Origin of the sequence: Chryseobacterium candidae, from assembly GCF_004916905.1 — a bacterium.
GTDB classification, from domain to species: domain Bacteria; phylum Bacteroidota; class Bacteroidia; order Flavobacteriales; family Weeksellaceae; genus Chryseobacterium; species Chryseobacterium candidae.
Window position 1 is genome coordinate 230686 of the sequence record NZ_SDLV01000003.1, and the last position, 57671, is coordinate 288356.

53 protein-coding genes (2 of these 53 only partly in view) are annotated in these 57671 nt (G+C 36.7%); 39 read left to right on the forward strand and 14 right to left on the reverse strand.

From position 1 onward, the window contains the following. Window positions 1-361, reverse strand: partial view of an acyltransferase family protein gene (locus EK417_RS01800; protein WP_136521168.1) — the start only. The gene continues 674 nt to the left of window position 1, outside the view; the window shows 361 of its 1035 coding nt (coding positions 1-361); it begins with the start codon at window positions 359-361; its stop codon lies off the left edge, out of view. A gap of 165 nt (window positions 362-526) precedes the next feature. On the opposite strand from EK417_RS01800, the gene EK417_RS01805 reads away from it, so the two are divergent. Genes EK417_RS01805 through EK417_RS01815 form a run of 3 tightly spaced genes read left to right on the forward strand, consistent with a single transcriptional unit; the run spans window position 527 to window position 3062 of the window. Continuing rightward, window positions 527-1072 carry an acyltransferase gene (locus tag EK417_RS01805; RefSeq protein WP_076595966.1) on the forward strand — a complete coding sequence of 182 codons (546 nt, stop codon included), beginning with the start codon at window positions 527-529 and terminating at the stop codon, window positions 1070-1072. Further along, window positions 1069-1908 (forward strand): glycosyltransferase family 2 protein, encoded by an 840-nt coding sequence (locus EK417_RS01810; protein ID WP_136521169.1) that lies wholly within the window; start codon window positions 1069-1071, stop codon window positions 1906-1908. Before EK417_RS01805 ends, EK417_RS01810 begins: the two co-directional genes overlap by 4 nt. A gap of 23 nt (window positions 1909-1931) precedes the next feature. Beyond that, the gene (locus tag EK417_RS01815; RefSeq protein ID WP_228457871.1) at window positions 1932-3062 is read left to right on the forward strand and encodes a glycosyltransferase; all 1131 of its coding nucleotides are present in this window, start codon (window positions 1932-1934) and stop codon (window positions 3060-3062) included. A 1-nt stretch (window position 3063) separates the two neighbouring features. On the opposite strand, the gene EK417_RS01820 is transcribed toward EK417_RS01815, so the two are convergent. The 3 genes from EK417_RS01820 to EK417_RS01830 are packed head-to-tail and all read right to left on the reverse strand — an operon-like array spanning window position 3064 to window position 5054. After that, window positions 3064-3822 carry an SDR family NAD(P)-dependent oxidoreductase gene (locus tag EK417_RS01820; RefSeq protein WP_076595969.1) on the reverse strand — a complete coding sequence of 253 codons (759 nt, stop codon included), beginning with the start codon at window positions 3820-3822 and terminating at the stop codon, window positions 3064-3066. Further along, entirely contained in the window at window positions 3822-4055 is a 234-nt protein-coding gene (locus EK417_RS01825) for a phosphopantetheine-binding protein (RefSeq protein WP_047380387.1), read from the reverse strand. Before EK417_RS01825 ends, EK417_RS01820 begins: the two co-directional genes overlap by 1 nt. A gap of 27 nt (window positions 4056-4082) precedes the next feature. After that, window positions 4083-5054, reverse strand: a complete 972-nt coding sequence (locus EK417_RS01830; protein ID WP_076595970.1) for a 3-oxoacyl-ACP synthase III family protein — start codon at window positions 5052-5054, stop codon at window positions 4083-4085. 146 nt (window positions 5055-5200) lie between these two features. Here EK417_RS01830 and EK417_RS01835 point away from each other — a divergent pair, with 146 nt between their 5' ends. From EK417_RS01835 to EK417_RS01885, 11 genes are all read left to right on the forward strand, one after another. Further along, on the forward strand, window positions 5201-5677 hold the full coding sequence (locus EK417_RS01835; RefSeq protein WP_228402518.1) for an acyltransferase: 477 nt from the start codon (window positions 5201-5203) through the stop codon (window positions 5675-5677). 41 nt (window positions 5678-5718) lie between these two features. Next, entirely contained in the window at window positions 5719-6867 is a 1149-nt protein-coding gene (locus tag EK417_RS01840; protein ID WP_136521171.1) for a glycosyltransferase, read from the forward strand. Between the two features lie 11 nt (window positions 6868-6878). Continuing rightward, the gene (locus EK417_RS01845; RefSeq protein WP_110366484.1) at window positions 6879-7433 is read left to right on the forward strand and encodes a serine O-acetyltransferase; all 555 of its coding nucleotides are present in this window, start codon (window positions 6879-6881) and stop codon (window positions 7431-7433) included. Window positions 7434-7938: 505 nt separating this feature from the next. Further along, window positions 7939-9432, forward strand: coding sequence for a phosphoethanolamine transferase (locus EK417_RS01850; protein WP_136521172.1), 1494 nt, complete (start codon window positions 7939-7941; stop codon window positions 9430-9432). 324 nt (window positions 9433-9756) lie between these two features. Continuing rightward, entirely contained in the window at window positions 9757-10425 is a 669-nt protein-coding gene (locus EK417_RS01855; RefSeq protein ID WP_076595974.1) for a carbonic anhydrase, read from the forward strand. 21 nt (window positions 10426-10446) lie between these two features. Next, window positions 10447-10746: a hypothetical protein gene (locus EK417_RS01860; RefSeq protein WP_076595975.1), complete on the forward strand. Its 300-nt coding sequence runs from the start codon at window positions 10447-10449 to the stop codon at window positions 10744-10746. Window positions 10747-10889: 143 nt separating this feature from the next. Further along, on the forward strand, window positions 10890-12482 hold the full coding sequence (locus EK417_RS01865) for a SulP family inorganic anion transporter (RefSeq protein WP_076595976.1): 1593 nt from the start codon (window positions 10890-10892) through the stop codon (window positions 12480-12482). A gap of 51 nt (window positions 12483-12533) precedes the next feature. After that, window positions 12534-13169 carry a carbonic anhydrase gene (locus EK417_RS01870; RefSeq protein ID WP_136521173.1) on the forward strand — a complete coding sequence of 212 codons (636 nt, stop codon included), beginning with the start codon at window positions 12534-12536 and terminating at the stop codon, window positions 13167-13169. Window positions 13170-13692: 523 nt separating this feature from the next. After that, window positions 13693-16302, forward strand: coding sequence for an RHS repeat domain-containing protein (locus tag EK417_RS01875; protein WP_228457872.1), 2610 nt, complete (start codon window positions 13693-13695; stop codon window positions 16300-16302). A 2-nt stretch (window positions 16303-16304) separates the two neighbouring features. Continuing rightward, on the forward strand, window positions 16305-16649 hold the full coding sequence (locus EK417_RS01880) for a hypothetical protein (protein WP_136521175.1): 345 nt from the start codon (window positions 16305-16307) through the stop codon (window positions 16647-16649). Between the two features lie 123 nt (window positions 16650-16772). Next, window positions 16773-17294, forward strand: a complete 522-nt coding sequence (locus EK417_RS01885) for a hypothetical protein (RefSeq protein WP_136521176.1) — start codon at window positions 16773-16775, stop codon at window positions 17292-17294. A gap of 136 nt (window positions 17295-17430) precedes the next feature. On the opposite strand, the gene pth is transcribed toward EK417_RS01885, so the two are convergent. The 7 genes from pth to mfd form a co-directional block, all read right to left on the reverse strand. Next, window positions 17431-17994, reverse strand: a complete 564-nt coding sequence (gene pth / locus EK417_RS01890; RefSeq protein ID WP_136521177.1) for an aminoacyl-tRNA hydrolase — start codon at window positions 17992-17994, stop codon at window positions 17431-17433. 87 nt (window positions 17995-18081) lie between these two features. Continuing rightward, a complete protein-coding gene (locus tag EK417_RS01895; RefSeq protein WP_110366488.1) occupies window positions 18082-19014 on the reverse strand; it encodes a hypothetical protein in 933 nt (310 codons plus the stop codon). A gap of 99 nt (window positions 19015-19113) precedes the next feature. Beyond that, complete coding sequence (locus tag EK417_RS01900; protein WP_136521178.1) at window positions 19114-19989, reverse strand: hypothetical protein; 876 nt, start codon at window positions 19987-19989, stop codon at window positions 19114-19116. Window positions 19990-20141: 152 nt separating this feature from the next. Further along, window positions 20142-20879, reverse strand: coding sequence for a hypothetical protein (locus tag EK417_RS01905; protein ID WP_136521179.1), 738 nt, complete (start codon window positions 20877-20879; stop codon window positions 20142-20144). An 8-nt stretch (window positions 20880-20887) separates the two neighbouring features. After that, window positions 20888-21712 carry a hypothetical protein gene (locus EK417_RS01910; RefSeq protein ID WP_228407977.1) on the reverse strand — a complete coding sequence of 275 codons (825 nt, stop codon included), beginning with the start codon at window positions 21710-21712 and terminating at the stop codon, window positions 20888-20890. A 2-nt stretch (window positions 21713-21714) separates the two neighbouring features. Continuing rightward, a complete protein-coding gene (locus EK417_RS01915) occupies window positions 21715-22536 on the reverse strand; it encodes a hypothetical protein (RefSeq protein WP_136521180.1) in 822 nt (273 codons plus the stop codon). A gap of 371 nt (window positions 22537-22907) precedes the next feature. Further along, the gene (mfd, locus tag EK417_RS01920; RefSeq protein ID WP_136521181.1) at window positions 22908-26276 is read right to left on the reverse strand and encodes a transcription-repair coupling factor; all 3369 of its coding nucleotides are present in this window, start codon (window positions 26274-26276) and stop codon (window positions 22908-22910) included. Window positions 26277-26526: 250 nt separating this feature from the next. Here mfd and EK417_RS01925 point away from each other — a divergent pair, with 250 nt between their 5' ends. From EK417_RS01925 to EK417_RS02015, 19 genes are all read left to right on the forward strand, one after another. After that, complete coding sequence (locus tag EK417_RS01925) at window positions 26527-26922, forward strand: hypothetical protein (RefSeq protein ID WP_136521182.1); 396 nt, start codon at window positions 26527-26529, stop codon at window positions 26920-26922. A 181-nt stretch (window positions 26923-27103) separates the two neighbouring features. Further along, window positions 27104-27400 carry a hypothetical protein gene (locus EK417_RS01930; RefSeq protein ID WP_076595986.1) on the forward strand — a complete coding sequence of 99 codons (297 nt, stop codon included), beginning with the start codon at window positions 27104-27106 and terminating at the stop codon, window positions 27398-27400. A 135-nt stretch (window positions 27401-27535) separates the two neighbouring features. Next, window positions 27536-29035 (forward strand): GH3 auxin-responsive promoter family protein, encoded by a 1500-nt coding sequence (locus tag EK417_RS01935; RefSeq protein ID WP_136521183.1) that lies wholly within the window; start codon window positions 27536-27538, stop codon window positions 29033-29035. A gap of 69 nt (window positions 29036-29104) precedes the next feature. Then, entirely contained in the window at window positions 29105-29467 is a 363-nt protein-coding gene (locus EK417_RS01940) for a hypothetical protein (RefSeq protein ID WP_076595988.1), read from the forward strand. 92 nt (window positions 29468-29559) lie between these two features. Beyond that, on the forward strand, window positions 29560-30795 hold the full coding sequence (locus EK417_RS01945) for an MFS transporter (protein WP_076595989.1): 1236 nt from the start codon (window positions 29560-29562) through the stop codon (window positions 30793-30795). Between the two features lie 303 nt (window positions 30796-31098). Next, window positions 31099-31704 (forward strand): tetratricopeptide repeat protein, encoded by a 606-nt coding sequence (locus tag EK417_RS01950; RefSeq protein WP_136521184.1) that lies wholly within the window; start codon window positions 31099-31101, stop codon window positions 31702-31704. Between the two features lie 168 nt (window positions 31705-31872). Next, complete coding sequence (locus EK417_RS01955; RefSeq protein ID WP_076595991.1) at window positions 31873-33945, forward strand: FIDD domain-containing protein; 2073 nt, start codon at window positions 31873-31875, stop codon at window positions 33943-33945. Between the two features lie 101 nt (window positions 33946-34046). Then, window positions 34047-36194 (forward strand): FIDD domain-containing protein, encoded by a 2148-nt coding sequence (locus EK417_RS01960; RefSeq protein ID WP_228457873.1) that lies wholly within the window; start codon window positions 34047-34049, stop codon window positions 36192-36194. 155 nt (window positions 36195-36349) lie between these two features. Continuing rightward, window positions 36350-37936 carry a replicative DNA helicase gene (dnaB, locus tag EK417_RS01965; RefSeq protein ID WP_076595993.1) on the forward strand — a complete coding sequence of 529 codons (1587 nt, stop codon included), beginning with the start codon at window positions 36350-36352 and terminating at the stop codon, window positions 37934-37936. Between the two features lie 58 nt (window positions 37937-37994). Continuing rightward, a complete protein-coding gene (rnhA, locus tag EK417_RS01970) occupies window positions 37995-38471 on the forward strand; it encodes a ribonuclease HI (RefSeq protein ID WP_076595994.1) in 477 nt (158 codons plus the stop codon). Window positions 38472-38636: 165 nt separating this feature from the next. Further along, window positions 38637-40895 (forward strand): FIDD domain-containing protein, encoded by a 2259-nt coding sequence (locus tag EK417_RS01975; RefSeq protein ID WP_136521186.1) that lies wholly within the window; start codon window positions 38637-38639, stop codon window positions 40893-40895. Window positions 40896-41055: 160 nt separating this feature from the next. Further along, on the forward strand, window positions 41056-43314 hold the full coding sequence (locus tag EK417_RS01980) for an FIDD domain-containing protein (protein WP_136521187.1): 2259 nt from the start codon (window positions 41056-41058) through the stop codon (window positions 43312-43314). 121 nt (window positions 43315-43435) lie between these two features. Then, window positions 43436-44062 carry an NAD(P)H-dependent oxidoreductase gene (locus tag EK417_RS01985; RefSeq protein ID WP_136521188.1) on the forward strand — a complete coding sequence of 209 codons (627 nt, stop codon included), beginning with the start codon at window positions 43436-43438 and terminating at the stop codon, window positions 44060-44062. Window positions 44063-44093: 31 nt separating this feature from the next. Next, window positions 44094-45665, forward strand: a complete 1572-nt coding sequence (gene nadB, locus EK417_RS01990; protein ID WP_136521189.1) for an L-aspartate oxidase — start codon at window positions 44094-44096, stop codon at window positions 45663-45665. A gap of 13 nt (window positions 45666-45678) precedes the next feature. Continuing rightward, window positions 45679-46539, forward strand: coding sequence for a carboxylating nicotinate-nucleotide diphosphorylase (gene nadC, locus EK417_RS01995; protein ID WP_136521190.1), 861 nt, complete (start codon window positions 45679-45681; stop codon window positions 46537-46539). Window positions 46540-46747: 208 nt separating this feature from the next. After that, on the forward strand, window positions 46748-49339 hold the full coding sequence (locus EK417_RS02000; RefSeq protein ID WP_110366503.1) for a TonB-dependent receptor: 2592 nt from the start codon (window positions 46748-46750) through the stop codon (window positions 49337-49339). A gap of 87 nt (window positions 49340-49426) precedes the next feature. Continuing rightward, a complete protein-coding gene (locus tag EK417_RS02005) occupies window positions 49427-49858 on the forward strand; it encodes a hypothetical protein (protein ID WP_034691532.1) in 432 nt (143 codons plus the stop codon). 65 nt (window positions 49859-49923) lie between these two features. Further along, window positions 49924-50916, forward strand: a complete 993-nt coding sequence (locus EK417_RS02010) for an aspartate-semialdehyde dehydrogenase (RefSeq protein ID WP_047427247.1) — start codon at window positions 49924-49926, stop codon at window positions 50914-50916. 57 nt (window positions 50917-50973) lie between these two features. Next, window positions 50974-51969, forward strand: a complete 996-nt coding sequence (locus EK417_RS02015) for a cation diffusion facilitator family transporter (RefSeq protein ID WP_076596001.1) — start codon at window positions 50974-50976, stop codon at window positions 51967-51969. Window positions 51970-51988: 19 nt separating this feature from the next. Here the strand turns inward: EK417_RS02015 and EK417_RS02020 are convergent, their stop codons facing one another. Then, complete coding sequence (locus tag EK417_RS02020) at window positions 51989-52426, reverse strand: exosortase F system-associated membrane protein (RefSeq protein WP_076596002.1); 438 nt, start codon at window positions 52424-52426, stop codon at window positions 51989-51991. Next, window positions 52413-52943, reverse strand: coding sequence for an exosortase family protein XrtF (gene xrtF, locus EK417_RS02025; RefSeq protein ID WP_136521191.1), 531 nt, complete (start codon window positions 52941-52943; stop codon window positions 52413-52415). Before xrtF ends, EK417_RS02020 begins: the two co-directional genes overlap by 14 nt. A 227-nt stretch (window positions 52944-53170) precedes the next feature. On the opposite strand from xrtF, the gene EK417_RS02030 reads away from it, so the two are divergent. From EK417_RS02030 to EK417_RS02055, 6 genes are all read left to right on the forward strand, one after another. Then, window positions 53171-54190: an aminoglycoside phosphotransferase family protein gene (locus tag EK417_RS02030; protein ID WP_136521192.1), complete on the forward strand. Its 1020-nt coding sequence runs from the start codon at window positions 53171-53173 to the stop codon at window positions 54188-54190. Window positions 54191-54276: 86 nt separating this feature from the next. Continuing rightward, on the forward strand, window positions 54277-54684 hold the full coding sequence (locus EK417_RS02035; protein ID WP_136521193.1) for a RapZ C-terminal domain-containing protein: 408 nt from the start codon (window positions 54277-54279) through the stop codon (window positions 54682-54684). A gap of 93 nt (window positions 54685-54777) precedes the next feature. Next, window positions 54778-55491 (forward strand): nucleotidyltransferase family protein, encoded by a 714-nt coding sequence (locus EK417_RS02040; RefSeq protein ID WP_110366506.1) that lies wholly within the window; start codon window positions 54778-54780, stop codon window positions 55489-55491. Window positions 55492-55499: 8 nt separating this feature from the next. After that, window positions 55500-56252 (forward strand): LOG family protein, encoded by a 753-nt coding sequence (locus EK417_RS02045; RefSeq protein ID WP_076596007.1) that lies wholly within the window; start codon window positions 55500-55502, stop codon window positions 56250-56252. Window positions 56253-56358: 106 nt separating this feature from the next. Beyond that, entirely contained in the window at window positions 56359-56781 is a 423-nt protein-coding gene (locus tag EK417_RS02050) for a DUF6702 family protein (RefSeq protein ID WP_228457874.1), read from the forward strand. A gap of 276 nt (window positions 56782-57057) precedes the next feature. Beyond that, window positions 57058-57609, forward strand: a complete 552-nt coding sequence (locus tag EK417_RS02055; RefSeq protein WP_076596009.1) for an inclusion body family protein — start codon at window positions 57058-57060, stop codon at window positions 57607-57609. 50 nt (window positions 57610-57659) lie between these two features. On the opposite strand, the gene EK417_RS02060 is transcribed toward EK417_RS02055, so the two are convergent. Next, window positions 57660-57671 carry the 3' end of a DUF7336 domain-containing protein gene (locus tag EK417_RS02060; protein ID WP_136521194.1) on the reverse strand. It continues 486 nt past the right edge of the window, so the window shows 12 of its 498 coding nt (coding positions 487-498); its start codon lies beyond the right edge, outside the window — the gene reads right to left on this strand; the stop codon is at window positions 57660-57662.

A 57671-nucleotide genomic window follows, 5' to 3' on the forward strand; every position in this document is an offset into this window, starting at 1 on the left:
GAATCATTGCTTCTCCGGGTATCCAGCTCTGAATGCCCAATCCATATAGAATCAGCTTACACCAATCGAACATCTCATATCTTGTCATAAAATAGAGCAAAAGACCAAGCATATAAAGTGGATAGATCCTGGCAAACCTGTTTTTATAAAATTCCAGGCAATCAATTTTATCTTTCTTATGATAAGCAATAATCATAATAAATCCTGAAAGGATAAAGAAATAGCTTACACCGACATTGGCCCTCAAAAAAAGATTGGAAATGTAATCTATCTTATATAAAAACAGATCTTTATTGAAATGAGAAATAACAATTGCCATTGCAGCAACAAATCGGGTAAATGTAATCTGACTTATTTTCACAGAACACAGGATGCTTTACTTTATCAAAACACAGCAACTACAACTCTGAAGGCTGTTTTATTTCGTATAAAGTATTAATTTTAAGGCACAAAAATAAGATTTATTATTATAATTATATAAAACAAATTATATTTGTAGACTGCAAATGTGAAAATAAATTTAAGTATGCTTGATGAAATTTTAGCAAAAATTCAACGAAAAAGCCAGATTTCTCGTCTCAAAAAACACCCTAATGTTTCTTTTAAGGGAATAAGGCTTGGGATCAGCAATCATTTTATTCTGCACGAAAATTTAAAAAATGTTACGCTTGGGAATTCTTTGAGTTTCAGAAATTATGTACATATTCTTGTGCAGCAGAATGCTATTTTAGAAATTGGAGATCATTTTTTCATGAATAATTTTTGCTCAATCAATTGTCTTGACAGGATTTCAATAGGAAACAATACGTTGTTCGGAGAAGGGGTAAAGCTGTATGACCACAACCATGCTTACCAGACTCAGCCGGAATTTAGGCTGCTTTCATCTGAGTTTACTACGGCTCCCATCAAAATAGGAAATAACTGCTGGCTTGGAAGTAATGTGACCGTCTTAAAAGGTGTTACTATTGGGGACAACTGTATCATCGGAGCTGGATGTGTGATTCATAAAGATATTCCGTCCAATACCACAGTTATCAACCATCAGGATTTAATATTCAAAGAACGGTCATGAAGTTTTCTATCCTTATTGCCCATTACAACAACGCTGTTTTTTTTAAAGACTGTTTTGAAAGTATTCTTCAGCAGACTTATACAAACTGGGAAGCTGTAATTTTAGACGATGCCTCTTCTGACAACGAGAAGAAAATAATACAGGAAATGATTTCAAAGGACAAAAGATTCAGGTTTTTTGAAAATGAAAAAAACTCCGGTGTAGGAGTTACAAAAAGCAAGCTGATTGAACTGGCCGAAGGGGAAATCTGTGGCTTTCTGGATCCTGATGACGCCATCTCTCCTACCGCTATTCAAAAATGTATGGAGATTTTTCAGACTAGAAAAAACACAGTCCTTACCTACTCAAGGTTTATGACGTGTGATCAGAATCTGAAGCCTATAGCTCCGTTCAGATCAGCTATGCAGGTGCCGAATGGAGATCCCTGTTTTTTTAATTTTCCGATTCAGATTGCTCATTTTGTAAGCTTCAGAAAAGCAGTGTATGAGCAAACAGAAAAAATGAACCCTAATTTAAAAATAGGGGAAGATCAGGATTTATACCTTAAAATGTATGAAAAAGGGAATGTTCATTTTATTAATGAAACGAACTATCTTTACCGAACCCATCAGGGCGGCATTTCTCAGAATGACAATAAAAAGAAATCCCATGAATATTTTGCTCAGGTGATTTTCAACACCATGAAGCGCAGAGGGCTTAGTACCATCAATGGGAAAAAAGTTCCTGAAAAGTATACAGATTCAGATGAAATATTCGCGCTGCTGCAGTATCAGCATCAATTGCCTTTCCGAATCAAGAAAAAGATAAAAATTACATTACAATCAATCTTCGGATAATGTTAGAAAAAAAAATAAAAATTTTGTTCAGGCACCGCTCCATGGAAATGGGAGGCGTAGAAAAAGTATTACTGGGACTGCTCAACAACCTTGATCCTGACAAATTTGAAATGACGGTATGCCTTACCCTCAACCAGGGAAAACTGCGTGATGAACTTCCGAAGCATATCAGAAAAGTATACCTTACTGATGGAAAAGAAGATTTTTCCAGCAATTCTCTTTTACAGAAACTTCAGCTCGTTAAAAGAAGAATAAAGCTGAGAAAACTGAAAAATATCCCTGCCATCGCAGACCGTCTTATCAATGATACTTTTGATATTGAAATCGGGATGGATTACAGGGACTATGATGCCATTCTGAATTCAACCAATAAGAATTCAAAAAAAATAGGATGGTTTCACTCTGAAATTAATGTACCGAAATTTCAGCCTTTAGTGCCGAACATTCTAAAGAGCTTTCCGCAATTTGACCATATGGTATACTGTTCCCACAAGATAAAAGATATGATGCATCAGCATTACCCTAATCTTAATTATCCGGCTGAAAGCGTTATCATTAATCCTATCCCTATTGATGAAATTAAACGTAAGGCAGAAGAAAACCTTGAAAATTTCCCTGAAGGACCTGTTTTTGCGTCTATTGGAAGACTTCATTCAAGAAAAGGATATCATAAGCTTATTGACGCTCATAAAAAGCTTATAGATGAAGGGTTTCATCACAGCATCATTGTTATTGGTGACGGTGATGAAATGAACAACCTCAAGGCACAGGCAGCCAAAAATAATGTTGAAAAAACATTTATTCTGGCCGGAAATCAAATGAATCCTTATCCTTACATCAAAAAAGCGGATTATTTTGTTCTTCCTTCAGAATCTGAAGCATGGCCATTGGTCATTGCTGAAGCTTTAATTCTTCAGAAACCTATTATTGCAACAGAAGTAGGAGATGTAGGATTGATGATCAGGGACCGTGAAACAGGATACCTCATCAATTATGAAATTGATGAAATGTATTCAGCGATGAAAACATTCCTTACCGATCCTGGCCTTGTTCTCCACATCAGAGAGAACCTTAAAACAATTGAAAATCAGTTTGATAATAAGAAAATATTTGACAGCATAGAACATATTATAGAAACTTTACACAAAAAGTAAGTTACTGTGCAGAATATCCTCCGTCTATCACAAGGTTGGTGCCTGTGACCCATCTTGAGGCATCGGACAGTAAAAAAATACAGGCATTCGCTACATCTTTAGGTTCACCTATTCCCAGCGGATGCTTTTTTATGATTTCTGATGAAGCTTCCTCGCCGATATTTTCAAACATCTTCTCTAAAATCGGAGTGTTTACCATCGCCGGGCTTATGCTGTTGACACGAATATTACTTCTTGAAAGTTCCATAGCCAAAGAACGTGCTCCGGAGATTACAGCTCCTTTACTGGCAGAATAAGCCGCTTTTCCGGCCTCTCCTATCATTCCCGCAACAGAAGAGATAAATACGAAACTGGAGTTTTCATCTTTATATTTTTTTAAAGATAAAATTTTAGCGATTTCAAGTCCCGCAATGACATTAACAGCAAATATGTCCTGATACAGCTGAGGATTGTGCTTTTTTAATGGTAATGTTTTTTCGATACCGGCACAATGAATAAATCCCGATATTTTACCTAAAATTGAAACTTTATCCGCAATAACTGCTTCAAGGTTTTCAGATTGGGTAATATCTTCAGTGATGGTTTCAACTTTTGTTTCAGGATTGAGCATAGAAACGGTTTTCATCAGTTCTTCCTGATTTCTTCCTACAAGAATAAGATCTGCACCGCTATTGCTGCATTCTACAGAACAGCTTCTCCCAATTCCGGAAGAAGCGCCTGTAATGAGAATAATTTTATTTTTTAATGAGAAAGCATCCATTAATCTTCAAAATTTTCTTTTCCTATAACATTCATCAGATCTGAAACGGTTTCAATATCTTTAAAATGCTTGGTATCAATTTTCTTGCTGAAATTTTCGTCTACAAACGCAATAACAGAAAGTAAGCTTATAGAATCGTAGCTTTCTAAAGATTTCAGGTTCGTTTCAGTAGTCAATGTTTCATCTTCTTCCAGTTCCTCCTGTAGTTTTTCTAAAAAAACGGATGTTTTCATATTTTATAATTTTAAATGTTTGTTATTTTAAATTTCCATAATAGTGGCACCCCATGAATATCCAACTCCAAATCCTGCCATTAAAACCTTATCTCCTTCTTTCAGCATTCCTTTATCCATCATATTTTTAAGAGCAATAGGAATTGTTGCAGAAACGGTATTACCGGTTTTTTCCATGTCAATATAAAACTTTTCTGCCGGTATTTTTGTTTTCTTTCTTAAATAATTCAGCATAAAAGAATTGGCCTGATGAAAAACAAAATGGTCAATATCATCCATTGTCATTCCGTTCACTTCCAATGTTTCTTTTACCAGTCCCGGAATATTTTCAATTGTAAAATTAAAAATTTCAGGACCATTCATATAAATATTCTCAGGGCCGAATTCGTGTTCAGGATTCAGTTCAAAGTCTTTTTTAAATGCTCCTTTTTTCACCATAAGATTTTCCGCACCGCTTCCGTCTGTTCCCAGACAGAACTGATAATCATTACCTTCAGCTTTTTCAATAATAGCAGAGGCAGAGGCATCTCCGAATATACTTCGGTTGCCTTTATCATCGGGATGAATATGTTTGGTGTATGTTTCTGAAGTTACCAGAAGAATACTCTTTGCAATTCCACCGGCAATCAGCCCTTTTGCAAAGGCTAATCCATAAACAAATCCTGAACAGCCAAGGTTAAAATCTATAGCTCCGATATTTTTTCTAAGCCCCAATCTGTCCTGCAAAATACAGGCCGTTGTAGGAAGAAAATACTCCGGACTTTGGGTACAGAACAAAATAAAATCTACTTTGTTTCTGTCATAGTTTTCGAAAATTTTTTCTGAAGATTGTACAGCCATATCCAGTACGGTTTCGCTGTCAGAAGAAATATGGCGTTGGGAAATACCTACTTTCTCCTGAATACGTTCGGAGCTCCATTCAGGGAACTGCTTTTCAAGATCCTCGTTAGTTAACACCTGCTGAGGCAGGTAATATTCTATTTTTGAAATTTTCATCATATTAATAATTTCTCTTTCTTTGCAAAAGTAACGAAAACAAATTTACACTTGTGATGATTTTTATATTCAGAATCCTATTAAAAATAGACTCCCTCTATCATACTTTTTTGAACAGGGGCAGCCTTGAAGTGGCAAAATACAGAGGTATGAAGGTAGGAAAAAACTTTAATATGCCTGATAAAGTGTATTTCGGAACTGAACCTTACCTTATCGAAATTGGTGATAATGTAAACATTGCCGGAGATGTAAGGTTTGTAAACCATGGCGGAACGACTACTCTGCTCAGAAAACTTCCGGGCTATGAAGATGCAAGAATACTGGGAAGAATAAAAATCGGAAACAACTGCACCATCGGGCTTAATTGTGTGATTATGCAGGATGTTCAGATTGGAAACAACTGTATTTTAGGAGCGAACTCTGTGTTGTCACAATCTATGCCGGATAATACCGTCTTTATAGGAAACCCTGCTCAATTCTTGTGTACCATTGAAGATTATGGTGATATTGTTCTTAAAAATAATCCGGAATATCCCCGTGAACTGGAAAAAGACAGAAAGAAACTGGATGCCTATATCAAAGAAAATCTTCCTCACAAGTATAAAAAAGCAAGAAAAATTAAATAAATTTAATCTTGTAAAAAAATTATAAAAAAGAAAAAAACAAATTGAAAAAGAAAAAACTCCTCATTCGTATAGGTTCATTACGTCATGGTGGTGCTGAGAAAGTGTTAATCAACTTTCTGAAGAATCTGCCTGCTGATAAGTATGAAGTTGATCTTCTGGTAAATCTCTATTCAGGATTATACATTAAAGAGGTTCCGTCCTGGGTGACCCTGTACTATTTGACAAAAGGAGAAATGATTACCACCAACAGGCTGCAGGATATTCCTGTGAAAGCCTACAGGGTTCTTTATCAGAAAATGTTTCTTTGGTTCCCTTCCCTTCTTTATAAATTTGTTTTAAAGAATAAAAAATACGATGTAGAGATTGCAGCCATCCATGCGATGCATCGGGAAATTCTCTCCAGTCCGCAAAAAGATTCAAAAAAAATTATCTGGGTACAGAATGATATTTTCAATGTAAAAGAATACACACCGGAAGTAATCAGACAGTTCTTCAGGTTTGACAGAATTCTGGTAATCTCCAACAAACTTCAGGAAGGAATGCATAATTTGGCTAAAAATGAAGCTGAAAAAGCATCCGTTATTAAGATCTTCAATCCGATTGACAAAAATGATACATTAAGAAAAGCGGATATTGACGTGAATGATTATCCCTTCAGCAGTGATCTTCCAACTTTTGTAACGGTAGGAACCGTATACCCTCAGAAAGGGTACGACAGATTGCTTAATGTACATAAAAAGCTTGTTGATGAAGGGTTAAAGCATCATCTTTTGATCATTGGCGATGGGTATGATTTTAACAATATTCAGGATCAGCTCAATAAGCTCGGTCTTCAGGACACTGCAAAAATGCTTGGTTTCAGCAGTAATCCCTACCCTTATATGAAAAAGGCGGATTTCTATATTATGTCTTCAAGACATGAAGGATTTCCTACCATTATTGCCGAAGCACTGATTCTCAATAAGCCTATTTCTGCAACAGATATTTCAGGAATCAGGGATCTTCTGCAGGATGGCAAACTCGGGAATATCACTCCAAATTCCGAAGAGGGGATTTATGAAGGAATGAAAAAGTTTCTTACGGATAAAAATATCACTGAAGAATACAAAAAACAGATCTCGGAAACTGAACTTCCGTTTGTTTTGGAAAAATCTGTAGAACATCTTCAGAAAATAATTGACGAAGTATAAAAATATTTATAATGGCTGATTATTCAATCATTCAAAAAGACTTTTACCGGGAAAGCGGAAAGTGGCTTTCTACATTTCAGATCTGGAAAAAATGTATTCATCCCAATCTTCATTTTGTGTACATTCTGAGAATCTCTCAGAAGTATCAGAAGAAATCTATTTTAAATACTTTCTGGAGGGTTGTACTGAGACATTACCAGATCAAATACGGATTTCAGATTTATCCTGAAACTCAGATTGGCGAAGGTTTTTATTTGGGACATTTTGGAAGCCTTGTCATCAATCCCAAAACAGTTATCGGGAAAAATTGCAATATTGCCCATGGAGTGACTATAGGGCAGCAAAACCGTGGAAAAAATGAAGGATATCCGGTTATTGGCGACGAAGTATGGATAGGCACCAATGCAGTTATTGTTGGAGGAATCACCATTGGAAATAATGTGTTGATTGTTCCTAATTCTTATGTCAACTTTGATGTTCCCTCCGATTCTGTTGTCATAGGAAATCCGGCAAAAATTATCCACACACCGGATGCAACAAAGGATTATATCAACCGTAAAGTATAGTAAACCCAATAGTTATAGTAAAAATTCTACTTGTATTTATCGGTAATTTCATGTACATTTGAAAAATTGTATTATATGATTAAGAAGATAACATCATAATCATCCGATTGTATCCATAATAGCACATTTTACTATCAGGATAATGCCAATCATGCAATACAAATTGTCTGAAAAAATCGCTTGACAGTAAAAACACAACTCCAACTTAATTATTAATAAAAAAGTAATTTTTTGATGAAAAAAACAGAAAACCCAACATCCTTATCCCTACTCATGCAATCAACTCTATAAAGCGTAAAAACAACATACCGCTATAAACTGAAACTACTTATTTTCAAAAGTTCCTTTTTTGAGTTGATATAATATCTGCAAGATTTAAGAATTATTATCTGACACTAATTCATTTTTGTACAATACACAACCCTGATATTCAACACACTCACATCTGGAAACGTTTGAGGAAGATAATATAAAATTGGTCTCAACAGCACAGAAATACACAACCATGTTAAAAAAAATAGTTCCTATTCTACTTATTATATTATACCTTACAGGTTTTTTGGTATCATTTCCTTATATATTCGATAATCTTTTCGAAGCCGAAAAACTGGACAGTATCCGGAATATTTTTGAATATGGAATTATGTTTTCTTCGTTTCTTGTATTCAATGCACTTCTTTTTAAGAATAAATATACGTCCATAATTTCTGTTATTCTCTGTATATTATTAAGTATTAACTTTCTGATATCAGTTTCCTGTTTTCTTATCTATCATTCCGGATTTAATGTAGGAATGGCCATCAGTATTCTTGAGTCTAATCCTGATGAGGCAATGAGTATGTCTTATATGTTTATTCTTCCAGGCATTCTGTTCTTCATTTTCCTTGGAATGGTACTGTACTCTGTGATTTACCTTAAAAAAAATGTAGTCAGGTTTGATGCTAAATTTATCATTATTGCTTTACTGTGGCTTATTCTGCCCTTTGGATATCATCTTAAACACAAATATGTAAGCAATAAAGGAGGTGGTAAGATGATTAAGAATGTATACTATCATTTATCGGATTTCAATACTGCTTTGAATATACAGAGAGACATTAACGAAATAAAAAAGAACGTTCCGGTCTTCAATATCAAAAAAATACAGCCTGGAATAGAAAACGTCATTCTCATTATTGGAGAATCTGAAAGAAAACAAAACATGTCATTATACGGTTATAACAAAAAAACAACTCCTTATACGGATGAACAAGCCGGTAATATGATGATTTTTGATCATGCCATTTCTCCAGCAGGCATTACCAACCTGAGTGTTCCACTGATGCTATCCAGTATCCACCCGGATGAATTCAGATATCGTTATGACAAACTATCCTATAATATCATCAACATGGCGAATCAAAGCAGATACAATTCTTTCTGGCTGAGTACACAGGCAAGTGCAAGAGGAATTACAGCCATCGCTTCCATGTCTAAAAACAAAAAATGGGTGAATGGCTATGATGAAGCAATTGTTCCTGAGCTTAAAAAAGTGATTCAGAAGAAGGAAGATAAATTTATAGTTCTTCACATAATGGGAAGCCATCCAAATCCGTGTAACAGACTTCCTCCTAACTGGAATTCGGGTGATCTGAATTGCTATGACAGCTCTATAAAATATACAGATTATGTTTTCAAAAATATTTTCAGTACCCTGAAAAACACCAACTCTGTAATAATCTATGCTTCAGATCATGGTCTTAAAATACAGGGTGACAAATTATTGCATATAGACTCTAAAGAATCTACCCAGGTACCATTTTTTGTTTGGTTTGGAGATAAAGTACCTGCAAACTATAGAATTACAGGGCACGAAACAAAACAGACCCAAACCACTTATATTTATCCTCTGATCATGAAATATATGGGTCTTGAAGCTCCTCAGCATTATAAAAATGAAGGGAATAAATACTTAAACCTGAATATGAGAAGTATGGAATATAATCAGCTTCCGGAATAATAAAAACTCTTTGTAATCAAGCGATTTCGATAGTTTTGCTTTTTTCATCAAAAAAATTACGAATATTTTAATTCACAAATAACAAATTCTGATTTATACTTCGTAATTTTATCTAGTGTTTTTTAAACGTTTGATTTCCCCATAGATCACAAACTGCAAAGCATATTGGAATATCAGATATGATTTTAAGCATATTTTAATATTAAACTTTGTTAAAAGTGTTCAATTATTTAGCAAAAAGTATATTTTTGTACAATTATTGATTTGGTCTATTGATTTTGGAAATAATTTAAACGAAATAAATAATTATATAATCTTAAAATTATGTCACAATCGTACCAGGTTATTTTCGAAAACAACAAAAAGTGGGTAGAGTCCAAAATAGCTGAAGATCCCAACTTCTTCCATGAACTTGCTAAGACTCAGCATCCGGATTATCTGTACATCGGATGTTCGGATAGCAGAGCTACCGCAGAAGAGTTGATGGGTGCAAAGCCTGGAGAAGTATTTGTTTACAGAAACATCGCCAATGTTGTTAATACTTTGGATATGAGTTCCACAGCAGTTATTCAATACGCTGTAGAACATCTGAAAGTAAAACACATTATTGTCTGCGGACATTATAATTGTGGAGGTGTAAAAGCAGCAATGACTCCTCAGGATATGGGGTTATTAAATCCATGGCTGAGAACCATCCGTGATGTTTACAGATTACATCAGGCGGAACTGGATTCTATTCAGGACGAAAACAAGCGTTATGACAGACTTGTAGAACTTAATGTTCAGGAGCAGTGCATCAATGTAATTAAAATGGCCTGCGTGCAGGAAAGATACATTTTAGAAGAGTATCCTATTGTACACGGTTGGGTATTCGACCTTAGAACTGGTAAAATCATTGATCTGGAGATTGATTTTGAGAAAATCTTAAAAGATATCCAAAAGATCTATAATCTTACAAGTTCGGATTGGGTGATGAGCAGAAAGACTAAATAGTTTTTCTAAAAAAAAGATAAAATGAAATTCTGGAGTATTATTGTATTAACGTTTTTTCTGAATTTTACAGCGCTGCCGGGCATTGCTGCAGTTGCAGGCTGGGATATTGCAAGAACGAATGTAATAATCAACGAAGAAGAACCTCATTCTCACCCCTCCTCATTCATTGTTTACGAAAAGACCATTCCGAAACCTTTAGATGTATTTGATTATCTTAAGTTTTCAGAACCAGATGTTCAGGGCATGTCTTTTGTTCTGATTGATGATTCTTTTCATCTTTCCCCATTACTTACTATATTTTCTCCTCCTCCGGAAGCGTAACTCCTATAGTTAGATTTTTTTGATACCATTTCCATATCATTTTGTGATATAGGATACACACGTACTTTAAAATTTTTTTTCACTTTTTTATAACTGACTTATTAAAAAACAGATAAGCCGGTTATCCCTTACAGCTTCACATTATGAAAAAGACATCATTAATAGGAGGAATCAAGGAAAATTTTCCTTCAGGACTCGTGGTATTTTTAGTAGCACTTCCGTTGTGTTTAGGAATTGCTTTAGCATCAGGTGCGCCACCATTATCCGGTATTATTGCCGGTATCGTAGGCGGCCTGGTAGTAGGAACAATCAGTAATTCAAATATTTCAGTTTCCGGGCCTGCTGCAGGTCTGACAGCTATCGTTTTAACAGCAATAACAGATCTTGGCGCATTTGAACTTTTTCTTTGTGCAGGGATTATTGCAGGACTTATTCAATTGATTTTAGGGTTTGTAAGAGCTGGAAGTATTTCCAACTATTTCCCGAATAACGTCATTGAAGGAATGCTTGCTGCCATAGGAATCATTATTATTTTAAAACAGATTCCGCATGCATTAGGATTCGACAAAGATTATGAAGGTCATGAATCTATTTTTGACAATGGCCTGAATTTCGGCTATTTTACAGAATTATTTGGAGCGATCCATGCGGGTGCCATTGTTATTACTTTAATTTCTGTAGCAATCCTTATTGCATGGGACAAAATCCATGTACTGAAAAGGATGAAAATGCTTCCGGGAGCATTGGTTGCTGTAATTGCAAGTATTCTTTTAAATCAGCTCTTTAAGATGTCCGGAAGTTCTCTGGCTATCGAAACCCAGCATTTGGTTTCTTTACCGGTTCCACAGTCTTTTGATGATTTTAAAAATCTGATCACCACTCCAGACTTTAATGGTTTCACGAATCCAAAGGTATGGATCGTAGGAGCAACAATTGCTATTGTGGCATCTATTGAGACTTTACTTTGTATTGAAGCTTCCGACCGGCTGGACAGACAAAGAAGAATTACAGATACCAATCTTGAGCTTAAGGCCCAGGGAATCGGAAACCTTATCAGTTCTTTTATTGGCGGACTTCCAATGACTTCCGTTGTGGTAAGAAGTTCTGCGAATGCCAATGCGGGAGCAACCTCTAAAATGTCAACTATTATTCATGGTGTATTCTTATTGATTTGCGTACTTTCTATTCCTGTTGTTTTAAATCTAATTCCATTAGCTACACTGGCTGCGGTATTAATTTTAGTAGGATATAAACTGGCAAAGCCGGCTACGTTCAAACATTTCTGGCACTTAGGAAAATATCAGTTTATTCCGTTTGTGGCAACCGTTGTAGCTGTAGTGGCAACAGACCTGTTAAAAGGAGTAGGAATTGGTCTTGCCATCTCCGTTTTCTATATTCTTCAGGGAAATATGAAAAGAGCTTATTATTTAAGCAGAGAAAGGTTGGATGATGCTGATGGAATCAATATCAAGCTTGCTGAAGAAGTATCATTTTTAAATAAGGCAGCCATCAAAAAAACACTTAAAAACATAAAACCAAACTCTACAGTGATCATTGATGCAAGGAGCACTTCCTACATTGCAACCGATGTATTGGAAATGATTCAGGATTTCGCCAATATCCGTGCAAAGGAACAAGACATTACTGTAGAGCTTATAGGCTTTAAAACTTCATACAGAGATTACGAAAGAAGTGAGGATTCCCATATTCTGGTGACTCACAAAAGAGCCATGTAATCCCAATAATTAATTAATTTTTTTAACTTTAAATTCGAAAATAATAAAAATATGAAAGCACATACATACGAAACCCAGTCTACTATTACTCCTGAGAAAGCATTGGAATTCTTAAAAGAAGGAAACCAGAGATTTGTAAACAATCTTAAAGCAAACAGAGACCTTCTTGAACAAGTGAATGCAACCCGTGAGGGACAGTGGCCTTTTGCAGTAGTTTTAAGCTGTATAGACAGCCGTACCTCTGCAGAGCTTATCTTTGACCAGGGATTGGGAGATGTATTCAGTATCAGAATTGCCGGTAACTTTGTGAATCAGGACATTCTGGGATCTATGGAATTTGGCTGTAATGTTGCAGGTTCTAAACTTATTGTAGTTTTAGGACACACCAAGTGCGGAGCTTTGAAAGGAGGTCTTGATGCTGCAAAAATTGAAGGCATGGGAATGGACAACCTGAACCACCTTATCAACCACTTCAATCCTATTATCAATGACATTATTGAAGAGAATGAAGAGCGTTCATCTAACAACAGCTTGCTTCTTGAAAGGCTTAATCATCAAAATGTAAAAAGTGCGATTGAAGATATCCGTAAGCAAAGCTCAACACTTAAAAATCTCGAAGCTGAGGGTAAAATTAAAATCGTGGGAGCAAACTATGACGTGGAAACAGGTGTAGTAACCTGGTTATAAGAAGTAAAACTCTTACATTTCAATTATAATTTACAGAAAAATGCCATCGGAATCCGATGGCATTTATGTTTTATTATATATCATCATAAAATAAGATAATTATAAACCCGGCTTGTCAATAAACTGGCTTAAATAGCAACATATTTCATTTCAAAGAGATTTAGTTTTAATTATTGAAAATTAATTATAATATTGCAGTTTCTTTTTAAAGAAAAAATACGACATGATTTGTCGTTATAAAGCTATGGTTTTGTTATTGAGTAAACTAAAAACCAACATCTCAAAATAAAAAATGAATGTAACTTGAAAATCTTATCGTAAAAAAACAAATTAAGGCACTGTAATGTTACGGAAACGTATATTAGAAGTGTGAAAGTTTACCACAAAAACTATCGGCAGGACAACTTCCCGGACACTTGATGCTTTAGGAAATGTCCTATCATCCACCGATAAAGGCGGAACAGTACAATTTTCTTATAATGCAGCAGGTCAGCAAATCCAGGCAAAATATGCGGAGCATATTGTGACTACCCTATACGATGACTGGGGCAATAAAATACGGGTAGAAGATCCTTCAACCGGTGTATATGAATACCAATATCTTGGTTATATGGGGGCTTTGTCAAGAGTAATAAGCCCAAAAGGTGAAAAAAGGTTTCAATACAACAGTCTTGGGCAGCTTATCCTACAGAATGAAAAGTCTACCACTGGAAGCGAAACTGATAAAGCGATAAATTTCTCCTATAACAATAAGGGAAGACTTACTGTAAAAGAAGGAACCTCCAATGGAAAAAAATATTCGTATACCATAAATTATGATCCGCAAGGACGGACAATAGCTTCTTTTCAGGAAACTCCTGAAGCCTACTTTTCACACAAGAATGTTGTCTATGATAACAAGGGAAGAATAAGCTCTTATGAAAAAGAAATACATACTTCTGTGGGAACAACAGCTGCTTCTATCGAAAATGTGTACAGTGCCTGGAATGGTGAGCTTTCTCAGGTTAAGGAAAAAACTTCAGGCAAAGTTTTATGGGAGCTGAAAGAAACCAATGCAAAAGGATTGCTGGTAAAGGCTAAGCTGGGAGCAGCTGACATTAATAATGAATATGACTCTAATGGGTTTTTGACGAATGTTAATCATTCTTCCGCGGTTCAGCCAAATATCCTTAAAATCTCGTATTCATTTGACGCGATTAAGAATGAGCTTAAAAGCAGAAAATCGGGAGTCACTCCTTATACAGAATATTTTGATTATGACGACAACAACCGCTTGGTCAACTGGACGGATCCTATTACTGGTATTAAGCCAGCTGCAAACAGGAATATTTATGATGCTAAGGGTAGAATATTGGAAAATGATCAGGTAGGAACTATCAAGTATGAAAATGCAGGCAAGATTTATCAGGCCACCAGTATGACCCTTAATAACAACGGAATAGCAAATTATAATCAGGATTTGATTCAGCATGTTCTTTACAATGAGAACAACGATCCGGTTTTCATTAACGGAGAAAGAGGTGACGTTGCATTTGAGTATGGATTAACCGGGATGAGACAAAGAGTTACCTATGGAGGAAACTTTAATGCAGATGACAGTGGGAAATTTACCCGGTTGTATAGTGAGGAAGGAAGCTTTGAAGTGGTAAAAAATAATCTTACCGGAGAAGAAAAACATATCATTTATATTGAAGGCAGTCCATATGAAAGTAATATTGTATTTTTGAAGAGTTTTGATGAGCTTACCGGATCATTTAAATTCTTGCATAAGGACTATCTTGGAAGTATCTTGGCCATCAGTGGAGAAGAAGGTTATCTATTCGAAAAACGCCACTATGATGCTTGGGGAAACTTTACCCACTTACAGATTGGGACCAGTATAATAGCTGTTGGTAAAGCCAACATTGAAGAAACTTTAGAAGCGTGGGGAACACCACTTCTGATAGACAGAGGCTATACCGGTCACGAGCATTTTATGGAAGTAGGCATCATCCACATGAATGGAAGGCTCTATGATCCGCTTCTCAGAAGGTTCCTGAATGCGGATGAAAATATCCAGGACCCATTCAATACTCAGATCTATAACAGGTATGGGTATGTGATGAATAATCCGCTAATCTACACTGATCCAAATGGAGAATTTGCATGGATTGTTGTAGGAGCAGTAATAGGCGGCTATTTAACAGGAGTAAAAGCGAATGGTTCATGGAATCCAGTAAAATGGAACTGGGGAGCGACCTGGGGAAAAATTGCGATGGGAGCTGCTGTAGGGGCATTCACCGGAGGTGTTGGAGCAGCTGTTGGTTCTGCATCCCTTGCCGCCGCAGGCGCCTATGGAATCCAGGGTGGTCTGCTGGGAGGAGCGATCGCGGGTGCTTCTGGAGGAGCAATTGCAGGAGCTATTAACGGATTTGCCACTGCCGTAATGTTTGGAGAAGATGTGATAGAGGGAACGGTAATGGGTGGCTTATCAGGTGCCGCTATAGGAGGTGCGGCTGGTGCTATTGCCGGAACTATAGGTCAGCTTGCCCAAAACGCAAAGGCAGCTCAAATTGGCGCCCCGCAAGGAACAATCTTAAAAGGAGCTCCCATTGCTGAAGGTAGAAGTGCATGGACATTTAACAATACACCAAAAACTACCACAGTAGGAGCAACTCCTGTGAAAACTACCCCTATAGAAATTGGGGATATTGGTGTCAGTACTGATCAATATGTAGGGACAAAGTTTGTTAACGAACAACCAGTAAAAGTTTATGAGGAAGGGCCACAAAAAATATTCAAAGGAAATTATGCAAGTAATGAAGGAGCATCAAAGACAACCACTTCATTACGCAAAGTTGGCACAGTTTTAGAAAGTGTTGATGATGTTATGGCTAACCCTAATCTTTTAGATGGAAAATCCTATGGATATGTACGTAGTATTTTAGGTAATTCAAAGAATTGGGTTAATGATGTTATGAGACGAAGTACTCGAGCAAATGGTTGGGTACTTCGTGAAATGAATCAGACAGGTAATGATTTTACAGGAAGAATGATACAATATCATCCAGGTACCCCAAGACATTTCAATGGTATGCCATATTGGAAAGTATCATCAGGAAATGGAACCTTTAGAATACCCTTAAATCCATAAATATGAAAAATCAATATAAAAAAATTGTAGAAAGTTTAAAATTATTAGCATCCTCGTTAGAGGAACAGGAGAAATACTTACCCGATTTTGCAGATGTCCCAGATGACGTTACATCAACTTTTGAAAATGCTTTTTTATTATTACCTCCTCTTATAGAAAGTAATAAATTTTCCAATGCTTCAATAGCATCAATTTTACGTTTGAATAATAAAGTACAATGGTGTTTAAGAAATATTGATTTGGATGACTTTTCAAATTCAGAGTGGAATAAAGTAAGAGAAATGGCAAAAAATACGCTTCAAATAATGGGAGAGTCCTTTGGGAAACCCGATCTCCATTATATATGATAAAAACTTATAAATATTAGTTTAATAACTCATTACCTATTGCGTTCTAAAAACACGCAATAGGTTTTTTTTAAAAATAGCCATAGAATATATGCAAATTTAATAAGCTGACTAAATTATACTATGAAAAATGTTCAATTAGACTATTCACAATTATTGTTTTTATATGCTTATTTAAGATTAGTTGATCTTTCACTTGACAGAAGCAAGTGGACTACTTGGGATGAGCTTCAGGATTATTTTAAAAATATTATAGCACCTTCTCAAATCGCTCAATATCTTATTAATATTTTTAATTTACCTCAAACAGATTTTAAGAATTTCAATTTTATCCCTCAAAATAAATCTTTGCTTAATAGGTTGAGACCAATTGTATTTAATACTGTCCCATTAAAACAGAAAGAAGTTTTATATTGTTGCAAACTCTTATTTCAATTTGATGAATCACTTCATTCAGATATTAAAAAATATCATTTAGGAATTGAAAGAATAAGAATAGATATTGCTGAATACTATTCAAATGTCTTAGGCCGAATGATATTATGGAATGATTTAGAGAAACTGATGAAAATTGAACACTTTTGGCAAAATGAGAAAATTGATATTTCTAAATTAGAAGAATTTATACCTAAGGATTTTGGATAAATTAAACAGATCTTAAGAATGGAGATTATTCTCGAAAACAATAATATGACTACCTCAAAAACGAGGTAGTCATTTTTTATATGAATTTCTTTTTAAAACTACTTTTTCATCTCATTAATAATTTTTTATAACGAAATTATTTTCCGTTAAAAGCAGACATCGTATTATTCAATCCGACAAAAACGAAAGAAAGAGCAGCTTTGGAAAAGGTTTCAATTCTTTCGGTAAGCTTTTCAGCTTCTTCTTCATTCCAGGTTCCTAATACATAATCTACCTGTCGACCGGCAGCAAAGTCTGCAGAGATCCCGAAGCGAAGCCTGGCGTAGTTTTGAGTCTGCAATACTTCATTGATATTTTTAAGTCCGTTATGACCCGCATCAGATCCTTTTCCTTTCAGTCTTAGAGTCCCGAAAGGAAGAGCCAGGTCATCGGTAACAATGAGCACATTCTCCAAAGGAATGTTTTCTTTCTGCATCCAGTATTTCACAGCATTTCCCGAAAGATTCATATACGTATCAGGCTTAAGGATAAAAACTTTTCTTCCTTTATGTTTTCCTTCTGCCAACCATCCGAAATTCGATGTATTGAATGATACTTCAAGGGTTTCCGCTATTTTCTCAGCTACTTTAAAGCCTATGTTATGCCGTGTATTTTCATATTCTGAGCCTTTGTTACCAAGCCCGACAATTAAATATTTCATCAGAAATTTTTTGCAAAATTAAGGTATAAAAAATAAAAAACTCAATCTTAGGAAAGATTGAGTTTGAATATTGTTAAAAAAATTCTTCTATTGTGGTTTATAGATGTAATTAACGCCATATCCTTTTGTCATGTAAGTCTGAGGATCATAAACGTAATTGGTACTCTTCACTATCGGTGTCGGAATTGGCGGTGTAAGATCTGTTACCGACCATCTCTTAGGGTTGTTTGGAGACAAGATAAGACTTTCTTTATCATTGATCACTGTAGATAATAATCTTGAAATTTTATATACATGCGGTAACAATGTGAATGGGCTTACCTGCTCATCATAAGCATAGTATTCGTAGCTATATTTTCCGGTAACAGCACCAAATGCTCCTCCTGTCATTGTTCCATAGTGTCTTACCACTTTAGATACATTGTCTCCTACATAAGTATAGGCAGTTTTGGAATAATCTGTGAAGTTAAGCGGCGCTCCCGGAACGTCCGGACCGTTTCTCATAATTATTGAATCCAGTTTTCCTGTAGCAGTACTGTACTTAACCTGATAAGCCGTTTTCTCTTTTTTCAGTAACGTCTGTGGTCCCGGAGGATCTCCAGGTATTAACGGCGGTGTTCTTCTGAAGGTTGAACGGTTTTCAGAAATCAGCTGCAGTTTGCTATTGTTTGCATAAGTAAACAATTGAGTATAGGATACACTGTCTTTATCCAGCTTTCCGTTTCCGTCAAGATCCAGGAAACCGTTGAAATTAATCTGACTGATTTTATCACCACTGTACATAATATCAGTGATAGAAGCACTGTCTGTTATTACTTTAGTCACAAGAAGTCCGCTGTAGCGATATTCTGCGATCGTATCTTTATCTGTAATTTCTCTGTATAATGCTCTGGGACCGCTTAATCCTCCTGTGTTGTTGAGATCCAACAAAGGATTTCCATCCTCATCCAGCATGTCCTTGCAGGAATGTACTGAGGAGAAACCTGCGATTAGTAAAATAAAATAGAAAATTTGCTTCATTTCCTTGTAATTGATTATTTTTTTGACAAATATAATTTTTTTTTGCCTAAAAATTGTATTATTATTTATATTCTGCTAAGATTAATAACTATATTTCTTCTATAAATTTTTATAGGTAAAAGTTAAATTCTGGTTTTTCTCAACCACCACATACCCTTGATTATCATAAGAATAACTTTGAGCAGTATTAACAGGAGTAGCCGGTGATGGTAATTCTATGAACATAGAAGTGGGATTATTCGGAGATGTTTTATAGAACTGAGCCGGATTGATCAGACTTCGGGTGATGAAATATACTGATGGCAATGTAGAATACGGGCTTTTCTGAGTATCGTAGTTCTGGAAACTATACTTACTTATTACTGCCGTACTCATATTCGGGTTTCCGTTGATATCCAGCAGACCTTTGGAACAAACGACCTGAATTATATTTTCTCCCGTATACACAAAAGAATAATTAATAAATCTGTTATAAGCGCTTATTCCTCCTTCTTTTCTTTTCTCAAGAATTTTGGTAAGCCTGTTGGTAACCGGATCATAGGTAAATGCATAATCACTTACAACAGAAACTGACGGCGTTGCTCCCGTAGCTGTAGAAGTAGCATTATAAATCTTTTTACCTATAGCATCCGGAACAATATTAAATTCATAAGTGAGGCTGGATGCTGCTGAACTTACATATTTAATTTTAGTGATATTTTTATCCGTGTATGTTACCGTTGCCGTATAATAAGCACTTCCGGCAAAAGACTCATCTTTAGACACTGCAGTCTGCAGATCTCCGGTTACAGCTGTTGTAACATATTCTTCCTGGGAAACATTATTGGCAGTAACCTTTGCTAAAATCTTTTTAGGAGGAGATCCGTCATCCGGATTCGGGATAGATTCTGTAGGATCTGAGGTAGTATTACATGCTGTCAGCAGCCCAAGAAAAGCAATACCGGCAAACATTTTAAAAAAATAGTTTTTTACCATATAGAATTTTTTTAGCTTGTCCAAATATAATTCAATTTTCGATAATACACTTTACTTTATCTGAATAAATTCACAAGAAATAGAGTTAATAAACAAAAAAAATCTAAAAACATAACGTTTTTAGATTTATGATTATTGTATTATTATGAAAATTAATAAGGTTGCAATATGGATGTTGTCAAAACAGACTGTGACATATCGCTGTTGAGGAAATTAGTATCAACCGCTTTTCCTATTCCCAAGGTTGTTCCTGCAATGGCTCTTTTTATACAGGCTACTTTAACAGAATACTGGTTTTTAGGAGTAAGATTGGTAAGGGTTGCATTAAGATTAAAAATCTTATAAGCACCACTATCCCCCAATAATACATCTGTTCTTACTGCTCTAAGGGCATTATCAACAAAAACACCACAGGCAAAACTTGCAGAATTCGTTCCCGTTTTCTGAACAGTTGTCTGAAATGAGAATGTAGCCTTATTTGTGCCATTGGTCACGGAGAATGTATCCACAGTTCCAGGAATTACTGTCCAGCCTCCAGTAAGGGCTTCCCCATCATTATAGGGATTGGTAGCCCCGCTGCTACCGGTAAAACTAACTCCGGTTTTGTCTGAAACGGTATTAATGGAAAACACAGACATACTTCCCTGCCCATCTGCAATTTTAATTGATTTCCAGTCATTTACACCTAAATCTGTATTATTGTGAAATATATCACCTGCTGTTCCGGCAGATCCTTTTAGGACATCAGTACCTCCTGTTCTTAATTCTTTTCTGATATTGAGATCTCCGTTCACATCCAGCATATTAGTCGGATTAGGAGTATTTATACCCACTTGAGCATTTGCTGCAACAGCTGATAAAAGCGAAGTTACAAATAATATTTTTTTCATAATCCGTTTTAATTTATAATCGTATTAAACACTTCAGGAACTTCATATACGTCTACTTTAAGAGAAGATTGTGAAATAAAACTATTGATATTACTATACACATTAGTTCCTATAGAAAGGATATTTCCGGCTCCTGAAGCACCATAAGATCCTAATCTCGTACAGGCAACGCTAACGGTATGATTTCCCTGGGAAAGATTTTCTACAATCCCGATCTGGGTATGAGTAAGAAAAGGATATGAAGTAGTAATTGCCTTTAGATTTCTCTGTCTCAGGTTCACCAGCTTATTATCCACAAAGATACCACATGCATAATCTATGGAGTTATCTGTACTTCCTGCTGCCATAAAATCAGCCTGTACAACAGTTTCAAACTGGAAGTAAGCCTTGCTTTGAGTACTGAAAACAGTAATGGTTTGTGAAAGGCCGTCTATTTTCTTAAAATTGGTAAGTGTACTATAGTCCTTTCCCTTCGTAAAGGTTCCGCCTCTTGAAGTCATGCTTACTGAAGAGTTTTCTGAAGAAGAAAAGGTGACTCCTACTTTATCTGAAAAAGAGTTGTTATAGATCAGGTAAAATTTATTGGGTTCATATTCAGGAATACGCAATGATTTCCAGATTGGAGGAAAGCCTTCACCCTGAGAAACAAGAATCTGATCATTGTTTCCTTGAAATATTGAGTTATCAGCAGCATTAAGGACCGCAATTTTATTTCTGAAATTCACATCTCCGTTTACATCAAGTTTTGCGTTTGGGGTATCTGTTTTTATTCCCACCTGAGCCGTTGCAAAAATGCTTATGCTAAGAAGCAGCGTTGATATTAGTTTTTTCATCATTAGTTGTTTTTATAGCTCACGTATTCTATAACATCCATTTTCATGGTAGATTCCAGCGTAAATGCACTGGAAGCGCCATTTGAAGACTCTACATTTCGTCCGATAGCAAATTGTGAAGTAGAACTTGAAGTATCAATCTTTCTGCACGCGATTTCAATATTGTGAACCCCTACAGGGACGTTCTGTTCTGTATAATTAAGAGTAAAGATATAGTCCTGAAGGCCAGCTTTCCCACTATTATTATTAGAAGCAATTCTATCCGGGCGTACCGCTACCAATGCTCCGTTTCTGAAAACACCACAAGCAAATCGTACGCTTTGTACGGCAGTAGATGAGGATGCTTTCATTTCAATTCCTGTCTGGAACTGATAGGTAAGTCTGTTTTTTCCGTTTTTGATGGTAAAAGTATTGTCAAGTCCGTCTATCTTTTTCCAATTTCCTTTAGTAACATCAGTAATATTATCTCCAACTTGGTTTGTGTAGACACCGTCACCGGCAACACCAGCGGTAAGTGATATAATACCTGTTTGATCTGATGACAGATAAGAATTAATCAACTTATACTGTCCCTCTTCCATAAAGGAAACATTCAAAGATTTCCACACAGGCGGCAATCCTTCGCCCTGAGAAACCAAAACCTGGCCGTTTAACCCGGCATTTCCAGCCTGAGTTGATGTACCGCCTACTCTAAGTTCTTTTCTTAAGGTGGTTTTTCCGTTCACATCAAGAACAGATTTGGGCTTTGCAGTACCTATCCCCACCTGAGCGTTGGCGTAGAATGAAAGAAATCCAGCTACGCAGCAATGTATAATTGTTTTCATAATTAATGACTGCAAAGTTACATAACGAAGTCGAAAAAATTTCAGTCACCAATCTATAAGCCTATAGAAATAAACACATTAGAAGATAGAATTATTCACACACAAAAGTAGAATTATTTCTACATAACTCTACTTTTCATGTATTAAAAAAAGGTACTCACACCTCAACCCCTTGCTGTATGGGGTTTTACAAGATTTTTTTTATCATTACAAAGTGATTACAAGCCCTCGAAAACAGGCTTAATTCTCTTTAACGGGAATACTACAAAAGAAAAATATGATAATAATCACAAAAAAACGCATAAAAAATCAAGTTTTTGATGCGTTTTAGTAATTTTTATAATGCTACTTCCAATAAATGAAACAAAAATTTAATCATGATTAATGATTGCTTTCAACAATAGATTAACTTCATCTACATTTTTAACTCTTTCTTTCCTCATCATCAACTGATTACCTTCTTTTCCTGATTTTTCTTTAAGCTGGGCTTCGGCCGGATTCCGGGTCAGATAACTAATAATATGCCGGAATCTATCTGTCTGATAAAACTTATCCTGAGGATTTCCCGGGAAGTACCCTAAAAATACGCCGTTTTTCATGACTATCTTTTCAAAACCGATGTCAGCAGCAAGCCACTTCAATGAAACACTCTTCAAGAGATTGACAGCTTCTTTCGGCAGTGCCCCAAAACGGTCAATCAGTTCCAGTTCAAACTGATGAAGGCCTGCTTCATTAGTAATTTCAGCAATTTTCTGATAGAGCAGCAACCTTTCTTCTGTATTGGAAATATAGGAGTCCGGCAGCATCAATTCCAAATCAGTATCAATATTGACATCCTTCACAGATTTAAAAAGCTTCTGCCTGTCTTCTTCATTTTCAAAAAGGTTTTCAAAATCTGCATCATCTTTTAGTTCTTCCAGTGCTTCCTGCATTAGTTTCTGATAGGTTTCAAACCCCATCTCATTGATGAACCCACTCTGCTCAGCACCCAGAAGATCTCCTGCACCTCGGATTTCCAGGTCTTTCATCGCAATCTGGAAACCGCTTCCCAGATCTGAAAACTGTTCAATAGCTTCCAGACGTTTTCTGGCATCCGAAGTCATCATATCATAAGGTGGAGTAATCAGATAACAGAATGCTTTCCTGTTACTACGTCCTACCCTTCCTCTCATCTGATGCAGATCCGCCATACCAAACCTTTGTGCATCATTGATAAAAATAGTATTGGCATTCGGAACATCTACTCCACTTTCTACAATGGTAGTGGACACAAGAACATCATATTTCCCTTCCATAAAATCCAGAACATTCTTTTCAAGCTGCTTCCCTTCCATTTGCCCATGCCCTGTAATCACTCTCGCATCAGGAACCAGCCGCTGGATAAGTCCTGCAATATCTTTCAGGTTTTCAATTCTGTTATTGATAAAGTATACCTGACCATCTCTCTGAAGCTCATAAGAAACGGCATCGCGAAGGGTTTCTTCATTGAATCCTATTAATTGCGTATCTACAGGCTGTCTGTTTGGCGGCGGTGTTTTGATAACGGATAAATCCCTTGCAGCCATTAATGAGAACTGTAAAGTCCTCGGAATAGGAGTCGCTGTAAGGGTAAGTGTATCCACATTATTTTTCAAAGTTTTCAGTTTATCTTTTACTGAAACCCCGAATTTATGTTCTTCATCAATAATCAGCAATCCAAGATCTTTAAATTTTACTGAACTGCTTACCAACTGATGTGTTCCTATAATGATATCTACTTTTCCGTTCTTTAAAGCCTCTAAAGTCTCCGATTTCTGCTTAGCTGTCCTGAATCGGTTTACATACGCAACATTCACCGGAAAATCTTTAAGTCTTTCTTTAAAACTTCTGTAATGCTGAAAGGCAAGAATAGTGGTTGGAACCAATACTGCAACCTGCTTACCATCTGTAGCGGCTTTAAATGCAGCTCTGATCGCAACTTCCGTTTTACCGAAACCTACGTCACCACAGACAAGCCTGTCCATCACCGTATCAGCTTCCATATCTTTCTTTACATCTACGGTAGCCTTTTCCTGATCCGGCGTATCTTCATAAATAAAGCTGGCTTCCAGCTCGTTCTGCAGGTAGGAATCCGGAGTAAAAGCAAAGCCTTTAGCCGTTTTCCTCTGGGCATACAGTTGAATCAGGTCAAAAGCAATCTGCTTAACCTTCGCTTTTGTCTTCTGTTTTAAAGATTTCCATGTTGGAGACCCAAGTTTACTCAGAACAATTTCTCTTCCATCCGGTCCATTGTATTTCGATATTTTATGCAGAGAGTGAATACTTACATATAATAAATCTCCATTTTTATAGGTAAGTTTGAAACATTCCTGGATCTTTCCGTCATTATTCACTTTCACCAATCCCATAAACTTCCCGATTCCATGATCAATATGGGCAATATAGTCTCCTATTTTCAGAGACATCAGGTCTTTCAGGGTGAGTTGTTCAGATTTTGCAAAGGTATTTTTAGCTTTATATCTCTGGTAACGGTCAAATATCTGATGATCCGTGTAAACCAGTAACTTGTGTCCGTTATCTACAAATCCTTCATGAAGTTCAGACTTAAAACTTTTAAATGGAAGCTCATGTTGAAGCTCTTCAAAGATGGATTCCAGCCTTTCTTTCTGTTTTTCTGTTGAAAAGGAAATCCAGGTATCAAATCCGCTGTTCTGTTTTTCTTCGATATCTTCAATCAACAATTCGAAGTTTTTATGAAAAGAAGGCTGTGGAAGCTGCTCCATTTTTACTTCAGCTACTTCTTTCAGTCCTTCAATGATCATTCCTCCAAAATCAATTGTTTTGAATTTTTTATAGTCAAACAGAAACTCCTGATCAGAAATAAAAAGCTCCTGCGGAGTCCTGTGGGCAATGTCTTTACTTAATGTATCATATTTTTCCAAAGATCTTTCATAGAACGTCCGGATCTTCTGCATTCCTACCATTCCGTTTTTAGAAACCACAAAACTTTCCGTAGGCAATAGCTGCAACAGAGAAACCCTGGTTCCCGTTACTGAAAAGTTCATATTGGAAACCAACTGGAAATCCTTTACTTTATCTACCGAAAGCTGTGTTTCGATATCAAAGGTTTTGATACTTTCCACTTCATTACCGAAGAACGTAATTCTGTACGGTTTTTCATGTGAATAGGAAAACACATCCACAATTCCTCCTCTCACAGAAAATTCTCCCGGTTCAGAAACAAAATCAGCCTGCTGGAAATGATAATGATTAAGCAGTTCATCCACAAAATCAAAATCCAGCTGGTCTCCTACTTTAATATGATGGGAAATTGCTTTAAAATCTTCCTTTTTCAAAACCTTTTCAGATAAAGCTCCGGCGTAAGCCACAATAACTTTCGGAGATCTCCCGGAATTGATTTTATTAAGAACCTCAGTCCTTAAAACCAGATTGGCATTCTGAGTCTTTTCTACCTGATAAGGTTCAAGATGGGTTGCCGGAAAATACAGCACCTTATCCTTGCCCAAAAGATCTTCCATCTCAGTATTGGCATACAAGGCATCTTCCTTATCATCTACCAGATAAAGAATATTCTTCTTGTGGGCCAAAAAAAGCTCAGCCACAAAAATAGAAACCGAAGATCCGGCGCTTCCTTTTACAGCAATATGCTGACTGTTTTCTAACTGGGTAAAAATTTCTTTCCCAAACTCTTTCTGCATAAGGTCTGGAAGGAACTTTTCATTGATGGATTTTAACTGCATAAATAGTAATGGTATAAACGAAAAAAGCGATTTCGGGAGTTTTCCGAAACCGTTGATGGTATACAAAGGTACGGATATTTTTTCTCTTCCTCAGAAAAACAGAAAGACCGAAGGTTTAAAATGAAGGACTTATCTTCATAAATCTTAATTTTTTACAATTTTATCTAATAACCTGTTAAAAAAAATCAACTTTCTCCCCATGGCATAGTGTTTGGGACTTCCAGCCTAACCAAACATTAAGAATAGTATTATGAAAAAAGCAATTAAAATCTTAGGAGTTATGATGCTGTTATTATTCACAGCATTATCTTTTTCGTCGTGCAGCAAAGATGACGACCCTGTCAACAATGAATTTTTCGCCGGAACCTACAAAGGAAAAGTCTCTTATAATGATGGAGGCTCTACCAATATCAGCACAGACAATGGAAGTGTATTTGTAACGAAGATCGCCAGCGGCACCAAATATAATTTCGCTTTCTCCAACAGCATTCCGAATCTTAACGGAATAGAGTTTAATCAGGAAGGAGATCATACTCTGGTGATGATTGGTTCTACAGCAACCTCTTATATCAGAATTGACAATAATGTTCTAAAAATCCTGTATGTCAAAGATGGCAAAACGTGGACAGCCAACTGTACGCGCTAGCCATGTCTATTTATATATTATGCAAGCCTGTTTCCGGAAATGGAGACGGGCTTTTTCATTGTAAATGAAGTGTTTTAATTTTTTTTTAAGCTGTAATAAACTTTAGTTAAGTTTGAAAATACTGTTTTTGTAGCCTGCTTTTTGTATATCTTTATTTAACAAAAAACAAACAATAATTCTTATGAAAAAATTCTTATCTGCAATGTCTTTGATCCTGGGATTAGGACTTGCCACTGCTCAGCAGACTGCTCCCGCTACAGGTGCTACTGCACATCCGCCTGTAAAAGCAACTACAGCAAAAGCTGCGAAACCAGCTGAAGTGAAAGCTGCAAAACCTGCAATGGATGCAAAAGCAGTGAAGCCTGCACAACCGGCTGCCAAAATGAAAAAAGACGGCACTCCGGATAAGAGATATAAAGAAAACAAACACCTGAAAAAAGACGGTACTCCTGATAAAAGGTACAAAGAAAATAAATAAGCATAACATTAACATATAGTTGTTATTTTCATAATCAAATTTCGAAAAACCGGTGGAACACGTTCCATCGGTTTTTTTATGTGAAGCTTCGTAAAAAATGATTCAAGATTCTTTACTTATTTATAAATTTGACCCATGTTAAACTTCTTCAAGAAAAATGCAGCGCTGATTTGGGCAAAGAGACATGTTCAGAAAGCGGAGGATTTCAAAAAAAATGCTGAAAAAAACCAGGAAGACTTATTAATTTCTCTGGTGAATACAGCTCAAAAAACACTTTTTGGACGGGAACATGATTTTGAAAACATTCATTCTGTAAAGGATTTTCAGGACAGAGTTCCTGTAGCCGATTATGAAGATCTGAAACCTTATATTGAAAGGGTAAAAAAGGGACAGTCCAATATTTTATGGACGGAAACTCCGGAATATTTTGCCAAAACTTCGGGAACGACTTCCGGATCTAAGTACATTCCGATTTCCAAAGAAGGAATGCCATTTCAGATTGCCGGAGCCCAAAGTGCATTATTTCATTATATCAGCAAAAAGAATAACGCTGATTTTGTAAACGGAAAAATGATTTTCCTTCAGGGAAGCCCGGAACTGGAAGAAGTATTTGGAATAAAAACAGGAAGACTGTCTGGTATTGTAGCGCATCATATTCCTAATTACCTTCAGAAAAACCGTCTGCCAAGCTGGAAAACCAATATTATGGAAGACTGGGAAGCGAAAGTAGACAAAATCATAAAGGAAACGGAACATGAAAACATGACACTCATCTCAGGAATTCCACCATGGCTGATCATGTATTTTGAAAAGTTAACAGAAAAACACGGTAAAAAGATCAAACAGCTTTTCCCAAATCTTCAGCTTATTGTAACAGGAGGAGTCAACTATGAACCTTATCGTGATAAAATGGAAGAGTTATTGGGAGGCAAAGTAGACATTGTTCAGACTTTCCCTGCTTCTGAAGGTTTTTTTGCTTTTCAGGATGATTACACCAAAGAAGGACTGCTGCTATTGACCAATCATGGAATTTTCTACGAATTCATACCTTTGGAAGAATATGGCAAGCCTGGAGCAAGAAGATTGACGTTAAAAGAAATTGAGCTTCATAAAGATTATGCATTGATTCTTACGACCAATTCCGGATTGTGGGCTTATTCTATAGGAGATGTTGTAAGATTTATCAGTAAAGATCCGTACAGGGTTTTGGTGAGCGGGAGAACCAAACATTTTACCTCTGCATTTGGTGAGCATGTGATTGCTATTGAAGTGGAAGAAGCAATGAAAGCTGCGCTTGAAAAACATCCTGCACAGATTACGGAATTCCATCTCGCTCCGCAGGTGAATCCGGCTGAAGGACTTCCCTATCACGAATGGCTGATAGAATTTGAAAAAGAACCTGAAAACTTCGAAACTTTCAGGGATGAACTGGATCTGCAGCTTCGGGCAAAGAATACTTACTATGATGATTTGATTTCGGGAAATATTTTACAAAAACTGCAAATCACCAGACTTAAAAAAAATGCCTTTCATGAATATGCAAAATCCCAGGGAAAATTAGGGGGGCAAAATAAGACCCCAAGATTGGCTAATGACAGAAAGATTGCAGATCTATTGGAAATTTATAAAATTTAATCATATTTTTTCAATTCCAAAAACGTATATTCAAAAAAAATTATAAATTTGAAAAACTAAAAGAAAATAATGAAAGCATCTGTACTGTTGAAATCATCTTTACTAACATCTTTATTTGTTATTACATCTTGTGCTACTACAAAATACAGCGAAGATATTTCAAAAAATAATTACTCTAATCTTGAAGCCGGAAAAATATACAAAGTTACAATGAGAGACGGCTCTCCGAAGCAGACGATCTTATTCAGAAACGTTGTTGGCGAAAATCTTGTAGGTACAGCCGGTAAAAAAGACAGTACAGAAGTGATTATTCCTAAAGCAAATGTAGCTGCCGTAAAAGACAGAAGAAAAGCAAGAATTGCGGCAGGTGCTACCATTATCGGAGCAGCAGGTGTTGCTGCCATCGTATTAAGTTCTTCCAGAGCTGACTAAAATAGATTTTATCTTTTGAGACTTATTTAATATATCTTTCAAAAATTGTCATATGAATAGCCCTAAATAAATTTTTAGGGCTATTTTTGTTCATGATTTCCTTTACCCCGTTACAAACATTACAAAATGTTGAGTTCAGAAATCTTCTTAGCGGGAGATTTTTTATTGTTTTAGCCTTCCGAATGCTCGCTACTTTATTAGGATGGTGGGTGTATCAATTAACAAAAGATCCTTTTTCAATAGGCCTTATCGGACTTTCAGAGGTGATTCCTGCTGTAAGCTGTGCGCTGTATGCCGGACATGTTATTGATATGAATGAAAAAAAGAGACTGCTTCTTATTTGTAATTATGCCTATATTTTTCTGATCGGACTTCTGCTGATTCCTGCATTCCTGGATGTGGAAATGCACTTTACAGGTCATCAGATTACCTATTATATTTATGGGGTTATCTTTTTCACCGGGATAGCAAGAGCCTTTATCGGTCCCATTGTTCCTTCCATGATACCTAAAATCGTAAAGAAAGAGAATCTTCCCAATGCCGTAACCCTGAACCAGGCCACTTTCCTGATTTCTTCTGTTTGCGGACATGCTATTGGAGGTGTTCTTATTGGATTTATCGGTGTAAAATGGACACTGGTTGCTATTTTAGCACTCATATTGGTTGCTTCATTATTTTTCTGGCAGCTTCACAAACAGTATTCAGAATACAAAAAGGAAACAGTAAATGTAGCAGAAAGCATGCGCGAAGGAATTTCTTATATTTTTAAAACCAAGGAGATTCTGGGTGCTTTATGTCTTGATATGTTTGCCGTACTTTTTGGCGGAGCAGTAGCTATGATCCCCGTATTTGCAACAGACATCCTGAATTCAGGAGCTGAAGGTTTCGGCTTACTGAATGCAGCTTCGGATATTGGTTCCATGTGTATTATTACTATTTTATCTATTGTTCCTCTCCGAAAAAATCAGGGAAAAATACTTCTTGCTGTTGTTACAGGATTCGGGCTATGTATCATTGGATTCGGTTTATCAAAATTATATTGGCTGTCTTTTATGTTCCTGGTGATGAGCGGAATGCTGGATGGAATTTCTGTGGTTATCCGAGGTACCATTGTACAGTTAAAAACACCGGATCACATCAGAGGTCGTGTTCTGAGTGTGAATTCAATTTTCATCATGTCCAGCAATGAAATGGGACAGTTTGAAAGTGGACTTATGGCCAAATTACTTGGTGTTGTGCGCTCTGTGGTATTTGGCGGCTGTATGACTGTTTTAATTGCCCTGCTGGTGGGAAGTACCAATCCTAAATTGAGAAAGATGCAATATTAATTTATTGTTTATCAGACCATTTAAAATCTGACGTCAAAAAAACAAGAATCCGAAATACTTAAAATCAGAATAGAACGTTTTCTATTCTGATTTTTATTTTATACCTGTTTTTTAAAAATTTATAAAAGAATTCAATCTCAAATATTTATCAAAACCACCAATATCTTTACGATCTCCATATAATCTAACCCAAACAATAAAATACAATATTTAAAACCAACACATTACTTTCGTTAAATATATCTCAAAATCTTTAATTTAACGTTAATAATTTTTTATATTTGCTTCATAAAATATCCCCCTATGACTAAACTTTTACTAATTTTGAGCTTTCTCATGACAGGTTCTCTGATAAATGCTCAATTTTTTTCAGATCAAACCCTACAACAATCTGTTTTGCAGCTCAATAATGCTACAACAGAAAACGACTACAATATGCTTTTTTCTAAGTTTTCAGAAGCTAAAACTTCAGAAAAATGGCAGGCTAATTACTACGCTGCAGCAACATTGTATCTTAAGACCAATTTCCTTTTAAAGAACAGCCCGAACAGTCCTCTTGGAGAGCCTAATGAATCTGCAAGAAAACTGGCCATGCAGGCCCTTGCTTCTGAAAAGAATAATGGGGAGGTAAATATTCTCCTTGCTCTTATTCATTTTCAGAAAATAAGAATAAAAACAGCTGCAGACCCTCAAAAGGAATTAAAAACAGCTACAGGCTTTATGGCCAAAGCGGAAACTACTTTAAAGAACAATCCCAGACTTTCTTTTTTAAAGGCTGAAATAGCTGAAAAACAAGGAAACAAGACGGAGGCTATAAAGTTCTATAAAAAAGCAGCCAAAGAATTTGAAACATCAGACCCCTCATCCGCTTCACCTAATTGGGGAAGACAGCTGATCGGAACAAATTAACAGTAAGAATATGCATGATCTCCTGATCAAATCGGGACGATCAGTTTTTTTGATATGAAAGACTTAAAAATCCATCGAATGTTTAGAGAAACATTACTTTATATCAGATAAAAAACAGCATTTTTTGTAACTAAACACTTTTACTATTTGTTTTTAAAATTAATTCTCATGAAAAAAACATTACTTGTTTTCTTAATCATATTTTCACATATTTTATTTGCTCAATCAGATTGCGGCACTGCAATGGCGGTGTGCGGCAACACTGATATATCCTATACTCCCAACGGCCATGGAGACATTGCGGAAGACCTCGGCGGATGTTTAACTTCTGACGAAAAGTTCTCCGTATGGTATTCTTTTACCGTTGCTACAGGTGGAACTCTTACCTTTGAAATCATCCCTAACGACCAGGGAGATGATTATGACTTTGGAGTATACGGACCAAACAAATCTTGCGGAAACCTGGGAGCTCCAATACGTTGTTCATATTCCGGACAAAGTGGAAACACTGGTCTTAATATGACCGCTACAGATCTTAGTGAGGACGCTACAGGGGACAAATGGGTAAAATATCTTGACGTATTGCCTGGCCAGACTTACTATATTATTGTAAACAACCACAGAGAGACAGCTAACGGATTCAAATTATCATGGGGTGGTACAGCTACTTTATCATCTCCGTTCACTGATCCGAATATTCAGCCTTATCCATTCGTTCCACCGGGAATTCCAGGAGCTAATCCTACTGACCCAAGAGAAGTAGTGGTATGTTCAAATCCGGCGACTTTTGATTTCGCATCGTTATCAGCAGGAATTCTTAATGGTAACCCTAATTTCAGCATCAGCTACCACACCAGTCAAAATGATGCCTTAACCGGTAACAACCCTCTTGTTGGCCCACAAACTGTTACTCCTGTTGGCGTTTATTTCTATAGCATCAATTATACTGATCCTACTAACCCGAACAGCCCTGTTAATAAATGCAGACAGACGGGTAAATTTAAATTTAAAGATGGCACCATCAAGGCTACCAATGTAACGCTAACAAGCTGTAATAATAACAATGCAGGTACCGCAACTTATGATCTAACAACTGCCGCTGTTTTTGCTGATCCAACCGCGACTAAAAAATATTATCATACTTTATACGATCTGAATAACTCAATTAATGAGATTACCAACATCTATCAGTTTGTTTCTGCAGAAGGTAAAATATATGCAAAGGTAACCTCTGTTTTCGGATGTAGTGATATTGCAGAAATTACCCTTAAGTTCTACCCGCAAATCATTGCAAAAGATGCAGAATTAAGATCATGCTTTATTGAGGCAAATCCTTCCACAGCTTTATTCAACCTTGATAATGCTGCTGTAATCACTCCACAGGCAGGTATTACTAAAAAATACTTCCCTTCACTGACCGATGCAATTGATGGAACCAATGAAATTTTAAACGCTAATTATATTGCACCAAGCGGTTTGGTATACGTAAGAGTATCTGACACCAGAGGATGTTATGTAGTAGTGAAAATTGGTTTAACAGTAATTGCCCCGGTAACATCTAATGTATTGAAAGACAAAATTATCTGTATAGAAGACACTACAACTTTAGATGCGGGACCCGGATTCAAAAGCTATGAATGGAGCACAGGAGCTACAACACAGTCTATCAAAGATGTAGGTGTAGGTATTTACTGGGTAAAATTAAAAACAGGAGAATGTGTTGCCACTCAAAAGGTAACAGTTTATCCTTCTGAACAGCCGGTAGTAACAAACATCGATATTAACAACACTACATTAACAATCAATGTTATTGGAGGAACTCCGGATTATCAGTATTCTATGGATAAAATTTTATGGCAGCCGTCTAATGTATTCTCCAATGTAGCAAGAGGAACTTACAAAGTGTATGTAAAAGATGCTTATGACTGCGAACCTATTGAAGTGAACGTAGTAGTTCCTAACCTTATCAATATGATTACTCCCAACGGAGATGGCGTGAATGATGTAGTAGATTATTCTGCTATGGCAGATAAACAGAACCTTATTTTAAGTATCTTTGACAGATACGGAACAAAAATCCACCAGGGAGATAAATCCAACGGTTACAAATGGGATGGTAGAATTGCCGGCAAGAATATTCCTACAGGTACTTACTGGTATTCTGTAACATGGAACGAAAATGACAAGAAGAACACTCCTTTCAAGTTTTCAGGATGGATTGTTGTAAAAAACAGAGAATAAAACACCTTATAATATAAAAAGCCGCTTTGGCGGCTTTTTCTTTTACAAAGAATGATAAAAATTTATTGATTTCAAGTTTGTTTAACAAAAAAGTTTTAACAATGAAAAAAATATTACTTCTTTTTATTTTATTGATAACACAAATGGTGTTTTCACAGTCAGACTGTGTCACAGCAATTCCCATCTGTGGTAATTCTGACATTTCATACACCCCTTCAGGCCCGGGGAATATTATAGAGATTCTTAACCAAAACGGAGGATGCCTCAGCACCAATGAAAGATATACAGTTTGGTATACTTTCACTGTATCCACACCAGGAACGCTGGCATTTAAAATAAAACCAAACGATCAGGGTGATGACTATGATTTTGCAGTTTACGGACCAACGGCAAACGGCTGTGCTTCCTTACAGAATGCGGATCACGTTTTCATACAGCCTATAAGATGTAACTATAGTGGTACTGCAGGAGATACAGGTCTGGATCTTACTCTTGCTCCGCCCGCAGTATTTCCTACCAATCCTCCCGGTGTTACATCCAGTATGAACAATGGAAAATGGAGTCCTTACATGGATGTATTAATGGGACAGACCTATTATCTGGTTATTGACAATTTCAGTAGATCCGTTAATGGTTTTTCTTTAGAATGGTCAGGAACTGCAAGCTTAAGTTCTGCATTTAACGATCCCGTTCTTTCCCCCAACCCATTTATCGCGCCGGGTATTCCGGGAGCTACACCTAATGACCCTAATCAGGTAATGGTTTGTGCGTTGCCTACCCAGTTTGATTTTACAACATTATCTGCAGCTATTATTAATGGTAACAGCCCGAACTTCAAGGTTACTTATCACAAAACCACCAACGATGCTCTTACAGGACAGAACCCTCTTACAGTAACTACTGTAGACGGAACCACAACATATTATTACAGAATTGTATACCAGGATCCCAGCAATCCGAACAACCCTATCAATGGATGCTTTATAACAGGTAAATTCAAGTTTATCAATGTGGGGATCTCCGCCAATTCGGCAACTCTATACTCCTGTAACAACAACGGAGCTGGTACTGCAAAGTATAATTTAACAACAGCCAATGTATTTGGAGGAACCGGAGCAACGATTAAATATTATGCAACGGCGGCGGATATGAATGCGGATATTAATGAAATTACAGATCCCGCCAACTATGTTTCTGCCGAATCTACAATCTATGTAAAAGTAATTTCTTCTTTCGGATGTATTGCAACTACTACCATCAGACTATTATTCTATCCAGCTGTTGTGCTAAAAGATGCTGTACTCCAAAACTGCTATATCGACAACGATGTTATGCGTTCAACATTCGATCTTTCCAAAGCAGATATCGGTGTAGCTGTTCCCACACCTACCGGAACTATTATTAAGTATTACACAACGGTAGCGGATGCTAAAGCACAGACCAATCCTATAACAGCAGCATTCAATTATCTTTCGGAAAGCAAAACAGTATATGCAAGAGTAGATAATGACAAACAGTGTTATTCTATTGCCAAAATAGAGCTTATAGTATTACCTCCTGTAAAATCAGCAGTATTAAAAGACAAAACAATTTGTGCTGAAGCCAAAACAACTTTGGATGCAGGACCTGGATTTGTAAGCTATGAATGGAGCACTGGTGAAACAACACAATCTATCAGCAACGTAGGAGTTGGGGTTTATTGGGTAAAACTTCAGACCGGAAAATGTTTCACACTTCAGGAAGTACGTGTACACGCAAGCCTTCAGCCAGTAGTTTCAGGAATTGAAATTACCAATAACAATATCACCGTAACAGCTACAGGAGGCGTTCCTCCTTACAAATTTTCTGTAGACGGTGTTAACTGGCAGGATTCCAACGTTTTCACAGGCCTTCCCCGAGGAGAAAATACAATATATGTAAAAGACACTTACAACTGTACGCCTATCCAGGTAACCGTGACAGTTCCTAATCTTATCAACGCCATTACTCCGAACGGAGATAACGTAAATGATGTTATTGACTATTCTGCATTAGCCTACAAGAAAAACCTTATCTTCATTGTATATGACAGGTATGGAAACAAACTTCATGAAGCGAAGAAATTCAATAACTTCTCTTGGGACGGAACTGCTTTTGGTAAGAAAATTCCAACCGGAACTTACTGGTACACGATCTCCTGGAACGAAAACAATAAAAACAGTACCGAAACCAAATATTCAGGATGGGTATTGGTAAAGAATAAAGAATAAGTTTTTACTTCATCTTGTTGAAAAATCACCTCAGACTGAGGTGATTTTTTTTATCAACAATAGCAACCTCCTGCTTACAGCATTTTACGAAAGACTGCTAATAATTTGTTGAATACTATTTTTTTATTTTTTTTTAAATAAACTATCTTTGCACCATGGCGCAGAAAGAAACATTATCATCCCTGACACACGGAAACTTTGCAAAAGAATTGTCTATTGCGGATGGAAAAATGCCTCCCAATGCAGTGGATTTTGAAAGACTGGTTATCGGAACTTTTTTGATTGATAAAAAAGGTCTTGACCACTCCATTGACCTTCTTACCCCGGAGGTATTTTATGATCCCAGACATCAGGTCATCTTTTCTACTATCCTGAAATTGTATGAAGGCAACCACCCGGTAGACTTAATGACGATTATTCAGGAGTTAAAAAAAGAAGACAAACTGAGCCAGGCAGGTGGCGATCATTACATTATTGACCTTACCATGGGAGTAAGTTCATCTGCCCATATCGAATATCACGTACGCGTTATTCTTGAAAAATACATTTTAAGAAGCCTTATTAATGTTTCTGCTAATGTTATTGATTCTTCCTACAAAGAATCAACAGATGTTTTCGAACTTCTGGATAAGGCAGAACAGTCTTTCTTCGAGATTACCAACGGAACAATCAAAAAAGGATTCGATACCGCCAACTCATTGGTAAAACAAGCCATTGATACAATTAAATCTTTAAAAGACAAACAGGGACTTTCCGGAGTTCCTTCAGGATTCAGAGATGTAGATAAGGAAACGGGTGGATGGCAGAATTCTGACCTCATTATTATTGCAGCCCGTCCGGCAATGGGTAAAACTGCCTTCCTTCTTTCCATGGCAAGAAATATTGCAGTAGGCCACAAAATCCCTATGGCTTTATTCTCTCTCGAGATGGCATCAGTACAGCTGATCACCAGAATGATTGCTTCTGAAACAAGAATTTCTTCAGAGAAACTAAGAAAAGGAACTCTGGACGATGAAGAATGGCAGAGACTATTTTCCAATGTATCTGAACTGGAAAATGCTCCTTTATATATTGACGAAACCCCTTCCCTTTCCATATTCGACTTCCGTGCCAAATGCCGAAGACTGGTAATGCAGCACGGTGTAAGACTTATCATGGTTGACTACCTTCAGCTGATGACAGCCGGCGGCGGTGGAAAAGGCGTTGGAAATCGTGAACAGGAAATTTCCATGATTTCACGTTCATTAAAAGCGATTGCAAAAGAACTTAACGTACCGGTAATTGCTCTTTCCCAGCTTTCAAGAAGTGTGGAAGCCCGTCCCGGAAAAAGACCTCAGCTTTCAGATCTGAGAGAATCCGGAGCAATTGAGCAGGATGCGGATATTGTATCTTTCATCTTCAGACCTGAGTATTACAAAATTACCGTTTGGGATAATGATGAGGAAGGCCAGGAAACTTCTACAGAAAACCAGGCCGAACTGATTATTGCAAAACACAGAAATGGTGCTACGGCAGATGTCCGATTATCATTCTTAAAACATTTTGCAAAATTCGGTGATATTGAAGCTGCATTTGATGGTGGTGCCGGAGGCGGATATCCTTCCAACTTCGGAGAACCAAGCGGCTTCGACAAGATCAAAACAACAATTCAGCCAGGAGCAGCATTTGACCTTCCGGACAGCTCAAAACTTTCCGGTTCATCAATGAATGACTTTGATGATGACGATGACTTTCCTTTTTAGGTAAAGAATCAATTCAGTTTAATTGTACGGTCAATACATCAATTTTTAAAAAGCAGATTTGAGAATCGAAATTTATACGGACGGAGCTTGCAGCGGAAACCCCGGAAAAGGCGGATATGGAATTCTTATGCGCGTTCCTGAAAAAAATTATCAGAAAACATTTTCCAAAGGTTTTAGAAAAACAACCAACAACAGAATGGAACTTCTGGCTGTTATCACCGCATTGGAAAAACTGAAATCTACAGAAAATGACATCCATGTATATACAGACAGTAAATACGTATCCGATGCCATTAACCAAAACTGGATTGCGGGATGGATCAAAAGAGGATGGAAAAATGTAAAGAACCCTGATCTCTGGAAAAAATTCATTGAACTCTACAACAAACACAACCCAACAATGCATTGGGTAAAAGGTCATGCCGGGCACTTTGAAAACGAGCTTTGTGACAAATTAGCCGTTGCAGCAGCCAGCTCTCCGGATCTTGAAATTGATACGTATTTTGAGGGTTTGGATAACAATTCCTTATTTTAATTTAATTAATGCAAATACGTATTAGCTACTATAATATTCACCATTATATCACAATAAGCAGTATTTTTTTAAAATATTATTAAAATTTAAGCGAAATTAACATTAAATACATATTATTTAATTGGGATTTAATATCTTTACATATTAATCTAAGTCCCATTATAAATGAATAAAAATCTATTATTGTATTTATCTGTTTTTTTACTCTGTATAGCCGGGAAGTCCTTTTCCCAGACTTATCAGCTTATCGGAAATCCAGTGAACACTACTGGATGGACAATGGTTTCACCTACTCAGGTAAATACAGATTTTATTCAGCTAACCCCGGACACCAACAACCAATCCGGTTCCATAAGGCTGAATGATCCTATCAATCTAAAATATTGCGACAAATGGAGAGTAGAATTTGATTTCAGAATGGATTCCAACCAAACCTCCAACGGAGATGGAATTGCCTTCTGGTATCTTGCCAATCCGCCTGTTGCCAGCGTGTTAGGTTCCGGCCTTGGTGTTTCTCAGAATGCAGTAGGACTTGTAGTAGGGCTTGATACTTACAATAATACCACAACAGCTACCATGAGTAAAGTTCATGTTGCTTACGGACAGGTTCAAAATACCACTGACACCAACAACGTTGAATTCTTCAATATACCCGGAAGTTCTTTCCATTCACCGGATCTGAATACTACACAACCTTTTCAGGGAACAACTTTTAAACATGTGGAAGTAACAGCACAGGTAGACCCTGCAGCTCCCACCAGCTGGATTATAAAAATAACAATAGACGGTAATGTAATTTGTAATCAGTCTTTTGCACCTTCAGGCACAGCTGCCGCAATGACTGTAGGCTATTTTGGCTTTTCAGCGTCTACAGGGGGAGCAAGATCAAGACATTCCATTAAAAATGTAAAAATTTATACGGATAAAGTTCCTATTTTGCAGAATTCAGCAACACAGTCATTCTGCCCTAATCCTGCTACAGGATACGGATCTGTAAACCTTACTACTTTCAATTCGCAATTTGTAAGCAACCCTTCCAATTATACATTTACTTATTATCCATTCGGAAGCTCTACACCCATTGCTAATCCCGCCAATTATCAGTTTAACGCCAACTCAACAGTAACAGTTGTTATTAAAGATAATGCAGGCTTGCTCTGCGACAACCCGGATGGTAAAGTTTTATTGGTTCTTGCTCCTTTTAAAGCGGAAGATAAAACGATTACTGTATGCAATAATAATAAAGCCGGAACAGCAGCCTTCAACCTGAATACAGCAGCTGTCACAAATGTTCCTGGGGTTAGTAAAAAATATTATAAAACGTTAGCAGACCTCAATGCAGATACGAATGAGATTCAAAATCCTAACAATTACATATCCGCCCCCGGAGTTGTTTATGTAAAAGTAACCACTCCTCAGGGATGTACAGGTTCAGCAAAAATTACATTGGCATTCTATCCCGACACTCCTGTGAAGGAAGCCACTCTAAGATCATGTTTTATTGAAAATAATATCACAAGTGCTATTTTTAATTTGACAACCGCAGATGTTACTACTTTAGGAACCGGCACAGCCAAAAAATACTACACATCCATCGCTAATGCATTAGACGGCATCAATGAAATCATGAATCCACTTCAGTATTTATCCACAAGTACTGTAGTGTATGCAAAAGTAACAGATGCTAACGGATGCTTCAATATTGCTAAAATCAATCTTATGGTATTACCACCTGTAACATCTTCTGTTTTAAAAGACAAAACCATTTGTATTGGAGAAAAAACAGATTTGGATGCAGGACCGGGATTTGACGGTTATGAATGGAGTACGGGAGCAACTACCTCATCTATTAAAGATGTAGGGGTTGGCACTTATTGGGTAAAACTGAAAACCGGCAACTGCATCACTACACAGACTGTCAATGTAAAAGCCTCTGCAAATCCTGTGATCTCCAGCATTGATATTGACAACAACACTATTACTGTAAATGCAGCAGGAGGAACGCCTCCATATCAATACTCTGTGGACGGAGTTAATTGGCAGCAGGGCAATATATTCACAGGGTTAGCAAGAGGAGAAGTAAGAGTATATATAAAAGATTTCTATAACTGTACCCCTGTTGAAGTTCAGATCACCGTTCCTAATCTGATTAATGCCATCACTCCAAACGGGGATAATGTAAATGATGTCATTGATTATTCAGCGCTGGCTTACAAGAAAAATCTGATATTTATCGTCTACGACAGATATGGTAATAAATTGTATGAAGCCGGAAAGATGAGAAACTTCACATGGGACGGAACTGCTTCCGGTAAAAAAATTCTTACAGGAACGTACTGGTACACCATTTCATGGAACGAAAACAATAAAGACAATACTGAAACAAAATACTCAGGCTGGGTATTGGTTAAAAACAGAGAATAAATTTTAGTATCAGAAACTACCTCTTTTGGGGTAGTTTCGGTATTAAAAACAGCATCTGCCCAATCAGAGATTGAGACCAGACATTTCTTTTTCACTATAATTTAAACATTAAAAAAAACGATTTTATACCAAAAAACAATAACATCATAATCCATCCACTATGAAAAAAGATATACTCATTTTTTTACTGACTATCTTATTATGCTTGCCGGGAAGGTTTCTTTCACAAACGTATCAGCTTACCGGAAACCCTGTAAATACAACAGGCTGGGATCTTGTCTCTGATGCTATCGTAAGCGGAGATTTTGTAAGACTTACCACAGATCAAACCAGCAGATACGGGGCTGTAAAATTATCCACTCCTATTACGTTGAGCTATTGCGATAAATGGAAAGTAGAATTCGATTTCAGAATTGACGGAAACGGAACCACACAGTTTGGAAAAGGAGATGGTTTTACCTTCTGGTATCTTGCCAATCCGCCAACAGGATTTGTATCAGGAGGAGGGCTGGGTATTCCAGCCAATGCTTCCGGGCTAATGGTTGGTTTTGATATCTTCAACAATACGACTGAAGGCCAGATGAGCAAAGTTCATATTCTTTATGGCACTAATAATACCACAGGTAACAATATTGAATTCAACAATACTCCAGGAAGTACCTTCCACTCTCCGGACCTTATCGCTACCAACCCATTTGTAGGAGATACTTACAGACACGTTGAAGTAAATGGAGAAACAGACCTTACCAACCCAACAAACTGGATCATCAAGGTAAGAATAAACGGTGTGCTTATCGTAGATCAGTCTTTTGCACCTTCCGGAGGTGCCGTGGGAATGTCACAGGGATATTTTGGCTTCTCCGCAGCAACAGGAGGTGCCAGCGCGAGACATTCTATTAAAGCAGTAAAAGTTTTCGTAGATAAAGTTCCTATTTTAAGTAATACAGTCTCGCCGTTCGTTTGTACAAATCCCGCTACCGGAAATGGTACAGTAGACCTTACTTCTTATAATTCTCAATTTGTAAACAATCCGGGAAATTATATCTTCACATATTATGTATTGGGAAGTTCTACTCCTATCGCAAATCCTGCAAGTTTCCAGTATTCAGGAAATACTACCATCAAAGTGGTAGTGAAGGATCCTACTTCTACTCTTTGTGATAATGGCGACGGTATTATTCAGCTTAACCCTACTCCATTTGCAGCAACAGATGCCAGTCTTACAGGATGTAATAACAACAATGCAGGAACAGCAACTTTTGATCTCAATACTGCAGCTGTAACAACTGTTGCCGGAGTTACCAAGGAATTCTACCCCACCCTGTACGATTTGAATAATGGCACGAACCCAATAACCAATCCTTCCGCCTATGCCTCTGCAGCAGCAACAATATATGTAAAAGTAACCACACCTCAGGGCTGTGTAAGTACGTCTAAAATTACACTGAATATTTACCCCGTAGTGGTTGTCAATGATGTTGAACTCAAATCCTGTTTTATTGAAACCAATCCATCTATGGCTTCCTTTAATCTTACAGGCGCTGTAGTTTCCCAGGGTGGACTTACAAAAGAATACTATCCATCGTTGACGGATGCCATCAGTGGAACTAATGCAATCTCTACGCCGGCAGCATATATTGCTCCCAATGGAGTAGTTTATATTAAGGTATTCAGTGCAAACGGATGTTATTCTATTGCTAAAGTTACATTAACTGTTATCCCTCCTGTTTATTCAAGAACTTTGCTTGACAAGACGATTTGTATAGAAAACACAACTACTTTAGATGCAGGAGCTGGTTTCAAAAGCTACGAATGGAGCACAGGAGCTACTACTCAGTCTATCAAAAATGTAGGAGTAGGCACTTACTGGGTAAAACTTAAAACCGGAGATTGTATCGCCACACAGAAAGTAACAGTATACCCTTCCGATAATCCGGTTATTACAACGGTTGACATTTCAGGAAGTACGGTAACAATATATGCTAATGGCGGAACTCCTCCTTATCAGTATTCTATGGATAATATCAACTGGCAGGACTCCAATGTATTTACCAATATTGCGAGAGGAGAAGCTAAAGTATACGTAAGAGACGGCTATAATTGCGTTCCTGTGGAAATCAATATTACAGTCCCTAACCTGATCAATATAATTACTCCTAATGATGATGGTATTAATGATTTTGTTGATTACTCTGCATTAGCTAACAAACAAAATCTGGAAATAGCCATCTTTGACAGATATGGTTATAAAATGTTCAAAGCAGATAAAACCAATGGCTACAAATGGGCAGGAACTACCAATGGACATAAAAAAGTCCCTACAGGAAACTATTGGTATTCGGTTTCGTGGAATGAAAATAATAAAAACAGTACTCCTATAAAATTCTCAGGCTGGATTGTTGTAAAAAACAGAGAATAATTACACTTTCCATCACATCAAAAGAATCACCCCGCAGGCCGGGGTGATTTTTTGTATAAACAAGGAGGAGATATTTCATTTTAAAGACACTTTATTCATATTCAATTCTTAAATTTGTCCTATGAATTATTTGGAAGCTTTAAGCAGAAGATATTCTGTAAAAAAATTCAATCATCAGATTATTCCTCAGGAAACCCTTCACAACATTCTTGAGTCAGGAAAGCTGTCTGCCAGTTCGCTGGGACTTCAGCCTTATAAAATTGTGATTGTTGAAAGTGAGGAAATGAAGCAGAAGCTGATTCCGGCTTTCTATAATCCATCTCAGATTTCCACCTGTTCTCATCTTATTGTCATTATTTCAAAGAAAGTGATTGAAGAGAGCTATATCCGGGGTTATTTTAATCATATTTCTGAAGTAAGAGAAACTCCTATGGAAACACTGGACCCCTTCAGAAACAGCATTAATCAGCATATCAACCAGAAAACACATGATGAAATTTTCAACTGGGCAGAAAAACAGTCTTATATAGTATTGGCCAATCTTATGTATGCCGCAGCTATTGAAAATATAGATTCCTGTCCTATGGAAGGTTTCCGCCAGGATCTTATAGAAGAAATTCTGAATATCGAGCCTGAAACAGAAAAAGTAACTGTTACCCTCGCTTTAGGTTTCCGTTCTGAAGAAGATCATTTCCAGCACATGAAAAAAGTAAGAAAACCAAACGAAAAATTGTTTAAATTTATTTAATATTTTAAACGATTGTACCTAAAGCCAGCATATGATAAAAGCGGATGTATTAGTAATCGGTTCCGGTATTTCCGGACTTTCCTATGCCATTAAAGTTTCTGAACAGCACCCTGATGCCAAAATCATTATTGTAACCAAATCTGATGAAGACGAAAGCAATACCAAGTATGCACAAGGCGGTCTTGCTGTCGTTACAGATTTTCAGAATGACAATTTCCAAAAACATATTGACGACACCATGCGTGCCGGCGATGGAGAAAATAAACGTGATGTCGTAGAAATGGTGGTAAGAGAAGCTCCTGCGAGATTCAATGAAATTGTAGAATGGGGTGCACAGTTTGATATGAAGAACGGCAAATTTGCTTTAGGCAGAGAAGGAGGCCATACTGAAAACAGAATCGTCCATCATAAAGATATCACAGGATTTGAGATTGAAAGGGCTTTATTGGAAACAGTCAAAAACAGCCCGAACATTGAAATCCTCGACCACCATTATGTGATTGACATCATTACCCAGCACCATGTTCCGGGAAAAGAACTTAATGAAGGCGACATCCACTGTTATGGTGCCTATATTCTGGATGAAAAATCCAAAACCATCAAAAAAATCACTTCTAAAATAACGCTGGTTGCCACAGGAGGTGCCGGACATGTTTATAAAAATACAACCAATCCCACGATTGCAACTGGAGACGGAATTGCTTTCGTTGCCCGTGCCAAAGGAAAGGTTTCCAATATGCAGTATTACCAGTTTCATCCAACAGCTTTGTACAGCAAAATGGATGGAATGTTGTTTTTAATTTCAGAGGCCGTTCGTGGAGACGGAGCGAAATTAAGAACCAAAAGAGGCGAAAAATTCATGCATAAATACGATGAACGTGAAGAATTAGCATCCAGAGATATCGTTGCAAGAGCCATCGACGCTGAAATGAAAATCACCGGAGACGAATTCGTCGGCTTAGACTGTAAGGAAATGAACCATGAAAAATTCTTAGAACATTTCCCGAATATTTATAAAAAATGTAAAGACGAAGGAATTGATCCTTTCACTCAGCTGATTCCTGTTGTACCAGCCTGCCACTATCTCATGGGAGGGATTGAAGTAGACAGAGACGGACAGTCTTCCATCAGAAATCTTTTCGCAGTAGGAGAATGTACCAACTCAGGACTTCATGGTGCCAACAGACTAGCGTCCAACTCGTTGCTTGAAGGCTTGGTTTTCGGACATAATGCTGCTATGAAAACTGTAGACCTCCTGAATGAAAACAGTTTCAACTTTGATGATCTGAAAGCCGTTCCGGAATGGAATGAAGAAGGAATGAAAATCATGGACGAAATGGTCATCGTCAGCTATCTGAGAAAACAGCTGCAGGAAATGATGAGCGACCTGGTAGGTATTGTAAGAAGTAACAGACGTCTGAATATGGCACTTCAGAAACACCAGGAGATTGCCGCTGCCGTAGATGAAATATACCACTACTCTATTTTGTCCCCACAATTATCAGAATTAAGAAACTTAACAACCGTTGCCCACCTTATTATTATCCAATCTATGGAAATGACAGAAAATAAGGGAGCGTTTTATAATAAAGATTTAGCCTAACAGAAATCACACAATGAAAAGACCAGCATACGTAACTGACAAAGCATTAAAGATATTCATTAAAAACGCCCTTGAAGAAGATATTCAGGATGGTGATCACTCTACGCTGTCTACTATTCCGCAGGACCTTGTACAAAGCGCCAGGCTTTTGGTAAAACAGGAATGTATTCTTGCAGGTGTGGAGCTGGCAGAAATTATTTTCAACACTTTTGATAAAAATCTGAAAGTAGAAGTTTTTATTAAAGACGGAACTCCCTGTAAATTCGGAGATGTGGCCCTTATGGTCACAGGAAGCGCAAGATCTATCCTTTCTACAGAAAGATTTGTTCTTAACTGTATGCAAAGAATGAGCGGGATTGCCACCCTTACTCATGACTGGGATTCAAGATTGGTGGGGACAAAAACTAAACTTTTAGATACAAGAAAAACCACTCCCAACTTCAGAATGTGTGAAAAATGGGCGGTTGCCATAGGCGGAGGAACCAATCACAGGTATGGTCTTTATGATATGATCATGCTGAAAGACAATCATATTGATTACAACGGAAGCATTACTAATGCTGTGGCAATGGCAAAGGATTACGTTAAAAAGAATAAGAAAAAGTTAAAAATAGAGGTTGAAACCAGAAACCTTGAAGAGGTACAGGAAGCAATCAATGCAAAGGTGGACAGAATCATGTTAGATAATATGGATGTAAAAACGATGAAGCAAGCTGTAAAAATGATCAACGGTTCTTGTGAATCTGAAGCTTCAGGTGGAATTACCCGCGATATGCTGAAAGAAATTGCCTCTACAGGCGTTACCTACATCTCTGTAGGAGCCCTTACACACTCTGCTGAGAATATAGATCTGAGTCTCAAAGCAGTGAAATAGCGTTGAATTTTTAACAAAAACACCCCCACTTTGTTAAAAATTCAATAACATGACTTTTTTCATACAAAAATTCAATTTTTAGCCATAATACTGATTTTTAACACATTAACATTATTAAGACTGATTAAAAATTAACATTGAGTTAATAATAGTTAAATTTTATTTTGCGAATTTTGCAGAAAATTAAATCTAATTATTACTAACGATTATGAAATTAATCAACAAATCAATACTAACTGCGGTTATTACTTTATCTACAGCTAGTGTTTATTACGCTCAGGAGGTTCAGGATTCTACGAAAACTAAATCTAAGGACATTGAGGAGGTAATCTTAAGAGGTGTTACAGATATCGCTAAAGATAGAAAAACGCCTGTTGCAGTATCTACTATTAAAGCTGCACAGATTTTAGAAAGACAAGGAAACCAAGAACTTGTCGAAATACTAAACACAACACCTTCTGTATATGCTACAAAAGGAGGTGGTGGTTTCGGAGACTCTCAAATTGTTATGCGTGGGTTTGAGTCTAGAAACATTGCAGTAATGGTAAATGGTATGCCTGTAAACGATATGGAGGGCGGTACTGTTTATTTCTCAAACTGGACTGGATTATCTGACGTAACAAGTACATTGCAGGTTCAAAGAGGTTTAGGATCATCTAAATTAGCGATTGCTTCTGTAGGAGGTACAATGAACTTCATTACCAAGTCTGCAGACATGAAAAGAGGTGGGGTTATTAGATTAGGAGTTGGTAACAATGACTATTTAAAAACATCTTTTGCTTATAATACCGGAAAATCTAAGGATGGTGTTTCCGCATCATTCTTAATGAGCAGACAAGCCGGAGGTACTTATATTGAAAATACTGATTATGAATCTTATGCATATTTCTTTGCATTAGGTTATGAAATCAACAAAAAACATAACTTACAGTTCTCAATTACTTCTGCACCTCAGTGGCACGATCAAAGAACTTTTGCACCGACTATCCAAAACTATATTAACTATAACCCAGATCATGACGGGACTCCATATAGAAGATATAATTCAGATTTTGGTTATTACACAGATGCCAACGGAAATAAAGTAGCTTTAGCAAACAGAGCCAACTACTATTCTAAGCCGGTGATGATGTTAAACTGGGACTGGACAATGAATGAAAAGTCTAAATTAAGTACAGTATTATACATGTCTAACGGTAGAGGTGGTGGAACAGGTGACTTAGGACGACTAGGAAATAAAAGTATCAATGATGCCAGCTTTACAGATGCTTCAGGACACATTAACTATGATGCTGTTTTTGCAGCTAACGCAGCGGTTAATTTAAATACTGCAGGTGCAGGAAGCACGATTGTTCGTCGATCAAGTATCAATTCACACAACTGGTATGGTATTTTAGCAAACTTCCAACATAAAGTTAATGATAACTGGAATTTCTCAATCGGTACTGACGACAGATACTACTACGGTTACCATTATCAGGTGCTTACAGACCTTTACGGAGCTAAAGGATATAAAGATGCGGCTAACAAAAACATCGCTACACCTAGAATAGTAAACGCACTTTATGATTACAAAAAACTTTCGTGGAATCCTTTCGGAGGAAAATTAGCTCCAGCTGAAGATCAGGTAGGATATAGCAATGATGGAGAGGTTATTTGGTACAGTGGATTTGCACAAGTAGAATATACTAAAAATAATCTATCTGCATTCTTACAAGGTTCCGTATCTAATCAAGGTTACCAGAGAATTGATAACTATGTAGTAGACGGAAGCACATTAAGAGGTCAAACCATCAACACGAAAACAGGATTTAAAAATATTTTCGGATATAATATTAAAGGGGGTGCTAACTATAACATTAATGAGCAACATAACGTTTTTGCTAACTTAGGTTATTACAGCAAGCAACCATTCCTTAATACTGTTTACCCAAGTAACCAGCAGCTTATTAACCCTTATCTAACGAACGAGAAGATTTCTTCTGCGGAAGTTGGTTATGGATTCAGATCTGCAAAATTCACAGCAAACGTTAACGTATACAGAACACAGTGGAAAGACAGATGGTTAAGAAAAACAGGTCAGACTTTCAATTTAGCAGACGGTACAACGACTACAGGTTATTCTGAAATCAATGGTATTACTGAGGTTCACCAGGGAGTAGAATTCGATGGAGTTTACAAACCAAACCGTTTCTTAGAAATTCAAGGGATGTTCTCTTGGGGAGATTACTATTACAAAGGAAATGCTAGTGTAGCTTCTTTTGATGACAACAACAACCCTGTTACTTTAGCTGGATCAGCAGGAAACGAATTATACTTAGATAAAGTAAAAGTAGGAGGTTCAAGTAACAACAGTATCCCTCAGATGACTGCATCATTAGGACTTACTGTAAAACCGGTAAAAGATCTTAACATCTTTGGAACATGGAGATATGTAGGTAAACTTTATTCTACCATTGACGCTGGAACATTTACCAATATTGCAGCTCAAGACAGAGGAGTATTGAAATTACCTGATTTCAACTTATTTGATGTAGGGTTCTCTTACAAAATCAGATTACAAAACGAAGCTCAGTACTTCACAATCGGAGCTAACGTTTACAACCTGTTTGATAAAATTTATATTTCTGATTCTGCTACAAGTATTTTCGGAACTGATAAAATTACAGCAAACAATGATCCTGACAAAGGAAAAACTTATGAAGAAGCTGGTAGAATGTATAATGGTATTGCAACGGGTAACCGTGCTTATTTCGGATTCGGAACTACTTGGGCAGCAACCTTATCATTCAACTTCTAATAAAATCACAATATTAGATTTTCTCAATATCAATCCCGGCTTTGAGCCGGGATTTTTGTTATCTTTGTGTACAAAAAAAATAGAATTATGGATTTTTACAACATTTTACTTAATGCCCACAAAGGATTCGGGTATCTTGAAATTCTTTTGGTAACATTATTTGTTATCGCACTTTTAGCTACCATGTTCGGTTTCAGTGGAAAAGTGAACAAGTTTTTGAAGAAGACAACTCTTTTCACGATGATTTTCTTTCATGTTCAGTTTTTATTGGGAATCATTATGCTGATCACCACTTTCAGCAAAGGATTAAACATGGGAGAAGTAATGAAAAATGCAGCATTAAGATTCCAATATGTTGAACATCCATTCTCTATGCTTATTGCAGCCGTTTTGATGACCATTGTCAACAAAAAAGTAAAATCAAATGATACTATTTCTTTAGGAGTAGTAATTATGGGATTGATTGCAGTAGGTTTATTTGCATTCGCATTCCCTTGGACAAGGGTCTTCGGGGCTTAAAAAGATAAAAAAATTATATGTGTTATAATTTATAAATAGTTTAATCTTAAATTTTAATTAAATCAATGAAAGTAGCTGTAGTAGGTTCAACAGGAATGGTTGGGCAAGTTATGCTTAAAGTTTTGGAGGAGAGAAACTTCCCTGTAACAGAATTAATTCCGGTAGCATCCGAAAGATCTGTAGGCAAGAAGGTGAAGTATAAACAGAAGGAATTTACCATCGTAAGCATGAAGGACGCTATAGCTGCCAAACCGGATATTGCAATCTTCTCTGCAGGAGGTTCTACTTCACTTGAATTCGCTCCTCTGTTTGCAGAAGCAGGAACAACAGTCATTGATAATTCTTCTGCATGGAGAATGGACCCTGACAAAAAATTAGTCGTTCCTGAAATCAATGCTGATGTTTTAACAAAAGAAGATAAAATCATCGCAAATCCGAATTGTTCTACCATCCAATTGGTAATGGTTCTTGGACCTTTGAACAAAAAATATGATTTAAAAAGAGTAATCGTTTCTACCTACCAGTCTGTAACAGGAACAGGAAAAGCTGCTGTAGACCAGTTAAACGGTGAAATAAGCGGAGATGATTCTACTGAAAAAGTATATCCTTATCAGATCTTCAAAAATGCATTACCACATTGTGATGTATTTGCTGATGATGATTACACCAAAGAAGAGATTAAACTGATGAAGGAGCCTAAGAAGATTTTAGGAGATGATACCTTCAACCTAACAGCAACTGCTGTAAGAGTTCCGGTTCAGGGAGGGCATTCTGAAAGTGTAAACATTGAATTTGAAAATGAATTCGAACTGGATGAAGTAAGAAAAATCTTATCTGAAACTCCTGGTGTTATTGTAATGGATGATGTAAAAAACAACCACTACCCGATGCCGCTGTACTCTGAAGGAAAAGACGAGGTTTTCGTTGGAAGAATCAGAAGAGATCTGTCACAGCCTAAAACGCTCAACCTCTGGATTGTTGCAGACAATCTGAGGAAAGGAGCAGCAACAAACGCTGTACAAATTGCAGAATACCTTGTAGCAAACAACTTAGTATAAACTAACAAAATAAAAAAGAGTCTCAAAATTGAGATTCTTTTTTTTATCAAACTCTATATGAATACCCACAAAGAAAAAATAGGATTCCAGAAACTTATTGCCGTATTTGGAGTTATTCTTTTTATCGGAAAGATTATTGCCTGGAAACTTACCAATTCTGATGCTGTATTTTCCGATGCCATGGAAAGTATCGTTAATGTTATCAGTGCATTCATGGGATTATATTCTCTCCACCTTGCCGCCAAACCTAAAGATGAAGATCATCCTTACGGTCATGGAAAGGTAGAGTTCGTGACTTCCGGTATTGAAGGTGCACTTATCGCTATTGCCGGCGTGATGATCATTTATGAAGGAATCCATAGTCTTATTGTAGGAAAAACGCTAAGTAAAATTGATCTTGGGATATGGATTATTGCAGCCACTGCAGTTGTTAATTATCTGCTGGGATATATCTCTATAAAAAAAGGAGAAAGAGAGAATTCTCTGGTTCTTATTTCGTCCGGTAAACACCTTCAGTCAGATACTATTACAACCCTTGGAGTAGTGGCCAGTTTAATCATTGTTTATTTCACTAAAATCTATTGGCTGGATTCCGTAGTAGCATTAAGTTTTGGACTTTACATCATATTTGTAGGCTATAAAATAGTCCGAAAATCTTTAAGCGGTATTATGGATGAACAGGATCCTGAAATACTCAATCAGGTCATTAGAATCCTTGAGGAAAACAGGCATGTAGAATGGATTGATATACATAATATGAAAATCCAGCAATTCGGATCTTCTCTTCATATTGATGCTCATATTACGCTTCCCTGGTATTATGATCTTCGCGATGCCCATGGTGAAATGGAAAAAGTCATTATTCTTCTTGCAGAAAATATTAAACGTACTATTGAGTTTAATTTTCATATGGACGACTGTAAACCTATTTCGTGTCCGGTATGTCAGATCAAAGATTGTCCTGTCCGCGAAAAAGATTTTATCAAACGTGTAGAATGGACTCCGGAAAATGTTACCAGTGTGGATAAACATACAATCATTGAAGGAGAATAAGCAAATCGCTTTTAATTTCTCAGCTTTCTTTACTGATCACCTGTTTTCTATAATAGAACATCGGAACAATCAAGAGTATAATCAACGGCTGAATCACAAATCTTCTCATATAAAAAGAAAAAAGATATCCTATTTCAAATTTGCTGTGAATACAGTAAAGGTAAATCGGAAATGTAATGGAAAATACAACAATCATTAACACTACTCCCTGTATCGTCCAGTCTTTATTTTTAAATAAACCGTAAATAATCAGGCAGGAAAAAAAAAGATTTAAAATAAACCTGAGCACATGTCCGGCAATCAGTTTTCCCCATTCAAAGGCAGGGAATTCAATATTTTTATTCGCTTCATGAAAATAGCCTAGGAAAGGATCATAAAAAAGGGTATCCTCCAGAACTCTTACTCCTATCAAACCGCAGATTCCTGCGATAACCAACACCCAGCTAAGAATTTTCATATTTTAAAGCAAAAAATTTAATCCAGATCAGCCAAAGTAAAACAACGCCTCCATAAATAATAGCAGGGAAAATGAAATCATGAAACATTTTACCATATTCCTTATAGTCGGACATCACGATATTTAACCCTACAATTCTCAAAAGATTTATAATGTATAATAATACTAATCCTGCTCCTACAAAAACAAAGGTTTTCACTCCTTTATAAAAGGCAAAAACAAAAGACACAAATAAAATGATGACAGAAACGGCATTGCATCCTTCCACCATTCTCGTCACATAATTCTGTTTTACATAAAACCAAACCTGCTCATTCTTTACATCATTATAAAGTTCTGTAGGGTAGCCTATCGCATTCTGGAGAGACATTACCTGATTGGCAATCATCCTTGAAAAAGCATCCAACCCGGAGTCTTTACCGCTGTTCAGGTAGAACTGATAGGCAAAAAGCAATACCAGGTAGATAACAATAAAACGCAATAAAATACCTAAAACAGGCTTAAAGTCTTTCAGCATAGTGCAAAGATAAAAATTAGACTGTAATATACTGAATTTGAATAAAGAAAGTTAAAACCCAAAAAGTAAATTTCACAATATTGAGGCACAATTCTGAAAATTTTTCATAAAAACATTTAATAAAAAAAATTATACAACTCAATTATCATACTCTTCAACCCTAATCGATCGGTTCTTTAAACTATGATTTCCAACTCATGTTAATTTAGTATATTTGTTTTCATATTATGACTTCTGAAAACGCAAAACGATTTTTTGAAAACCATTTAGGTCAAAAATCTTCTGAATTCGTCACATTAGCTCAAAGCGGTTCTGCGAGGGTAAATTTTCTGGCCACTGCAGGTACCTGGAAATACATTATCACGTACAATGAAAATATCCCGGAAAACGAAAGTTTTCTTTACTATTCCCAAGTATTTTCAGAACTAAATCTTAATACTCCTTACATTTTTGCTGTTTCAGATGACAGGAAAATGTACATCCAGGAATTTTTAGGACAGCATACTCTTTCTGAGGTGATTACCAAAGAGCAGCGGTCTCCCACTGTAAGACATTTGGTACAGCAAACCTTAGAAAAGCTTTTCCAGATGCAGATGCAGACACAGGGAAAAATTGATTTTTCAAAAACCTTTGAATACGAAAGTTATGATGAACTTCCCGTGATTCATGATCTTTACTATTTTAAAAATTTCGTTGCCGATTTTCTGGAACTTGAATACAACAAATCTACCCTTCTGAAAGAATTCAAAAGAATTGCAGCTTTTATTGAAAATATTGAACCTAAAGGGATTATGATCCGTGATTTCCAGGCAAGAAATATCATGGTGAATGAAAAGCATGAAGTCTCTTTCATCGATTATCAATCGGCCATGAAAGGACCTTTACTATATGATGTCATATCTTTTCTTTTTCAGGCTAAAGCCAATTTCCCGGAAGATTTCAAACAGGAAATGCTGGATTTTTATATTGAGCATTTTGAAAATCCTGAAACAAAGACTCAGTTAAGAAATGCAGTGATGCCTATTCAAATGATGAGATTTTTACAGGTTTTAGGAGCCTACGGATTCCGGGGCCTGATTCAGAGGAAACAACATTTCCTGGGCAGCCTGGAAAAAGGGATCCAGAATATTATACAGTTTTCAAATTCCTGGGACTCAATGAAGGATTACCCCGAACTTAAAAAAGTAATTCAGCAGTTAACGTCTGATAAGGCAAAACAAAAAATTGAGGAAATATTAAATAACTAAGTCTTCGACTCCGCTCAGACTGACAGAAACGAAATAAAACACTTCAACATCACTAAATAAGCCTTAATGGTTTAAAAATAAAAAATATGCTAAACATCGAGATACACAGTTTTTCATACAAAAAAGGAGGAATACCTAAAGACCACTCAGGAAATGGCGGAGGTTTCGCTTTTGACTGCCGTGGAATTTTAAATCCGGGAAGAATTGAAGAATATAAAATCCAGACCGGAAATGACATAGGAGTTCAGGAATACCTGGAAACAAAAACGGAAATGCCAAAGTTTTTAGAACTGGTAAAATCTCTTGTTTCCATCAATATCGATGATTACCTTGCAAGAGGTTTTGAACATCTTCAGATCAATTTCGGATGCACAGGCGGGCAACACAGATCAGTATATTCCGCTATAAAAATTGCAGAATTTATCAAAGAAAAATATCCTGAAGGAACTACCGTGACCCTTCAACACGATGAACAGCCGCAACTGAATCAATAAATGATAAGTGATCATTGATAAATGATTTAATTGTCATTTATTGATGATAAAAAGTATTATCATTCATCAATTACCATTTATCAATTATAAAAAATGAAAGCTTTAATCTTCGCAGCTGGAAAAGGAACCAGACTTAAACCGTTCACAGATCACCATCCGAAAGCATTGGCAAAGGTAAATGAAGTTCCGCTTCTGGAAAGAAATATCAAATACCTGAAAAGTTTCGGAATCACTGATTTTGTAATTAATATTCACCATTTTGGAGATCAGATTGTCGATTTTTTGAATAAAAACAGTAATTTCGGATGTAAGATTGATATCTCTGATGAAACCAACGAACTTCTGGAAACAGGGGGCGGCTTGATATTTGCAAGAAAATTTCTTGATCACGGAGAAGATTTTTTAATCATGAACGCTGATATTCTAACAGACCTGAATATCAATGCACTGGTAGACTACCACAAAAAGATAAAAGATTTTGCTACTTTAGCGGTTTCGGACAGAGAAAGTTCGAGAAAACTCCTTTTCAATGATGATATGGTTTTGAGAGGCTGGCTGAATGTACAAACCGGAGAACAAAGGCTTGCAGAATTCAACAAAGGATTCAGACCCCTTGCATTCAGTGGAATTCATTGTATCAATCCTATCATCTTTGAAAAAATAAAAAGAACAGGCAAATTCTCTGTTATGGAAGAATATCTGGATCTGATGCAGACCGAACATATACATGGTTTTGTACACGACAGTATTCTTATTGACGTTGGAAGACCTTCGTCCGTAATAGAGGCTGAAAAACATTTTAAATAAATTTTACAATGGAAATTGATGGAATCAGGGATGAAAGTTTAGTAAATCCAGAACTTGACATAAACGAAACAAAACTGCACAACAGTTTCAGACAGAAAACCTGGGACGAAACAATCACCAAAGACAGCTGGATGGTCTTTAAGGTCATGGCTGAATTTGTAGATGGTTATGAAAAACTGGCTAAGATTGGCCCGTGTGTTTCTATATTTGGTTCTGCCCGACTGAAGCCGGAGAACAAATACTATGAAATGGCAGTCGATATTGCTGAAAAAATCACCAAGCTAGGTTTTGGAATTATTACAGGAGGCGGTCCGGGTATCATGGAAGCAGGAAATAAAGGAGCATTCAATGCCAAAGGGAAATCTATAGGACTTAATATTGATCTCCCTTTTGAACAGCATTTTAATCCCTATATCAATAAATCCTATTCCATGAATTTTGATTACTTTTTCGTGAGAAAAGTAATGTTTGTAAAATACTCTCAGGGGTTTGTAGTAATGCCCGGAGGATTTGGAACATTGGATGAGCTGACTGAAGCGATGACCCTGATTCAAACCAATAAGATTGGAAGATTCCCAATCGTTTTGGTGGGAAGTGAATTCTGGAGAGGATTACTGGATTGGTTTAAGGCAACGCTGTTGAAAGAAGGAATGATTGCCGAAGATGATCTTGATCTTTATCGTGTGGTAGACACTGCTGACGAGGCTGTAGCGCATATTAAAGCCTTCTATGATAAATATTCTGTGAATGTAAATTTTTAATTGGCATATTATTTGTGACTTATAACAAACAGCTATGATTGTAAATCTATTAATTAAGATGAAAAAACTTTTATATATATCAGGAATTTTAACATTTTTTGTGTTAATGAGTTTTATGTATGCAGACTTTTTCTCTTCAATGACCAAAGTTGACTATATTGATGGAAGCAAGACGTTGAAGTTTACCACAAAAATGAATACAAGCCATATCTCTGATGCTATTAAAATAAACCCTAATACGGCAGGATTTGAAGCGGAGGTAAAAAAATATGTGAACAATAATTTTGATGTATTTGTCAATGGGTCTCCTAAAACGATTACCTTCACAGGAAGTCAGGTCAGCGGAGAAACTGTATGGGTGTATTTTGAAGCCGGAGGCGTTTCGGACATCAGCACCTTAAAGATTAAAAATACGATCCTTTTAAGCGCTTTTCCTAAGCAGATCAATCTGGTAAACATTGCTTATAAAGGCAGCCAGAAAACAATGAACTTCCAAAGAGGAAAAGAAGTAAACGAGGTCTCTTTTTAAACGAAAATTAGATTTAACCATTATAAAATGGGTACCCTGGAAAGTTGAACTTTTCAGGGTATTTTTATTCTCCGAAAAATAATCACACAAAAGGGACTAATTAAGTACAAATACCTAATCTTAAATTTCAGCATTTTCACTCTAACATTTTCACTTTCACCCATGTACATTTGTATTGTAATTACAACCAACAATGTGAAGCCGGAATCACTTAAATAACGGGGCGGAATCTGAAAAGCCATATGAGTAAGAAAACACCAGACAAAACTAAATATCATGGAAGATATAGAACTAAAATCGTCCAGTCAGGAAATTGATGTCCTGATCGTTATAGACACGGATTATGTAAGAAATACTTATAAAAGCCCAAGTACAGATCCTAATAATCCTACAGGAATTGATCATAACAGCCAGCATATGATTGTTTCGAATGCCAATGCTATTTCCGGGCAAGGTACAGCCGATCTGAACTTCAGTGCAAGAGCCGGAGACACCGTTTCTTTCAGAGGAACTTCAATCTACCAAAACTCTGATGATGCTGTCATTATCTACAATATTAAATACTGGTCCGGAGATCAGGTTTTTAACAGCTTTATCTACAATTCTGTTGAAAGAAGACAGGCTGCGGTACCTAATTTGAATTCTCAAAACGGTCTTCCTGCTGCCAGCGCTGATATTACTTTTGCAAGTATCGACTCTAAAGTAAAAGCTACAGGAACAGAGAATTTCTATGTACAGTTTGGACTTTACATTTTAGATCCGAATGACAGTAACAAACAGATTCTATACGGTTACTTTTACTGGGATCCAACAATTACGGTTAAATAAAAGAAAATAAAAAACCACTGCATCAGCAGTGGTTTTTGTTTCTTAGCGGATTAAAATCCAGT

Excerpts from the sequence above, each read along its gene's own strand:
- EK417_RS01805 (WP_076595966.1), top strand. The coding sequence starts at position 527 with ATGCTTGATGAAATTTTAGCAAAAATTCAACGAAAAAGCCAGATTTCT.
- EK417_RS01810 (WP_136521169.1), top strand. The coding sequence starts at position 1,069 with ATGAAGTTTTCTATCCTTATTGCCCATTACAACAACGCTGTTTTTTTT.
- EK417_RS01820 (WP_076595969.1), bottom strand. The coding sequence starts at position 3,822 with ATGGATGCTTTCTCATTAAAAAATAAAATTATTCTCATTACAGGCGCT.
- EK417_RS01825 (WP_047380387.1), bottom strand. The coding sequence starts at position 4,055 with ATGAAAACATCCGTTTTTTTAGAAAAACTACAGGAGGAACTGGAAGAA.
- EK417_RS01830 (WP_076595970.1), bottom strand. The coding sequence starts at position 5,054 with ATGATGAAAATTTCAAAAATAGAATATTACCTGCCTCAGCAGGTGTTA.
- EK417_RS01835 (WP_228402518.1), top strand. The coding sequence starts at position 5,201 with ATGAAGGTAGGAAAAAACTTTAATATGCCTGATAAAGTGTATTTCGGA.
- EK417_RS01845 (WP_110366484.1), top strand. The coding sequence starts at position 6,879 with ATGGCTGATTATTCAATCATTCAAAAAGACTTTTACCGGGAAAGCGGA.
- EK417_RS01850 (WP_136521172.1), top strand. The coding sequence starts at position 7,939 with ATGTTAAAAAAAATAGTTCCTATTCTACTTATTATATTATACCTTACA.
- EK417_RS01855 (WP_076595974.1), top strand. The coding sequence starts at position 9,757 with ATGTCACAATCGTACCAGGTTATTTTCGAAAACAACAAAAAGTGGGTA.
- EK417_RS01860 (WP_076595975.1), top strand. The coding sequence starts at position 10,447 with ATGAAATTCTGGAGTATTATTGTATTAACGTTTTTTCTGAATTTTACA.
- EK417_RS01865 (WP_076595976.1), top strand. The coding sequence starts at position 10,890 with ATGAAAAAGACATCATTAATAGGAGGAATCAAGGAAAATTTTCCTTCA.
- EK417_RS01870 (WP_136521173.1), top strand. The coding sequence starts at position 12,534 with ATGAAAGCACATACATACGAAACCCAGTCTACTATTACTCCTGAGAAA.
- EK417_RS01880 (WP_136521175.1), top strand. The coding sequence starts at position 16,305 with ATGAAAAATCAATATAAAAAAATTGTAGAAAGTTTAAAATTATTAGCA.
- EK417_RS01885 (WP_136521176.1), top strand. The coding sequence starts at position 16,773 with ATGAAAAATGTTCAATTAGACTATTCACAATTATTGTTTTTATATGCT.
- pth (WP_136521177.1), bottom strand. The coding sequence starts at position 17,994 with ATGAAATATTTAATTGTCGGGCTTGGTAACAAAGGCTCAGAATATGAA.
- EK417_RS01895 (WP_110366488.1), bottom strand. The coding sequence starts at position 19,014 with ATGAAGCAAATTTTCTATTTTATTTTACTAATCGCAGGTTTCTCCTCA.
- EK417_RS01900 (WP_136521178.1), bottom strand. The coding sequence starts at position 19,989 with ATGGTAAAAAACTATTTTTTTAAAATGTTTGCCGGTATTGCTTTTCTT.
- EK417_RS01905 (WP_136521179.1), bottom strand. The coding sequence starts at position 20,879 with ATGAAAAAAATATTATTTGTAACTTCGCTTTTATCAGCTGTTGCAGCA.
- EK417_RS01910 (WP_228407977.1), bottom strand. The coding sequence starts at position 21,712 with ATGAAAAAACTAATATCAACGCTGCTTCTTAGCATAAGCATTTTTGCA.
- EK417_RS01915 (WP_136521180.1), bottom strand. The coding sequence starts at position 22,536 with ATGAAAACAATTATACATTGCTGCGTAGCTGGATTTCTTTCATTCTAC.
- mfd (WP_136521181.1), bottom strand. The coding sequence starts at position 26,276 with ATGCAGTTAAAATCCATCAATGAAAAGTTCCTTCCAGACCTTATGCAG.
- EK417_RS01925 (WP_136521182.1), top strand. The coding sequence starts at position 26,527 with ATGAAAAAAGCAATTAAAATCTTAGGAGTTATGATGCTGTTATTATTC.
- EK417_RS01930 (WP_076595986.1), top strand. The coding sequence starts at position 27,104 with ATGAAAAAATTCTTATCTGCAATGTCTTTGATCCTGGGATTAGGACTT.
- EK417_RS01935 (WP_136521183.1), top strand. The coding sequence starts at position 27,536 with ATGTTAAACTTCTTCAAGAAAAATGCAGCGCTGATTTGGGCAAAGAGA.
- EK417_RS01940 (WP_076595988.1), top strand. The coding sequence starts at position 29,105 with ATGAAAGCATCTGTACTGTTGAAATCATCTTTACTAACATCTTTATTT.
- EK417_RS01945 (WP_076595989.1), top strand. The coding sequence starts at position 29,560 with ATGATTTCCTTTACCCCGTTACAAACATTACAAAATGTTGAGTTCAGA.
- EK417_RS01950 (WP_136521184.1), top strand. The coding sequence starts at position 31,099 with ATGACTAAACTTTTACTAATTTTGAGCTTTCTCATGACAGGTTCTCTG.
- EK417_RS01955 (WP_076595991.1), top strand. The coding sequence starts at position 31,873 with ATGAAAAAAACATTACTTGTTTTCTTAATCATATTTTCACATATTTTA.
- EK417_RS01960 (WP_228457873.1), top strand. The coding sequence starts at position 34,047 with ATGAAAAAAATATTACTTCTTTTTATTTTATTGATAACACAAATGGTG.
- dnaB (WP_076595993.1), top strand. The coding sequence starts at position 36,350 with ATGGCGCAGAAAGAAACATTATCATCCCTGACACACGGAAACTTTGCA.
- EK417_RS01975 (WP_136521186.1), top strand. The coding sequence starts at position 38,637 with ATGAATAAAAATCTATTATTGTATTTATCTGTTTTTTTACTCTGTATA.
- EK417_RS01980 (WP_136521187.1), top strand. The coding sequence starts at position 41,056 with ATGAAAAAAGATATACTCATTTTTTTACTGACTATCTTATTATGCTTG.
- EK417_RS01985 (WP_136521188.1), top strand. The coding sequence starts at position 43,436 with ATGAATTATTTGGAAGCTTTAAGCAGAAGATATTCTGTAAAAAAATTC.
- nadB (WP_136521189.1), top strand. The coding sequence starts at position 44,094 with ATGATAAAAGCGGATGTATTAGTAATCGGTTCCGGTATTTCCGGACTT.
- nadC (WP_136521190.1), top strand. The coding sequence starts at position 45,679 with ATGAAAAGACCAGCATACGTAACTGACAAAGCATTAAAGATATTCATT.
- EK417_RS02000 (WP_110366503.1), top strand. The coding sequence starts at position 46,748 with ATGAAATTAATCAACAAATCAATACTAACTGCGGTTATTACTTTATCT.
- EK417_RS02005 (WP_034691532.1), top strand. The coding sequence starts at position 49,427 with ATGGATTTTTACAACATTTTACTTAATGCCCACAAAGGATTCGGGTAT.
- EK417_RS02010 (WP_047427247.1), top strand. The coding sequence starts at position 49,924 with ATGAAAGTAGCTGTAGTAGGTTCAACAGGAATGGTTGGGCAAGTTATG.
- EK417_RS02015 (WP_076596001.1), top strand. The coding sequence starts at position 50,974 with ATGAATACCCACAAAGAAAAAATAGGATTCCAGAAACTTATTGCCGTA.
- EK417_RS02020 (WP_076596002.1), bottom strand. The coding sequence starts at position 52,426 with ATGAAAATTCTTAGCTGGGTGTTGGTTATCGCAGGAATCTGCGGTTTG.
- xrtF (WP_136521191.1), bottom strand. The coding sequence starts at position 52,943 with ATGCTGAAAGACTTTAAGCCTGTTTTAGGTATTTTATTGCGTTTTATT.
- EK417_RS02030 (WP_136521192.1), top strand. The coding sequence starts at position 53,171 with ATGACTTCTGAAAACGCAAAACGATTTTTTGAAAACCATTTAGGTCAA.
- EK417_RS02035 (WP_136521193.1), top strand. The coding sequence starts at position 54,277 with ATGCTAAACATCGAGATACACAGTTTTTCATACAAAAAAGGAGGAATA.
- EK417_RS02040 (WP_110366506.1), top strand. The coding sequence starts at position 54,778 with ATGAAAGCTTTAATCTTCGCAGCTGGAAAAGGAACCAGACTTAAACCG.
- EK417_RS02045 (WP_076596007.1), top strand. The coding sequence starts at position 55,500 with ATGGAAATTGATGGAATCAGGGATGAAAGTTTAGTAAATCCAGAACTT.
- EK417_RS02050 (WP_228457874.1), top strand. The coding sequence starts at position 56,359 with ATGAGTTTTATGTATGCAGACTTTTTCTCTTCAATGACCAAAGTTGAC.
- EK417_RS02055 (WP_076596009.1), top strand. The coding sequence starts at position 57,058 with ATGGAAGATATAGAACTAAAATCGTCCAGTCAGGAAATTGATGTCCTG.